58 protein-coding genes (1 of these 58 only partly in view) are annotated in these 55,953 nt (G+C 71.8%); 34 read left to right on the forward strand and 24 right to left on the reverse strand.

Features of this window, described 5'->3' with window-relative positions:
• The 7 genes from J7E97_RS22830 to J7E97_RS22860 all read right to left on the reverse strand — a co-directional run.
• The coding region (locus J7E97_RS22830; RefSeq protein WP_215030400.1) for an HAD-IIIA family hydrolase at positions 1–689 on the reverse strand (689 nt) is incomplete at its 3' end.
• On the reverse strand, positions 686–1,762 hold the full coding sequence (locus J7E97_RS22835; protein ID WP_215030403.1) for a glycosyltransferase family 2 protein: 1,077 nt from the start codon (positions 1,760–1,762) through the stop codon (positions 686–688). The genes J7E97_RS22830 and J7E97_RS22835, both read right to left, overlap by 4 nt.
• A gap of 1 nt (position 1,763) precedes the next feature.
• Complete coding sequence (locus tag J7E97_RS22840) at positions 1,764–3,419, reverse strand: carbamoyltransferase C-terminal domain-containing protein (protein WP_215030406.1); 1,656 nt, start codon at positions 3,417–3,419, stop codon at positions 1,764–1,766.
• 132 nt (positions 3,420–3,551) lie between these two features.
• Positions 3,552–4,514, reverse strand: coding sequence for an NAD-dependent epimerase/dehydratase family protein (locus tag J7E97_RS22845; protein ID WP_215030409.1), 963 nt, complete (start codon positions 4,512–4,514; stop codon positions 3,552–3,554).
• 185 nt (positions 4,515–4,699) lie between these two features.
• Entirely contained in the window at positions 4,700–5,509 is an 810-nt protein-coding gene (locus tag J7E97_RS22850) for an SDR family oxidoreductase (RefSeq protein WP_215030412.1), read from the reverse strand.
• A 5-nt stretch (positions 5,510–5,514) separates the two neighbouring features.
• A complete protein-coding gene (locus tag J7E97_RS22855) occupies positions 5,515–5,661 on the reverse strand; it encodes a CBS domain-containing protein (protein ID WP_215030415.1) in 147 nt (48 codons plus the stop codon).
• Between the two features lie 166 nt (positions 5,662–5,827).
• Entirely contained in the window at positions 5,828–6,106 is a 279-nt protein-coding gene (locus J7E97_RS22860; protein ID WP_215030417.1) for a GlsB/YeaQ/YmgE family stress response membrane protein, read from the reverse strand.
• A gap of 210 nt (positions 6,107–6,316) precedes the next feature.
• Here J7E97_RS22860 and J7E97_RS22865 point away from each other — a divergent pair, with 210 nt between their 5' ends.
• Positions 6,317–6,520 carry a hypothetical protein gene (locus tag J7E97_RS22865; protein WP_215030419.1) on the forward strand — a complete coding sequence of 68 codons (204 nt, stop codon included), beginning with the start codon at positions 6,317–6,319 and terminating at the stop codon, positions 6,518–6,520.
• 106 nt (positions 6,521–6,626) lie between these two features.
• Here J7E97_RS22865 and J7E97_RS22870 read toward each other — a convergent pair whose 3' ends face one another.
• A complete protein-coding gene (locus J7E97_RS22870; protein ID WP_215030421.1) occupies positions 6,627–7,031 on the reverse strand; it encodes a cofilin family protein in 405 nt (134 codons plus the stop codon).
• A 414-nt stretch (positions 7,032–7,445) separates the two neighbouring features.
• Here J7E97_RS22870 and J7E97_RS22875 point away from each other — a divergent pair, with 414 nt between their 5' ends.
• The 9 genes from J7E97_RS22875 (at position 7,446) to J7E97_RS22915 (ending at position 13,873) form a co-directional block, all read left to right on the forward strand.
• Positions 7,446–7,841, forward strand: a complete 396-nt coding sequence (locus tag J7E97_RS22875) for a hypothetical protein (protein WP_251054987.1) — start codon at positions 7,446–7,448, stop codon at positions 7,839–7,841.
• Positions 7,842–7,923: 82 nt separating this feature from the next.
• On the forward strand, positions 7,924–8,628 hold the full coding sequence (locus J7E97_RS22880) for a DUF6766 family protein (RefSeq protein ID WP_215030422.1): 705 nt from the start codon (positions 7,924–7,926) through the stop codon (positions 8,626–8,628).
• An 85-nt stretch (positions 8,629–8,713) separates the two neighbouring features.
• On the forward strand, positions 8,714–9,169 hold the full coding sequence (locus J7E97_RS22885) for a DUF6098 family protein (protein ID WP_215030423.1): 456 nt from the start codon (positions 8,714–8,716) through the stop codon (positions 9,167–9,169).
• Positions 9,170–9,305: 136 nt separating this feature from the next.
• Positions 9,306–9,719 (forward strand): phage holin family protein, encoded by a 414-nt coding sequence (locus J7E97_RS22890; protein ID WP_215030424.1) that lies wholly within the window; start codon positions 9,306–9,308, stop codon positions 9,717–9,719.
• Positions 9,716–10,183, forward strand: a complete 468-nt coding sequence (locus J7E97_RS22895; RefSeq protein ID WP_215030426.1) for a DUF3618 domain-containing protein — start codon at positions 9,716–9,718, stop codon at positions 10,181–10,183. The genes J7E97_RS22890 and J7E97_RS22895 overlap by 4 nt, the downstream gene beginning before the upstream one ends.
• Before the next feature lie 325 nt (positions 10,184–10,508).
• The gene (locus tag J7E97_RS22900; protein ID WP_215030428.1) at positions 10,509–12,290 is read left to right on the forward strand and encodes an N-acetylglutaminylglutamine amidotransferase; all 1,782 of its coding nucleotides are present in this window, start codon (positions 10,509–10,511) and stop codon (positions 12,288–12,290) included.
• Positions 12,291–12,436: 146 nt separating this feature from the next.
• Positions 12,437–12,811, forward strand: coding sequence for a VOC family protein (locus tag J7E97_RS22905; RefSeq protein WP_215030430.1), 375 nt, complete (start codon positions 12,437–12,439; stop codon positions 12,809–12,811).
• Positions 12,812–12,896: 85 nt separating this feature from the next.
• A complete protein-coding gene (locus J7E97_RS22910; protein WP_215030433.1) occupies positions 12,897–13,439 on the forward strand; it encodes a GNAT family N-acetyltransferase in 543 nt (180 codons plus the stop codon).
• Between the two features lie 152 nt (positions 13,440–13,591).
• Positions 13,592–13,873 carry a hypothetical protein gene (locus J7E97_RS22915; protein WP_215030436.1) on the forward strand — a complete coding sequence of 94 codons (282 nt, stop codon included), beginning with the start codon at positions 13,592–13,594 and terminating at the stop codon, positions 13,871–13,873.
• Positions 13,874–13,955: 82 nt separating this feature from the next.
• Here the strand turns inward: J7E97_RS22915 and J7E97_RS22920 are convergent, their stop codons facing one another.
• From J7E97_RS22920 to J7E97_RS22930, 3 genes are all read right to left on the reverse strand, one after another.
• Positions 13,956–15,434, reverse strand: coding sequence for a branched-chain amino acid ABC transporter substrate-binding protein (locus J7E97_RS22920; protein WP_215030438.1), 1,479 nt, complete (start codon positions 15,432–15,434; stop codon positions 13,956–13,958).
• Positions 15,435–15,438: 4 nt separating this feature from the next.
• Positions 15,439–17,439: a hypothetical protein gene (locus J7E97_RS22925; RefSeq protein ID WP_215030440.1), complete on the reverse strand. Its 2,001-nt coding sequence runs from the start codon at positions 17,437–17,439 to the stop codon at positions 15,439–15,441.
• A 237-nt stretch (positions 17,440–17,676) separates the two neighbouring features.
• Entirely contained in the window at positions 17,677–17,850 is a 174-nt protein-coding gene (locus tag J7E97_RS22930; RefSeq protein ID WP_215030442.1) for a CsbD family protein, read from the reverse strand.
• Positions 17,851–17,995: 145 nt separating this feature from the next.
• Here J7E97_RS22930 and J7E97_RS22935 point away from each other — a divergent pair, with 145 nt between their 5' ends.
• Together J7E97_RS22935 and J7E97_RS22940 are read left to right on the forward strand one after the other, a co-directional pair.
• Positions 17,996–18,157, forward strand: a complete 162-nt coding sequence (locus J7E97_RS22935; protein ID WP_215030444.1) for a hydrophobic protein — start codon at positions 17,996–17,998, stop codon at positions 18,155–18,157.
• 106 nt (positions 18,158–18,263) lie between these two features.
• Entirely contained in the window at positions 18,264–18,530 is a 267-nt protein-coding gene (locus tag J7E97_RS22940) for a DUF4235 domain-containing protein (protein WP_215030534.1), read from the forward strand.
• Between the two features lie 122 nt (positions 18,531–18,652).
• On the opposite strand, the gene J7E97_RS22945 is transcribed toward J7E97_RS22940, so the two are convergent.
• Together J7E97_RS22945 and J7E97_RS22950 are read right to left on the reverse strand one after the other, a co-directional pair.
• Positions 18,653–18,841 carry a DUF6381 family protein gene (locus J7E97_RS22945; RefSeq protein ID WP_215030445.1) on the reverse strand — a complete coding sequence of 63 codons (189 nt, stop codon included), beginning with the start codon at positions 18,839–18,841 and terminating at the stop codon, positions 18,653–18,655.
• Between the two features lie 66 nt (positions 18,842–18,907).
• Positions 18,908–20,125, reverse strand: coding sequence for an aromatic acid exporter family protein (locus J7E97_RS22950; RefSeq protein WP_215030446.1), 1,218 nt, complete (start codon positions 20,123–20,125; stop codon positions 18,908–18,910).
• A gap of 208 nt (positions 20,126–20,333) precedes the next feature.
• Here J7E97_RS22950 and J7E97_RS22955 point away from each other — a divergent pair, with 208 nt between their 5' ends.
• The gene (locus J7E97_RS22955) at positions 20,334–20,519 is read left to right on the forward strand and encodes a hypothetical protein (protein WP_215030544.1); all 186 of its coding nucleotides are present in this window, start codon (positions 20,334–20,336) and stop codon (positions 20,517–20,519) included.
• A gap of 105 nt (positions 20,520–20,624) precedes the next feature.
• Here J7E97_RS22955 and J7E97_RS22960 read toward each other — a convergent pair whose 3' ends face one another.
• Positions 20,625–21,032 carry a hypothetical protein gene (locus J7E97_RS22960; RefSeq protein WP_215030448.1) on the reverse strand — a complete coding sequence of 136 codons (408 nt, stop codon included), beginning with the start codon at positions 21,030–21,032 and terminating at the stop codon, positions 20,625–20,627.
• A 302-nt stretch (positions 21,033–21,334) separates the two neighbouring features.
• Here J7E97_RS22960 and J7E97_RS22965 point away from each other — a divergent pair, with 302 nt between their 5' ends.
• Positions 21,335–22,177, forward strand: coding sequence for a class II glutamine amidotransferase (locus J7E97_RS22965; RefSeq protein WP_215030536.1), 843 nt, complete (start codon positions 21,335–21,337; stop codon positions 22,175–22,177).
• 33 nt (positions 22,178–22,210) lie between these two features.
• On the opposite strand, the gene J7E97_RS22970 is transcribed toward J7E97_RS22965, so the two are convergent.
• Together J7E97_RS22970 and J7E97_RS36155 are read right to left on the reverse strand one after the other, a co-directional pair.
• A complete protein-coding gene (locus J7E97_RS22970; RefSeq protein WP_251054988.1) occupies positions 22,211–22,741 on the reverse strand; it encodes a DUF5133 domain-containing protein in 531 nt (176 codons plus the stop codon).
• Between the two features lie 132 nt (positions 22,742–22,873).
• Positions 22,874–23,278 (reverse strand): STAS domain-containing protein, encoded by a 405-nt coding sequence (locus J7E97_RS36155; protein ID WP_308346707.1) that lies wholly within the window; start codon positions 23,276–23,278, stop codon positions 22,874–22,876.
• Positions 23,279–23,557: 279 nt separating this feature from the next.
• On the opposite strand from J7E97_RS36155, the gene J7E97_RS22980 reads away from it, so the two are divergent.
• The 6 genes from J7E97_RS22980 to J7E97_RS23005 all read left to right on the forward strand — a co-directional run bounded on the left by J7E97_RS22980 (position 23,558) and on the right by J7E97_RS23005 (position 27,769).
• A complete protein-coding gene (locus J7E97_RS22980; protein ID WP_215030452.1) occupies positions 23,558–24,568 on the forward strand; it encodes a glutathione S-transferase family protein in 1,011 nt (336 codons plus the stop codon).
• A 145-nt stretch (positions 24,569–24,713) separates the two neighbouring features.
• Positions 24,714–25,046, forward strand: a complete 333-nt coding sequence (locus J7E97_RS22985; RefSeq protein WP_308346709.1) for a WhiB family transcriptional regulator — start codon at positions 24,714–24,716, stop codon at positions 25,044–25,046.
• A gap of 152 nt (positions 25,047–25,198) precedes the next feature.
• Entirely contained in the window at positions 25,199–25,573 is a 375-nt protein-coding gene (locus tag J7E97_RS22990; protein WP_215030457.1) for a PRC-barrel domain-containing protein, read from the forward strand.
• Between the two features lie 183 nt (positions 25,574–25,756).
• Entirely contained in the window at positions 25,757–26,428 is a 672-nt protein-coding gene (locus J7E97_RS22995; RefSeq protein ID WP_374224215.1) for a HemK2/MTQ2 family protein methyltransferase, read from the forward strand.
• Complete coding sequence (locus tag J7E97_RS23000; RefSeq protein ID WP_308346713.1) at positions 26,412–26,672, forward strand: CDGSH iron-sulfur domain-containing protein; 261 nt, start codon at positions 26,412–26,414, stop codon at positions 26,670–26,672. Before J7E97_RS22995 ends, J7E97_RS23000 begins: the two co-directional genes overlap by 17 nt.
• Positions 26,669–27,769, forward strand: a complete 1,101-nt coding sequence (locus J7E97_RS23005) for an iron-containing redox enzyme family protein (protein ID WP_215030463.1) — start codon at positions 26,669–26,671, stop codon at positions 27,767–27,769. Before J7E97_RS23000 ends, J7E97_RS23005 begins: the two co-directional genes overlap by 4 nt.
• An 80-nt stretch (positions 27,770–27,849) precedes the next feature.
• On the opposite strand, the gene J7E97_RS23010 is transcribed toward J7E97_RS23005, so the two are convergent.
• From J7E97_RS23010 to J7E97_RS23035, 6 genes are all read right to left on the reverse strand, one after another.
• Positions 27,850–28,671, reverse strand: coding sequence for a DUF1206 domain-containing protein (locus J7E97_RS23010; protein ID WP_215030466.1), 822 nt, complete (start codon positions 28,669–28,671; stop codon positions 27,850–27,852).
• A 5-nt stretch (positions 28,672–28,676) separates the two neighbouring features.
• Entirely contained in the window at positions 28,677–29,126 is a 450-nt protein-coding gene (locus J7E97_RS23015; protein ID WP_215030468.1) for an SRPBCC family protein, read from the reverse strand.
• 196 nt (positions 29,127–29,322) lie between these two features.
• The gene (locus J7E97_RS23020; protein WP_308346714.1) at positions 29,323–29,754 is read right to left on the reverse strand and encodes an ATP-binding protein; all 432 of its coding nucleotides are present in this window, start codon (positions 29,752–29,754) and stop codon (positions 29,323–29,325) included.
• Positions 29,755–29,933: 179 nt separating this feature from the next.
• The gene (locus J7E97_RS23025) at positions 29,934–30,893 is read right to left on the reverse strand and encodes a sensor histidine kinase (RefSeq protein WP_215030472.1); all 960 of its coding nucleotides are present in this window, start codon (positions 30,891–30,893) and stop codon (positions 29,934–29,936) included.
• Complete coding sequence (locus J7E97_RS23030) at positions 30,890–31,324, reverse strand: STAS domain-containing protein (RefSeq protein ID WP_215030474.1); 435 nt, start codon at positions 31,322–31,324, stop codon at positions 30,890–30,892. The genes J7E97_RS23025 and J7E97_RS23030 overlap by 4 nt, the downstream gene beginning before the upstream one ends.
• An 8-nt stretch (positions 31,325–31,332) precedes the next feature.
• Positions 31,333–32,259 (reverse strand): SigB/SigF/SigG family RNA polymerase sigma factor, encoded by a 927-nt coding sequence (locus J7E97_RS23035; RefSeq protein ID WP_215030476.1) that lies wholly within the window; start codon positions 32,257–32,259, stop codon positions 31,333–31,335.
• A gap of 218 nt (positions 32,260–32,477) precedes the next feature.
• On the opposite strand from J7E97_RS23035, the gene J7E97_RS23040 reads away from it, so the two are divergent.
• From J7E97_RS23040 to J7E97_RS23050, 3 genes are all read left to right on the forward strand, one after another.
• Positions 32,478–32,834, forward strand: coding sequence for an STAS domain-containing protein (locus tag J7E97_RS23040; protein WP_215030478.1), 357 nt, complete (start codon positions 32,478–32,480; stop codon positions 32,832–32,834).
• A 147-nt stretch (positions 32,835–32,981) separates the two neighbouring features.
• Positions 32,982–36,452, forward strand: a complete 3,471-nt coding sequence (locus J7E97_RS23045) for a HAMP domain-containing protein (protein ID WP_215030480.1) — start codon at positions 32,982–32,984, stop codon at positions 36,450–36,452.
• Complete coding sequence (locus J7E97_RS23050; RefSeq protein ID WP_215030483.1) at positions 36,449–38,956, forward strand: SpoIIE family protein phosphatase; 2,508 nt, start codon at positions 36,449–36,451, stop codon at positions 38,954–38,956. The genes J7E97_RS23045 and J7E97_RS23050 overlap by 4 nt, the downstream gene beginning before the upstream one ends.
• Before the next feature lie 107 nt (positions 38,957–39,063).
• Here the strand turns inward: J7E97_RS23050 and J7E97_RS23055 are convergent, their stop codons facing one another.
• Entirely contained in the window at positions 39,064–40,446 is a 1,383-nt protein-coding gene (locus J7E97_RS23055; RefSeq protein WP_215030486.1) for a cytochrome P450, read from the reverse strand.
• 241 nt (positions 40,447–40,687) lie between these two features.
• Between J7E97_RS23055 and J7E97_RS36160 the strand changes: the two genes are divergently transcribed.
• From J7E97_RS36160 to J7E97_RS23105, 11 genes are all read left to right on the forward strand, one after another.
• Complete coding sequence (locus J7E97_RS36160) at positions 40,688–41,668, forward strand: polyprenyl synthetase family protein (RefSeq protein WP_251054989.1); 981 nt, start codon at positions 40,688–40,690, stop codon at positions 41,666–41,668.
• Positions 41,669–41,735: 67 nt separating this feature from the next.
• Positions 41,736–42,446 carry a bifunctional 2-polyprenyl-6-hydroxyphenol methylase/3-demethylubiquinol 3-O-methyltransferase UbiG gene (gene ubiG / locus J7E97_RS36165; RefSeq protein ID WP_308346716.1) on the forward strand — a complete coding sequence of 237 codons (711 nt, stop codon included), beginning with the start codon at positions 41,736–41,738 and terminating at the stop codon, positions 42,444–42,446.
• The gene (locus tag J7E97_RS23065; protein WP_215030492.1) at positions 42,440–43,360 is read left to right on the forward strand and encodes a 1,4-dihydroxy-2-naphthoate polyprenyltransferase; all 921 of its coding nucleotides are present in this window, start codon (positions 42,440–42,442) and stop codon (positions 43,358–43,360) included. The genes ubiG and J7E97_RS23065 overlap by 7 nt, the downstream gene beginning before the upstream one ends.
• Before the next feature lie 23 nt (positions 43,361–43,383).
• Positions 43,384–44,961, forward strand: coding sequence for an NAD(P)/FAD-dependent oxidoreductase (locus tag J7E97_RS23070; RefSeq protein WP_215030495.1), 1,578 nt, complete (start codon positions 43,384–43,386; stop codon positions 44,959–44,961).
• Positions 44,945–45,373, forward strand: a complete 429-nt coding sequence (locus J7E97_RS23075) for a DUF2834 domain-containing protein (RefSeq protein WP_308346717.1) — start codon at positions 44,945–44,947, stop codon at positions 45,371–45,373. Before J7E97_RS23070 ends, J7E97_RS23075 begins: the two co-directional genes overlap by 17 nt.
• Positions 45,373–47,259, forward strand: coding sequence for a squalene--hopene cyclase (gene shc, locus J7E97_RS23080; RefSeq protein WP_215030497.1), 1,887 nt, complete (start codon positions 45,373–45,375; stop codon positions 47,257–47,259). Before J7E97_RS23075 ends, shc begins: the two co-directional genes overlap by 1 nt.
• Entirely contained in the window at positions 47,256–48,722 is a 1,467-nt protein-coding gene (locus J7E97_RS23085) for an FAD-dependent oxidoreductase (RefSeq protein ID WP_215030499.1), read from the forward strand. The genes shc and J7E97_RS23085 overlap by 4 nt, the downstream gene beginning before the upstream one ends.
• Complete coding sequence (locus tag J7E97_RS23090) at positions 48,719–49,489, forward strand: 2,3-dihydro-2,3-dihydroxybenzoate dehydrogenase (protein ID WP_215030501.1); 771 nt, start codon at positions 48,719–48,721, stop codon at positions 49,487–49,489. Before J7E97_RS23085 ends, J7E97_RS23090 begins: the two co-directional genes overlap by 4 nt.
• On the forward strand, positions 49,489–50,151 hold the full coding sequence (locus tag J7E97_RS23095) for an isochorismatase family protein (protein ID WP_215030503.1): 663 nt from the start codon (positions 49,489–49,491) through the stop codon (positions 50,149–50,151). Before J7E97_RS23090 ends, J7E97_RS23095 begins: the two co-directional genes overlap by 1 nt.
• Before the next feature lie 107 nt (positions 50,152–50,258).
• Entirely contained in the window at positions 50,259–52,130 is a 1,872-nt protein-coding gene (locus tag J7E97_RS23100) for an anthranilate synthase family protein (RefSeq protein ID WP_215030542.1), read from the forward strand.
• 118 nt (positions 52,131–52,248) lie between these two features.
• On the forward strand, positions 52,249–53,517 hold the full coding sequence (locus J7E97_RS23105; RefSeq protein ID WP_215030505.1) for a 3-hydroxybenzoate 6-monooxygenase: 1,269 nt from the start codon (positions 52,249–52,251) through the stop codon (positions 53,515–53,517).
• Here the strand turns inward: J7E97_RS23105 and J7E97_RS23110 are convergent.
• On the reverse strand, positions 53,465–55,953 hold the 3' portion of the coding sequence (locus J7E97_RS23110) for an AAA family ATPase (RefSeq protein ID WP_215030507.1). The gene runs 412 nt beyond the window's last position; only the last 2,489 of its 2,901 coding nucleotides appear in the window; its start codon lies beyond the right edge, outside the window — the gene reads right to left on this strand; it ends in the stop codon at positions 53,465–53,467. The two genes, J7E97_RS23105 and J7E97_RS23110, sit on opposite strands and share 53 nt — an antisense overlap.

Here is a 55,953-nt window from a genome sequence, read left to right on the forward strand (position 1 = left end):
GACGGCGCCCGGTCCGACGGCGGCCGGTCCGGCGGCCGGTCCGACGGCGCCCGGTCCGGCGTCCGGCCACGGCCCGGCAACAGCAGGCGCACCGCGGTGAGCAGATCTGCCGCCGACTCGGCCGCGGCCGCGAGCTCCTCCGGACGGGTCGTCTGCGTCGGCACCAGCACACCGCGCGCCCCGGCCGCACGGGCGGCCCGCACGTCGGCACCGATGTCACCTATGACCACCGTGTGCCCGGGCGCCGCGCCGAGCCGCTCGCACGCGGCGAGGACCAGCCCGGGCGCGGGCTTGCGGCAACCGCAGCCGCTCTCCGGTCCGTGGGGACACACGGCCCACACGTCGAAGGGACCGAACAGGGCGTCCACCCGCCGGCGTACGGACTCCACCTGGTCCTGCGTCAGGAGCCCGCGCGCGACCCCCGACTGGTTGCTCACGACGCCGACCGGTATCCCCAGTCCGCGCAGCACGCTCACCGCGGCACGGGCGAAGGGCATCGGGGCGACCCTGGCCGGGTCGCCGTTGTACGGGACGTCGACGACCAGCGTGCCGTCGCGGTCGAAGAGAACAGCCTCCGGGAGCCCGCCGTTCTTGCCGGACCGGTAACGGCTCCGCCGTGCCGTACCGGGGGATTCCCACAGCCAGGGGCCGTCCTTCGGCGACGTGCCCGCGACGCGGTGGCTCCTCATGAGAGCACCTGCTCGCGGGGAGTCCCCTCGCCAGCGGCCGCCCGGGCCGCGGCGGGCGGAGCCGCCGGCCCCCGGCGCCGGGCCCCCCGGTGCAGGGCGTGCCCGCGCATCCAGTGCCAGACCGCCACGGGCGGGATGAGCAGGCTCGTGGCCGCCATGACGGCCACCTCGGCCCGGGTACGGGGCCCCGGTGCGATCCGCGCGGCGGCGAACTCACCCGTGCCGGCCAGCCAGCCGGCCGCACACGCGGCGGCGGCGGCCCGTCTGCCGAGCAGCGCGCAGCCCACCGCCGCGGTGGCGGCGGCGCTCACGGCGAGGTGGCGGGGCAGCCGCCCGCGCGGGGCGGCGGCCCGGCTCCACCAGTCGTGTCCGTGGAGTCGGGCCATCAGGACGTCGTCGGCGTTCCCCGCCTGGAGACGGACGGAGACCCAGCGGTCGGCGGGCCGGACCGGGTGGGTGGTGCGGCGGGAGCCGGACGCCAGGGTCCAGCCGCCGTCGAGCAGGCGCAGGGCCAGGTCGGAGTCCTCCCGGAAGGCGCGCCGGAACCGCTCGTCGAAGCCTCCGGCCGCTTCCAGCGCCTCGCGCCGGAAGGCCATGTCGGCGGTGATCCAGCGGGCGGTGGCCAGGCCCGCCGTATTGCGTTCCCAGTCCGTGGGGCGACGGCCGGCCGGCAGCGGGACCTCGATGCGGGCGGTCACCGCCGCGGTGTCCCGCGCTGCCGACGTCAGGTCCCGGGCCAGGTCCGCGCCCCAGCCGGGCCCCGGCACCACGTCGTCGTCCAGGAAGACGATCCAGGGCACCGGACCGACGGCCGCGGCCCCGGTGTTGCGGGCCGCGGCGGGTCCCCGTGCCCCGCCGGCCACGACCGTGGTCACGGGCCGCAGGGCGGGCGGAACGTCCAGCGGAGGTGGCGTGCCGTCGGCGCCGGGCCGGTCGTGGACGAGGACCACGCGCACCGGTCCGTACCCGTCGGCCGCGGCCGCCGCGAGAGCCTGCAGACATGCCCCGAGACTGGGCCGGCCGATCGTGGGCACGACGACGGCGTACGGCGGTGACGTCAGCACCGATGTCATCTCAATCTCCTTGTCCGGCACGGAACAGACCGTCGCGCCAGACGGCGTACGGCCCGATGGCGAGCAGGTCCACGGGTGACGAGCCGAAGCACTCCAAGGCGTCCCGGGGATCGTCGACCATCGGCCGGCCGGCCGTGTTCAGACTGGTGTTGACGACCACGGGCAGTCCGGTGCGCCGCTCGAACTCGGCGAGCATGCGCGCCACCAGCGGCTCGCGCGCCGGGTCCACCGTCTGGATGCGGGCCGTGCCGTCGACGTGGACCACGGCCGGGATGCGTTCGCGCCAGTCGGGGTGCACGTCGTGGACGAAGAGCATGTACGGGCTGGGCAGCGGGCCGTCGAAGATCTCGGACGCCCGTTCCGCCAGCACCATCGGAGCCACCGGGCGGAACTGCTCACGGCCCTTGACGTCGTTGAGGCGCTCCAGGTTTCCCGCGTGCCCCGGATGGGCCAGCAGCGAGCGGTGCCCGAGGGCCCGCGGACCGAACTCCGCCCGGCCCTGGAACCAGGCGACGATCGCGTTGTCGGCGAGCGCCTCGGCGACGGTCGCCGCGATGTCCGGGGGCCGTTCGAAAGGCACCCCCGCGGTCTTGAGCCATGCTCCGAGCTCCGCGTCGGACCAGTCGCGTCCCAGGTCCGCACCGGCCATCGGCTCGGGTTCCTCGCCCGTACCGGCGGCGAGGAGCAGCGCGGAGCCCAGCGCCGTACCGGCGTCGCCGGCCGCGGGCTGCACCCACACCCGGGAGAAGGGCCCCTCGCGGGCGATGCGGGAGTTGGCCACGCAGTTGAGGGCGACGCCCCCGGCCAGGGTGAGCACGTCGTCGTGGGTGCGCCCGTGCAGCCAGCGGACCAGGTCGAGCAGCGTCTCCTCCAGGACGGCCTGGGCGCTCGCCGCGACATCCGCATGGGCGGCGGTCCACGGTTCGTCGGGGCCACGGGCCGGACAGAACTCCGCCCAGGGAACGCCGGTCGCGTGGAAGCCGCCGTCGCCCGTCGAGTACACGTACCGCCGCAGCTCGCAGAGCATGCGCGGGGTCCCGTGCGAGGCGAGGGCCATCACCTTGAACTCGTCCGAGGACCGCAAGAAGCCGAGGTGACCGGTGAGTTCCTCGTACACGAGCCCCAGCGAGTGGGGGAGGTCCTGGGCGTGCAGCGGTTCGAGCCGGGTGCCGGTCCGGCGGGCCGCCAGATGGGAAGCACGTTCGCCGCGCCCGTCGAGGACCAGTACGGAACTGCTCTGCGCGTCCTCGGCGGCGAAGGCGCCGGAAGCGGCGTGTGCCATGTGGTGGGGTACGAAGTGCACGAGGGAGGGATCGAGTCCCGGCAGCGCCGTCGCCAGGAACTGCGGGGCCTGCTGTGCGTACGTCTGGCGCAGATGGTCCCAGGGGTCGTGCAGGCCCATGGACTCCGCGGGCCTGGCCAGAGCCGGATCGTAGGAGTACGCGACGGCGTCCAGGTCCTGCGGGCGCAGCCCGGCCCGCCGAAGACACCAGGCGGCTGCCTGTTCCGGCAGTTCCCAAGCGGAGAACGGCACCGGTCGCTTGCCGTGCTTTCGACGGGAGAACCTCTCCTCTTCCGCGGCGGCCACCGTTCGGCCGTCGATGACGAGCGCGGCGGCGGGGTCGTGGAAGAGCGCGTTGATTCCGAGAATGCGCATGGTGACGGAGGCCTTTCGGCTGTGCGGAGATCGGTCGGGCGACGTGCGGCACCGGCTGTCGTCAGCTGCGGCGGGCGGGGGCCGGCGTCGGCATGGGCGTCGGCGTCGGCATCGGCGTCGGTGAGCCGGGTCTCAACTGTCCGTGTGAGCCCGGAACCAAGCGATGGTGCGGCGCAGCCCGTCCTCTGCCGTGACCCGCGGCTCCCATTGCAGCTTGTCCCGGGCCAGCGTGATGTCGGGGCAGCGCACGGTGGGGTCGTCCGTCGGCCGTTCGATGAAGCTGATGTCCGAGGGCGAGCCGGTGAGTTCGACGATCCACCGGGCCAGTTCCAGCATGGTCAGCTCGGCGGGGTTGCCGATGTTCACCGGGCCGCGCATGCCGTGGTCGGCCGCGGCGAGGATCCCGGCGACGGTGTCCTCGACGTAACACAGCGAGCGGGTCTGGAGGCCGTCACCGGTCACCGTCAGCGCGGCTCCTGCCAGCGCCTGACGGATGAAGGTGGGAACGGCGCGGCCGTCGTACCCCCGCATGCGCGGGCCGTAGGTGTTGAACAGCCGCACGATGCAGGCGTCCGTTCCCCGGTCCGACGCGTGCGCCACGGTCAGCGCCTCGCCGAAGCGCTTGGCCTCGTCGTAAACGCTCCGGGGACCGACGGGATTGACGTGGCCCCAGTACCGTTCGTTCTGCGGGTGCTCCTGCGGATCGCCGTACACCTCGGAGGTGGACGCCAGGAGGAACCGCGCCCCGCTGCGGTGCGCCAGCTCCAGAGCATTGCGCGTACCGAGGCTGCCCGCTTCCAGCGTGTGCACCGGGAGCCGGAGGTAGTCGGCGGGAGAGGCGGGCGACGCCAGGTGCAGGACGAGGTCGGGGTCGCGGTCCACGGTGAAGGGACGCGACACGTTCGCCTCGACCAGGGTGAATCCGGGGCGGCCGATCAGCTCGGAGATGTTTTCCGGACGTCCCGTACTGAAGTCGTCCACGCAGGTGACGGCGCTCCCTGCGGCCAGCAGGGCGGAGCAGAGGTGCGATCCGACGAAGCCCGCACCTCCCGTGACGACTGCGTGCTGCCAGCGCGGAGCCTGAGATGTGCCCACAGGGATCCCCTCGTGAACGAAAGGCGCGGGACGCAGGAGTTGGAGGGGCGGCTCGTGCGCCCGCTCATTGCCCGGGACGAGCCCGCAGGGACGGCATCAGCCTGCCCCAGCCCATGAGGGACGGCATCGAGAGAGGGCCATCGGGGTGATGACGCGGCGTGGCCGCGCTCACCCCCTGGCCCTTCCTAGAGGTGACTGGGGCTTCCGTGCGGGCGCGCCCACCGGGAGTGCAGAGCGGCCCTGGTCCCGAGGGGAAGGGCCCGGGTGGCGAGCTCCTGGGCCCTGGTGCGCACGGAACCGGCCACCTGCGAGGAGCGGCCGGCCATGAGCGCGCGGAACGCCTGTCGGGCGACGAGCGCGGGATCGTCCTTCTTCGAACGCCCCAGACGGGTGTCGAGCAGGCCCGCCTGGACGAAGAACGGGGTGTCGGTGGTACCCGGCAGCAGGGAGGTGACCGTCACCCCGGTGCCCCGGAGCTCTTCGTGCAGGGCGAGGGCGAAGGACTGCAGGAAGGACTTGGAAGCGTTGTAGACGGCGTTGTACGGCCCGGGCACCTCGGCGGCGACCGAAGAGGTGATCAGCAGTCGGCCCGCGCCGCGCGCGGTCATGCCCTCCAGGAGCCGCCGCGCCAAGTGCACGGTGGAGGAGACGTTGACGTCGATCACCCGGGCCAGGTCGGCGAGATCGGTTTCGAGGAACGCGCCCGCCCTGGCGATGCCCGCGTTCAGAAAGGCCGCATTGACGGGACGGTCGAGGGTGCGCAACTGCCCCATGAGGACCTCGACGCCGTCGTAGGTGGCCAGATCCGTACGCACCGCGTGCACGGCGGTGCCGTACACGCGCAGGCGGGCCGCCGACTCATCGAGGAGCTCGTCCTCGGCGGCCACCACGAGGTCGTATCCGTGGAGCGCGCACGTACGGGCCAGCTCGAACCCGATTCCGCTGGAGGCGCCGGTGACGACGGCCAAGGGGCGGGCCGGGCCTGATGTGTCCATGGGGATCAGCCCGAGGAGGTGGCCTGCAGGCTCCCACAGATGGGCAGCGCTCCGACATCGAGACGAGCCATCTTCTCGGCCGCCTCCAGGACGGTTGAGTCAGCATCGATGCACTCGGCGCCGGGCGTCATGATGTCGCGTGCTGTAGTCATGGCTTTTCCTTCCGCATCCAGAAGCGTCTCTCACGGCGCGCCTGCCCCGACGGAACCGGATGTAACAAGGCAGGGGCGCCCGTGAACCACATGCCGCGCGTTCCCGCGGGCCACATGGGGAAGGGGCCCACCCCACGGGGTGCGGCCCCTTCCCCCGGCCACAGCACTAGGCGTGACGGTGCGAGCGGCGGCCTCCCGTGACGAGGCGGTAGACGGCGAGCAGGATCACGGAACCGATGATGGCGGCGATCCAGGTGGAGAGGTCGAAGAAGCCATCGATGGAGTCGACGCCGAAGATGACCTTGCCGAGCCAGCCGCCGAGCAGACCGCCCGCGATGCCGATGAGCATCGTGATGATGATGCCGCCCGGGTCGCGCCCCGGCATCAGAGCCTTGGCGATGGCGCCGGCGAGCAGGCCGATGAGGATCCAGGCGATGATGCCCATGGTGTGTCTCCCGTCGAGTCGAAGGCTGTCAGTTCTCGTCTGCACCCGCCCGGCCGCGATAAACGTCAGACCCGCGAAGTGGCTCCGATCCGGCACTCCTGCCTGCACCATCAGAGTGGTTCCGCCGCACGCCGTCCCCGCCGTCCCCGCCGTCCGCCGGCTCCGTGGCAGCGTCGTACGCCCCAGATCCGTACCGAAGGAGGACGCGCCGTGTCCGAGGACCTCGTGAGCGACACCATCCGCCGCCTGGAAGACGCGGCGGCGTCGACCGGCCTGCCCGAGCACACCAGGGAACTGTTGGACGTGGCTCTTCGCCAGGCCAAGGCGGCCAAGAGCGCCGGGCAGGACCAAGAAGCGCTGACCATCGCCGGTCAGGCCCTGCAGACCGCGGAGAACGCCTCCGGGGACCGCTGAGGCGGCCGCCGCCCTCGCCACCAGCCGGGCCGGCGCCGTGCGTAACGCCACGGCACCTGACGAAGGTCCGGCAGGGAGGCGGGCGACGGCGCCCTCGCCTCGGGAGTCAGACGGCCCGGGCCACGAGGTGGCGGTATTCCAGCTCGGAGAGTTCGGTGGCCGGAATGCGGACGTGGATCTCGTCGAGCGTGCCGCGCAGGGCGGTCGATGCCGCCGCGTAGGCGGCCCGGGCCCGGGGAACGGCGGCTCCGGGCATCCACTCGATCAGGACGATCTCCTTGCGGCGGGCTCCGTCGGCCGCGGCGAACGTCAGGTCGTAGACGATCAGCCGCGGCTCGTCGGCGGGCAGAGCCTGTTGGAGCTCGTCCAGTGTCAGATTCCCGTGGAGCCCGGGGACGACCGCGTCGGAAGTGTCGTCGATGAGGTAGATCACCGTGTTGACCTCCCGCCTGCTCTTCAGCTCCAGAAAGGCCCTGACAGAACTGCTGTCCACGTCGATACCACTGCTCACGAGAGGTCCTTCCGGCCGGGCTGCGCGGGGTCGCGTGGCCCAACGAACCGACACGCGCCAGGTTCCGGGCGGGCCCGACGAAGGCTTAAGCCCGACTGTCGGGGCGGGCCCGGGGCGGGCCCCGGGCGGGGGCGGTCAGAGCGGGCGCCAGCGGAGCGCACGATCTCCCTGACTCCCTCCGATTCGCTCAGATTCTCTCCGATTTCCTCCGATTTCGCGGCGGGAGCCGTGACCGGGCCGCGGCGGCGCCGGCGCGTGGGCCGGGCGGGTGGTGTGGCGGGGCAGAGGCGGATGTGGCGGCAGGGGCGGGGCATAGGTAGGAGATGCGGTTCCGGTTTGGCCTCGTACAGGGAGAAGTCGCGTGGACGTGATCGTGCCGCCCGGAGTTGGGCGCCACCGGTGAGGCGGACGAGGGTGGGCGCCGTCCTCTGGGTATGCGTCACGGGTGCGCTCGTGACCGCCTGCGGGGCGTCCGCCGCCCGCGTGGAAGGGGCGCAGTCGGCCGGCGAGGCCTTCGTACGGGCCCTTTCGGCCGGAGAAAACGAAAAGGCCTGCCGGCTCCTGGCACCGGAAACCCTGCGGCAGCTCCAGGACGACGAGCAGAAACCGTGCGCACAGGCGCTGACGGGGGAGGAGCTGCCGAGGTCGGGAGCGGTGCTCGCCACTGAGGTGTACGGGCGCCAGGCCATGCTGCGGCTCGACGGCGACACGGTGTTCCTGTCCCGGTTCAGCGGCGGGTGGAAGGTTGTGGCGGCCGGCTGCACCCCCCAGGGGGAACAGCCCTACCAGTGCACGCTGAAGGGCGGCTGACGATGCGCTTCCTGTTTGTGACCTGCCTCGTCGTGGTGGTCGGCGGACTGGGGTACTTCATCGCGATCGGAGCGATGCACCGATGAGCGACGACCGGCAGCAGGAGCGGCAGACCCGCGGTTTCTGGCGGGACAACAGCCTCACCCTCACCTTCGGGACGGCGTTCCTGCTGGTCCTGGTCGGGCAGGCGATCGCCGGACACGCCGAGTTCAACGACCAGCTCACCGTCGACGGGCTCCAGCGCATCAGCCTGGGCGAGTACGTGACCACCTCGGATTTCGCCGTGGACGTCACCGAGAACTGGCAGTCGGAGTTCCTCCAGTTCTTCCTCTTCATCTTCGGCACCGTCTGGCTCGTCCAGCGGGGTTCCCCCGAGTCCAAGGAGCTCCACAAGACCGGAACCGAGTCGGACCGGGAACAGCGGCTGGGCGACCACGCGCAGGCGGACTCGCCCCGTTGGGCCGGCACGAAGGACTGGCGGCAGCGGCTGTACGCGCGCTCCCTCGGGCTGGTCATGGGCTGCCTGTTCGTGGCCTCGTGGTTCGCGCAGTCGATCACGGGCATGGCGGCGTACGACGAACAGCGGCTCCGGCAGCTGCAAGACCCCGTCGGATGGGGTGCCTACCTCGCTCAGCCGGACTTCTGGAGCCGCACCCTGCAGAACTGGCAGTCCGAGCTCCTGGCCGTCGCCGCGATGGTCATCCTGTCCGTCTACCTGCGCCAGCGCGGCTCACCCGAGTCCAAGCCCGTCGGCGCCCCCCACACGTCCACCGGCGTCGAGGGCTGACGGTCCTGGGCGCGCGGCGCGTGGGGAAAACGACGGGACGACGGACGGGGGAGTGGTACGGGGAGCGGGCGGGTAGCCGCCCCGCATGTACGAGGCCCACGACACAACGGAAATGGCCGTCATCGGGTCGCTGGACGAGCTGGGCGGCCTGCTGGCGGACCGGCGCGGGCTGTACGTGCGCTGGTCCATGGGCCCCCAGGCCGATCTTCCCGAGCCGTCGAGCCGGGACGAGCTCACCGGTGTGGAGCTGCCGGGTCTGTCGGCGAACCCCATGGACATCGAGGACTGGTGGGGCGAGCGGCCCCTCCGCACGTGGGCCGCGCGGCGCCTGTACGACTACTCCCACCTGCCGGTCGTCAAGGACCGCCGGGTGAGGCCGTGGCTGCTGTACGGCGCGGAGGTCGGCCGCGGGCCCGACAACGAACCCCTCGTTCGGGACGTGGAGCCGCTGGGCTGGATCGACCGGAAGGTCATCGCCGAGGCGCAAGAGGAGATCGAGCGGCAGCAAGGGGCATGGGGCCCGCTCGACCGCCACGGCTGATGGGCGCCGCCGGCCCCGTACCGGTTGGACTCGAAATCGGGGGCGTCCGGGGATGGATGCCCGTCCGGTTGCTGGGTAGCCGCGCCGTGACGACAGGCTGCACACGTCCAAGAGGAGGCAGGCAGGTGATCACGTCATGAGCACGATAGAGCGGCGGGCTCACACCACCGAAGAACCCGTGGGAGTACTGGTCTCGCGCGCTTCCCAGCAGATTTCGGAGCTGATTCGCGAGGAGATGCAGCTGGCCCGCGCGGAAATGGCGCAGAAGGGGAGGCGCTTCGGCAAGGGCGGTGGTCTTTTCGGCGCGGCAGGGCTCATCGGCATCCTGGCGGCGCAGGCCTTCACCGCGACGTGCGTCGCCGCCCTGGCCCTGGTACTCCCGCTGTGGGCTTCGGCCCTCCTCGTCGGGGCGGCGCTGGCCGCACTGGCGGCCGTCGTGGCCCTGTTCGGGAAGCAGCAGGTGGCCAAGGCCGGAACGCCCGCTCCGCAACAGGCCATCAAGAGCTTCAAAGCCGACCTGGCCGAGATCAAGGAGAAGGCACACCGATGACCAACGAACGTCGAACCGACATCGGCACGCCCGCCCCCCATGAGTTGCGCGAGCAGGTGGAACACACCCGCGAAGAGCTCGGGCGGACCATCGAGGCGCTGGCGGGCAAGGCGGACGTCAAAGCGCAGGCGAGGGGCAAGGCCGAGGCCGTCAAGGAGCGGGCGGTCGAGAAGGCCGCCCAGGTCAGCGACCAGATCCGGGCCAAGGCGGAGCAGGCCGCGCACCTGGTGGCGGACAAGGCGCCCGCTCCCGTCGCGGACAGGGCGGCCCAGGCATCCAGCGTGGTCGCCCATGCGACGCTCCGCGCCGGTCAGCTCGCTGCGGAGAAGACTCCCGAGCCCGTCCGGCAGAAGGCCGGCCAGGCGGCGGGGGCGGCGCGCGCCAACCGCACGCCGCTGCTCGTGGCCGGGACGGCCCTGCTCGTCTTCCTGCTGGTGAGGCGCAGCCGACGGCTTTGCCGATGACCAAGGCCGCCCATGCGCGCGGGCGCCCGTAGGCCCGGGTCCGACCGCTGCCGCGCGTCGCCCCGCCGCGCCCCGCGGCGAGCGGTCGGGCACCCGCTCCGCTCGCGGTTCCATGTCTGGCGATTCCGACCGACTCCTCCGACGCGGCACATGGATCAAGCCGATGAGGGCAGCCGCAGAGCAGGACGAACGAGCGGTTGACCGACGCGGGGGAAGCGCGGCACCGCCGCTCGAAGGAGTGTTGAGCCATGAACACGCTTGAGGCTGGTGAAGGCGGCGAAGCCGCAGGGTCACACCTTCGGCACCCGGCAGCAGGGGGTGCCCCATGTGTGGCCTGAGCGGTGAGGTGAGGTTCGACGGCAGACATCCGGACCTGGCTGCAATCGAACGGATGACCGACAATCTGGAGGCGCGCGGGCCCGACGGGCGCGGCGCCTGGTCGCAGGGGCCGGCGGCCCTCGGGCACCGGCGCCTGAAGATCATCGACCTTACGGAGAACGGCGCCCAGCCCATGACGGATACCCGAGCGGGCATCACCGGTGTCTTCAACGGGTGCATCTACAACTACAAGGACCTCCGGAGGCGCCTCGAAGGGCTCGGACACCGGTTCTTCTCCGACTCGGACACCGAGGTCCTCCTCAAGGCCTACGCCGAGTGGCGGACCGGATGCGTCGAGTTCCTGTACGGGATGTTCGCCTTCGCCGTGGTCGAGCACCACACCGGGCGCACGGTCCTGGGCCGGGACCGCCTGGGCGTGAAACCCCTGTACGTGAACCAGACCGCGGAGCGCCTGCGCTTCGCCTCCTCGCTGCCGGCGCTCCTTGCGGGCGGCGGCGTGAACACGGATCTCGACCCCGTCGCGCTGCACCAGTACCTCAGCTGGCACGGCACCGTCGTCGCGCCCCGGACCGTACTCGCCGGCGTTCGCAAGCTGGCCCCCGCGACCGTACGTGTCATCGAGCGCGACGGCACCTACCGCGACCACTGCTACTGGCAGCCCTCCTACACCCGGCGGGCCGACTTCGGCGCGGACCCGGCCGCGTGGCAGGACGCGGTGCTCGATGCGCTGCGCACCGCGGTGCGGCGCCGCATGGTCGCGGACGTGCCGGTGGGCGTCCTGCTCTCCGGGGGGCTCGACTCCAGTCTGATCGTGGCACTGCTGGCAGAGGCGGGGCAGCAGGACCTGACGACCTTCGCCATGGGCTTCGAGGCGGAGAACGGCGAGGAGGGCGACGAATTCGCCTACTCCGACCTGGTGGCCCGACAGTTCTCGACCGACCACCGCCAGTTCATGATTCCCTCCGACCGGCTGCCGACGGCCCTGGACGCGGCGATCGCCGCGATGAGCGAACCGATGGTGAGTCACGACTCCGTCGCGTTCTACTTGCTGGCGGAACAGGTCACCAAGGATGCCAAGGTGGTCCTGTGCGGGCAGGGCGCGGACGAGGTGTTCGCCGGATACCACTGGTACCCGCGCATCGCGTCCGCCGATCGGGCCGACGCGAGTGACTCCTACAGCGACGTGTACTTCGACCGTTCGCACGCCGACCTCCTGCGGATGGTGCGGCCGGGGGTCCTCACCGGCCCCGACCCGTCCCGCGGCTTCGTCCGGGCACACATGGCGGCCCCGGGCGCCGAGAGCGCACTGGACGCGGCGCTGCGCCTGGACGTGCACGCGATGATGATCGACGACCCCGTCAAACGGGTCGACAACATGACCATGGCATGGGGCCTGGAGGCGCGCGTACCGTTCCTCGACCACGAACTCGTGGAGCTGGCCGCGGCCTGCCCGCCCGAACTCAAGCTCGCCGACGGCGGCAAGGGAGTGCTCAAGGGCATCGGACGCCGGATCCTCCCGAGACAGGTCGTGGACCGGCCCAAGGGATACTTTCCGGTCCCCGCCGTACGGCACATGGCCGCTCCCGTCCTGGCGCGGGTGCGTGCGGCCCTGTCCGCCCCGGAGGCCCGTAGACGGGGCATCTTCGAGCAGGACTTCCTGGACGCGCTCCTGGCGGCGCCCGACCTCCATCGCACCAAGCGCGGCGCGAACACGCTCTGGCAGGTGGCGTCGCTGGAGATGTGGCTGCAGGCGCACGGAGTCGACTGACGTGTGAACGAGCCGGCCGCGGTGGGGCGGCCTGCCGTTCGGTGCGCGTCCGGCGTGTCGCCGTGCATGCCCGCCGCGAGGGAGGGTACGACCCTTCCCGTACGAGCTGCGTCGCGGAAGCGGCCGGAGGGCGAGGAGTGTCGGAAGTGATTCGAAAGTTGCAGGCGGTGGCGCTGGACTGCGCCGATGCGGTACGGCTCGCCGAGTTCTACGCGGATCTGCTCGGCGGCCGGGTGGTCGCGGACCCCGACGATGCCGACTGGGTCGAGGTGCACGGGTTCGAGGGGACACCGCTGGCCTGCCAGCGGGTGGACGGCTACCGGCCGCCCGAATGGCCCGGCCAGGAGCGCCCGCAACAGCTCCACCTGGACTTCGACGTGGACGACCTCGACGGAGAGGAGAAGCGCGCGCTCGCTCTCGGCGCGACCGTGCTGGAGCGGACGGACCAGCTCCACCCCGAGGCCAACTGGCGGGTCTACGCGGACCCGGCCGGCCATCCGTTCTGCCTCTGCCTGCACTGAGGCCGTCTGCGTCGGCGGACCACCGGTCCGCCGACGGCCTCCAATTCATTTGCCGCAGGCCGGCCGGGTCGGATAAGAAGCCTGCATGCTAAAGGGCAGCACGGTCGGGCTGAGAGCCCGGCACGAGGAAGACATCCCGGTCCTGCGGGCCGAACTCTACGACGACGTGGTCAACTCCGCGCGGGCCGAGGGCCGGCCGTGGCGGCCGATCGCGCCGGGTTCGAAGGACTCCCGGCTCGTGGTGGACGAGGAGGAGCAGGGGCACGTCCCCTTCTCCGTGGTGGAGCTGGGCGGCGGCGCGCTGATCGGCACAGCGACGCTCTGGGGCATCGACACCCACAACCGGTCCGCACGCATCGGGCTGGGCCTGCTGCCGTCCGCACGCGGCAAGGGCTACGGCACCGACGTGGTCGCGACGCTGTGCCACTACGGCTTCGTCGTGCGGAGCCTCCAGCGGCTGCAGATCGAGACGTTGTCGGACAACGCCGCAATGCTGCGCTCCGCCGAACGCAACGGCTTCGTCCGCGAGGGCGTGCTGCGCTCCTCGGCCTGGGTGATGGGCGAGTTCCTGGACGAGGTGCTCCTCGGGCTCCTCGTCCAGGACTGGAAGCCCGGCACGAAAGGCTAGATGTGTGGTCCCGGTGCTCGGTCAGCTGCGTACCGGGGCGGCGGACGTCACCCGTGTGCCTCGCTTCGTAGCCGACATGATGCGGACCGTCATGGTGCGTGTCAGCGTGGTCCGGGGGGAATCCGTATCCCACGCACAAAGGAGTCGCCGTCATGGGCGGTAGGCAGGACAGGCTGGACGACCGTCAGGAGCCGGGCAAGGGCCGCGAGGCGCAGGAGCACCATCGCGCCGGAGACCCGGCACAGCCTCAGCCGGGCAGGCCGTCCCGTGAGCAGGGACAGTCCCAGGGCCAGAAGCAGGGCCAGAAGCAGGGACAGCCCCAAGGCCAGAAGCAGGGACAGACACAGGGCCCGAAGCAGGGCCAGGAGGAGACCTCGCGCCGCCGCGAGGAAGACCTGCTGCGCGAAGAAGACCTGAACGACGAGGTGTTCTGACCCTAGGAACACTCTCCCGCACGCGAAGAGCCCGGCCGGCCCGCAGTCACCCCGGCCGGGCTCTGTCGCGTCCTCCCCGGCGTCACTGTTCCTGGGGCGGTTTGCCCTCCGCCGCGGACACCTCGACGAACTCGACCTGGCCCTTGCCGTTGAGGCGCAGGATGGGGACGGCCTTGTTGCGGGGATTGCCGTTGTTCTGGAAGGAGATGAACCCGCTGGCCCCGGCCACCTGTTGGGTGCCGTCCATCTGGTGGAACATCCGGGCCACCGCGTCGCCCGCGACCTGCCCCTGCCAGCGGGCGGCCATCTGGATGCCGTGGGCCGCGGCGAGGACCGCGTCGTGGCCCATCAGGGCCCCGCCGTCCTCGCGGGGGTCGTGCGGGAACCACTGGTCCAGTAGCCCGCCCGGCTGGAAGTTCTTCGCGGACGGCGCGGACACCGCCTGCGGCGCCGAGCGGTACATGTCGGGGTGGGAGAGGCCGGTGTAGAGCACCTCGATGCCCGTCCCGGCGGCCCGGGCGAGCTGCTCGGCGTTCAGGTTGGTCGTGTCGTCCCCGGTGAACACGGTGAACTGCTGGTCGGTGCAGCTGCGGTTGGAGAGCGCGTCCAGGAAGTGGGTGAGGTGCTGGCCGCGGCCCGCGAAGTAGACGAGCTGCGGGCGCTGCTGGCACAACTGCCCCGGCATGTAGCGCAGTTCGTTCTGCCAGGCGCTGCTGACGGAGGAGTCGTAGGTCATGCGCTCCGCGACGAGCCTGTGCTGGTCGCCGTCCTGGAAGGCCTTGGTGAAGGCGGTGCCGAGGGTGGAGGCGTAGAGGTCCCCCTTCGCCACGTCCTGGATGACGACGGCGGTGGCGACGCCGCGCCGTTTGAGGTACCCGGCGCCCGCGTACGCCTCGTCCTCGTTGGTGGGGGCGATCCGGACGAAGCCGTTGATGCCCTGGATGTTCGTGGCGGTCAGCGTCGCTCCGACCATGGCGAGTCCGTGCTCGGAGAGGCGGCTTATGGCCGCGAGGTTCTCGTCCGTGCTGGGTCCGAGGCCGGCCACCGCGACGAGCCGGTCGGGGGAGTCCTTGCGGGCGATCAGCTCGTCGACGGTGTGTTTCCACTGGGTCGACTTGCTGCCCGGATTGGCTATCAGCAGACGGATCTTGGGGCTGGCCGCGAGGTCGCCCTGGTTGTGCCGGTACTGGGCGAGGTAGGCGCCCTGGAGTTCGTGGCGGACGCCTTCGGCGGAGTTGCTGTCCCCGGCCGTGGTCGTGAAGGAGGTGAAGTAGGCGACGCTGACGTACGGTTCCTTGTCCGCGTTGGCGAGGACCCGGCGGTTCTCCTCTTCGATCTTCCTGCTGACGGCGTCGAGGTGCGGTGCGAAGACGTAGGAGCCGTCACTCACTCCCACGCACTCGTTGTCCGCGCCCAGTTCGACGACCCCGTCGGCGCATCTGGCCTGGCGTTCCTGCAGCCAGCCGACCCCCAGCCAGAGCGTCGCGACCAGGACGACGGCCGCGGCGGTGGCGAGGGCGACGCGGCGTACCACGTGCAGGGGCCATTCGAGTCTGGGCACGTGTTCAGCCCTCCCCGCCGGCGGTCTGGGGATCGCGCCAATGACGGTGCCGCTCCGCCTCGTTGAACAGGGCCACGATGTCGTTCCTCCGCAGTTGTGACAGCTGGGTGTAGCCGTCGGCGATCATGTCGTTGAGGCGCATGGCGGGATCGGCGAGCGGATCGCTCCACACCCAGCGGGTGGTCACCAGTGTGTGGATCACGGACTCGGTGTCCATCACGCGCCCGGGCCGGCGCGGGACGAGCCCGGCGAGGAGCTCCAGCGGTCCGCTGTCGGCGGGGAGGCGGTTCGGCGCGGCGGTGATCGTGTCGAACTCGGAGATCCACTGCGCGGCCGGTACGGCGGTGAAGCGCCGCGTCAGGTGCGCGGTGACCTCCTCGGTCCGCCCGCGGGCGAGCTGGTGGTACATCTCCTGCACCGGCTTGCCCTCGTCGCGGTAGTACTCCGCGAGGAGTTCGTGCACGGCGTCCCACCCCTCGGGACGTGCGGCCAGCCGCCACAGGAGCAGCCGGCGCAGCCACGGGTGGAGCACCGGCACGACGGCGACGGGTCCGGTCAGCAGCCAGCGGGCGCGGATGTCGCCGAACAGCGAGTCGTCGGGGCTGAGCAGCCGCGTGGCCACCGAGAAGTCCCGGGCCGCGGCACATTCGGCGAGGGCGGCGCGCTGGGTTCCGTCGAAGTCGCGCAGGAGGTGGCCGAGGGCGGTGTCGGCCAGGGTGGCTGAGTCCTCGCCGGTGCGCAGCGGCCGGTCGGGCAGGGTGCACAGCCAACGGTCCTGCTGCGGGCCCGAGTCCGGGGGCGGCCCGGCCTGTCGCAGTACGTCGAGCACCTGGTGGACGGCGCGCGGCAGGCCGCCGGTGAGCCGGTGGACGAAGGGGGTGAGACGGGTCAGCGGGGCTAGGTCGCTGTGCCCGCCGAGCTGGAGCTCGATGCGGATCCGCACTTCGTCCAGGTTGAGGTCGCGCAGGCGTAACGGGTACCACCAGGTGTCCTCGCTGTCGCGGGTCGGCCGGTGGGCGTCCCAGTCGGCCAGGGAGGCCCGGTCGGGGCCGCGCAGCTGCCAGGGCCAGGAGTCGCCGGTGGCCGGGCCCCAGCGGGGCAGCCAGCGGTTGGAGCTGGCGACGACGGTCAGCGGATCGCTGGCGTGGCCGGCCACGACCGTCTCGTCGTGCCGGGAGCGCAGCAGCAGGTCGAGGAAGCGGCGGCCGTACTCGGTGTGGGAGTTGTCGAGGAGCAGCAGGTAGGAGCGGGGCATGAAGTTGCGGACGGTATTGCGCCTGAGGTCCTCCAGGAAGGCCGAGAAGAGGACGAGGTCGAGCCGCTCCTGTTCGTTCTCGTCCCCCTCGTGGCGCCAGAGGTTGAGCTCCACGAGGGCTTCCATGGGGTCCGCGCTGCGGGTCATGGGGTGGCGTCCGTACCAGTGGGCCCCGGCCGTGAGCCGGTTGCCCAGCCTGCCGCCGAGGAGACCGGGCATGGTGCGGCGGCCGCGCCGCAGGGCGTCCTGGAAGAGGGCGAGCGCGGCGGTGGAGGCGCCTTCGGGCATGCCGACCGCGCCCATGCCCACTTCGAAGAAGGCGGCCAGGTAGTCGCCGTGCCGGGCCTCGTTCTCCTCCTGGAACCGATCGAGCTGGCGCTGTACCGCGCGCCGGCCCTCGGCGAGGCTGCGCATGCGCAGCTCCTGGTCGGAGGCGAGCAGGCCGAGGCTGAGCAGCGGGAAGTGGGAGCGGCCGTAGCGGGGGAGCTTGCGTTCCAGCTGGCGGGCCAGGAGTCCGAGGGCGTAGCGCGGCAGCAGGGACTGGGACCCGCCGAAGTTGACGAAGGCGAAGGGGTACTCGGGCCCGAAGCGCTCCATCAGTGCGCTGTGCGCCTCGCTGGCTCCGCTGCCGGCCGGGCCGAGGAGCATGGTCAGGGGCCGCTCGGCCGCCGGGTCCTGCTTCAGGCACGCCTCGACGAGCGACACGATGCCGCCGCGGCCCCGCAGGCCGATGCCCGTACCCGGCTCCATCACGCGTGACCCCCCCAGGACAACGGTTCCGAGGACTAGAGACTGCCATCCGGAGCCGGAGTCAGACAGGGGTTTCCGCTCCTTGATTCGTTTCGGTCCGTTCCGCCCGCCGGACGGCCTTGGCCCGGCGGGGCACGCGCCGCGGAGACCAAAGGGGGCGGGGCCGAACCGTCGTACGGTTCGGCCCCGCCCCATCGGCGTGAACGGTCAGCGCGCGAGCGGTTGGCGCGCGAGCGGTCAGCGCTTGAAGACGTCCTTGGCCTTCTCCTTCGCCTGGCGCGCGTCACCCTTCATCTGCTCCCCACGGCCTTCGGCTTCCATCCGCTCGTTCCCGACCGTGCGGCCCGCGACTTCCTTGATCTTGCCCTTGGCCTGCTCGACCTTGGCCTTGTTCTTCTGCTCACCCGACACGCTTGATCACTCCCTGTGCGGTAGGAAACGTGTTCCATCACCTCTTCTGACCCGTCTGTCCGACGGCAAACAGCCGCGCCCCGCGCATTTCGTGGGTGTGGGACCGCAATGGCGGGGCACACGCCTGTTCGGAGGTTGATAAACAATGGTTCCCCTCATTCTGGTTCTTCTGCTCATCCTGATCCTCTTCGGCGCGGGCTTCGCCCTGAAGATCCTGTGGTGGGTCGCGATCGCCGTACTGGTGCTCTGGCTCATCGGTTTCGTCGCCCGCCCCAAGAGCGGCAGCGGACGCTGGTACCGCTGGTAGGGAGAGGGAGACGGTACTGGCCTTGACCAGCGGAGGGGGCCCGGACTCGATGAGTTCGGGCCCCCTCACGCGTCTGAACGGTGGAGAGAAGAAGGTGAACGACAACGTGAAGACATCCAAGATCGCCTACAAGCCGGTCGGACTGGTTCTCGGTGCCGTCGGCGGCATGATCGCCGGAATGGCGTTCAAGCAGGTCTGGAAGTGGGTCGAGGGGGAGGGTGACGCTCCCGGTGCCACCGACGAGGACCGCTCCTGGAAGGAGATCCTCATCGCCGCCGGGCTCCAGGGTGCGATCTTTGCCGTCGTGAAGGCTGCTGTCGACCGCTCCGGGGCCGTCGCGACCCGGCGGGTGACGGGCACCTGGCCGGCGTGAACCCGCCGCCCGTGCTTGCTGTGACCGCCGGTCGCACACATGGAAGCCACGTACGTCGATGCGGGCAGGCGCGGACCCCGTCCGCACCGGCCCGCATCCGCGTGCCGACCACGCGCCCGCACTTACATGGGGTCCATGGTTCCGCTGCCCCTGCCGTTCTCCTGCTCGCTCTTCTGCCGGATGTGCAGGGCCTTCGCCGTCAGGCGCTGTCGCTCCGCGGGGTCGGTGGCGTGCTGCGCCGCCTGCTCCAGTTCTTGGGCTTTGTCACGCATCTGCCGGGCTCGCTCGCTCGGCTGGTTCTCGCCGCTCATGATCAATCCTCGGTTCGGGGAATGCGGGCCCCTCCAGCCAAGCAGCGGGGGCGGGCGCCCGCCACCTCACTCCGGCAGCCCGCGTAGCCGCCCCCACAGCCGTCCCGGTAGCCGTCCCCGCAGGCCGCCCGTGCGCCGGGTGCGGGCGTGGTGGTCGAGTTCCTCCAGCAGGCGCTGGGAACGCGTCTCGACGTCCAGCTCGTCGAGGACCCGGTCGATCTCGGTGAGCAGCGCGCCGCGCAGCTGCCAGTGCGCCGGATCCTCGCGGGCGGAGGCCCGCAGCAGCTCAGCGAGCCGGTCGCGGTGGCCCCGGGCCACGGACAGCTCCCCGGTCAGGCGGGCCTCGGCCTCTTCCGCGTTGGCGCTGACCTGAGCGGTGATCAGCTGGGCGAAGCTCTCCACGGCGATCGCGGTGTGGCGCAGTACCTGCTGGAGGGCGGCCGTGGTCCCGGCGTCGAAGAGCGGACCGTCGGGGCGGGCCTTGGCCAGGTCGGTCAGCGTGCGGCAGGCCACGCGGAGCACGACGGCGCAGATCTCCAGGGTGTCGAGCCCGGTGCGCAGCACCAGCCTGAAGAGCAGGCCCTCCTTGACGCGAGGATTGAGCCGGAGGCTGTCCTCGGCCTGCCGGAGGGCGGCGTCGACCTGCGCGATGTCGTTGTCGAGCCGCCGGGCCTCATGCAGCCGGGCCGCGGCTTGTGCGGCGTTGGCAGGCCCGAGGTTCTCCTCGCCGAGGTGGTCGAGCAGCCGGCTCATGCGCAGCGCGAGGTCGGTGATCGCGGTACCCGCCGGACCGACCCAGAGGGGTGGTGCCAGCAGCAGGTTGACCAGCAGTCCGACCACCGCGCCGATGACCGTTTCCAGGACCCGGTCCCAGGCGGTGTCCGTGACCTGGGTGACGCCGAGGACGAGCATGGCGCTGATCGCGACCTCGGGGACGAATTCGTCGACCCGCACCAGACGGCCCACCACCAGGGAGGCCAGGATGAGCAGGCCGAGGCTCCACCAGGTGAGGCCCACCAGCACGCTGAAACCGATCGCGATCAGGACGCCGACGACCACGGAGTTCACCCTGCGGATGCTGGTGGTCAGCGTGGAGTACAGGGTGACCTGGACGACGAGCAGGGCGGTCAGCGGCGCGGTCAGCGGGTTCGGCTCGCTGCTCAGGCGGAGCGCGACGACGTAGCTGATGACGGCCGCCGCGGTGGACCGCAGGGCCTGGACGGCGACCGGCTCGCGACGGTGGCGTGCGACACGGGTGACGAGCTTGTTGATCGTTTCCGGCATACCCGGGCACCTGCCCTCCACGGGGCCGGATGACGCATGGCGTGCGGTCCTTTCTCCGTTCCGTCGCCGTCTCCCTCCCGCCCCGTCTCCGTCCCGTCCCCGCGGGACCGACTGGCCCGCCGTACTCGTCTACGGTTCCGCGGCGCGGGTAGGTGCGCGGTATGGAGTCATCGGACCCGACCGGGCCCGGTGGGGAGAGGAGGACGCCGTGCAAGGCATGGAGAGCAAGCGCCAGGAGCCGGGTAAGGGCCGCGAGGAGCAGGCGCAGGAGCACCCCGGACCGGACCCGGTGCACCCGGAGGCCAGCAAGCCGGTCGCGGGCAAGAGCCCGGAGGAACTGAGGAGGATGCAGGAGCGGAAGATGGCCCGCGATGAGGACGCCGACACGAGCTGACGCCACGGGCTGATGACACGAGTCGACGACGAGCGCTGACGGTGGGCGGGCCCCGAGGCGGACCCCGAAGGGGAGCCCAGGGCCCGCCCGCCGCGCCCCGTTTTCCTACGGGCCCTGGTCGTAGACCCCTGCTTCGACCTCGAGGGCGAGTTCCTGGAGGACCTCGATCGCGGAGACGTCCGTCCGGCCGCTGTCGTGCGCGATCGCGAGGCTCGTGAACGCCAGGCTGAATCCGGAGACCATGGTGTGCAGGGCCGGGCCGAGGGCCTGGGCAACCAGCGCCGCCACCTGCTGCGGAGACGCGTCGGCCGGCACACTGATCGACGGCAGCATCTCGTTCAGGAGCATCGTGGCCACCCCGGCCGCCTCCTGCGGGTCGTCCCCGGTCCTGCCCTCGCGGCCGTTTCCGTCACCGCCGCCGGTGTCCTCCTGCACGGTCTCGGCGGCCCGGCGGATGTCCTGGGCTTCGGTCAGGATGCCGATCACTCGCTTGAGTACCTCTGCGCGTTCCACCTTGCCGAGGGTAGTCCCGCCCCGGGCACGCGGGGGCTCGCCTTCGGACTTCACGGCTACCGGTAGGTCGTCAGGCCGTCCTCGCCGCGCGCCCGGCGCCCTCTCCTTGGTGGACGGTGAGGACGAGCCGTCGACCACCGGACCCCCCACCGCGCGTGCCTCGCCGCACGACCACGGGGGCGGCGCCCGCCCTGGAGGTCTGCCCCCACCGCCGCCACGGCCCGGCGCACGGGATAGGGGCGGGGGGCCGGGTTAGGCTCGGAGCAGGCCGCGAAGGACGAGGCGGAAAGGAGATGACGCGCATGTGCCGCTGGCTCGCCTACTCGGGGTCGCCGATGCTGCTCGACGCCGTGTTGTACCGCCCGGAGCACTCGCTGATCAATCAGAGTCTCCACGCCCGGATGGGCGTCGAATCGACCAACGGCGACGGCTTCGGCATCGGCTGGTACAGCGCCGACGGAGACGGCACGCCCGCGGTCTTCCGGGACATCGCCCCGGCCTGGAACAACCGCAACCTGCGCGAGCTCGCCGCGCACGTCCGTTCCACCCTGTTCTTCGCGCACGTCCGCGCCTCGACGGGCTCCGCCGTCCAGCAGACCAACTGCCACCCGTTCCGCCACGGCCGCTGGCTGTGGATGCACAACGGGGCCATCGCGGAGTTCCCAAGGCTCCAGCGGGACCTCTGCATGGCCGTGGACCCGGCCCTCTTCCCGTCCATCGAGGGGTCCACCGACTCCGAAGTGATGTTCTACCTGGCGGTCACCTTCGGCCTCGACCAGGACGTCCCGGGTGCGGTGGCCAGGATGGCGGGGTTCGTGGAACGGCTCGGCAAGGAGCACGGCGTACCGGAACCGCTCCAGATGACGGTGGCGGTCAGTGACGGGGAGCGGGTCTGGGCCTTCCGGTATTCCAGCCGGGGCGAGTCCCGGTCGCTCTTCTACAGCAGCCGCGCCGAGACCGTACGCCACCTGGAACTGGACTACCTCAGCGAGGTTTCCGACGCCACCCGCATCGTGGTCTCCGAGCCGCTCGGAGGCCTGCCGGGCGTCTGGAACGAGGTTCCTGAGGCCAGCTACGTGGTGGTCCCACCCGGCCAGGAGCCGGACTACATGCCCTTCGTACCGGAGCTGCCCCCGCTGTCCTGATTCCCGTCGTTCCCTTCCCCTCCCTGCCCTCGGCTACGGCCGGGTCGGCTGCCGGGCGTCAGGCGCCGGTTCGGCGAGGAGGGCTTCTGCCGCCAGCACCGCACCGTGTGCGGTGGGACGGCCCATGAGGACGCACAGCGTGTAGGCCGCGTCGTCCATGGCGCGCAGGGCGCCGGGGTCCGCGGGTGTGGCCAGCAGACGGGCCTGGCAGCCGCGAAGACGCGAGAGGACCTCTTCGGCCCGCTCGCGGTTAGGTCGGATCCCGGTCTGCGGCGTCCTCGCCCGGGTCGGGGTGCGTGCGGCCTTGACGGCGTGCCGAAGGGCTCGTTCCAGGCGCACCGGTAGGGTCCCGGCGGCGGAACCGGCGGCGGAACCGGCGGTCATCGCCGCCGCCAGGTCCAGCACGTTCACGTCGGCGAGGTCGGCGGCCGCCGCCAGGATCTGCTCCGCGTCGCGGACCGAGCACGGGGTGGTGGCCATCAGCATCCCCACGGCCGATGCGGCCGTCGGCCGGGCGAGGAGCGGTCTGCCCGGAGCGACCTGAGCATCGGCTGTCTGCGACATGGGGGAAGCCCTTCGAATCAAGACGACAAAGAGCGATCGGGTGAATACGCAAGATATGCCCCCTTTCAGTCCTCCGGCACACCAAACGGCCCATCCGGGTGAACCGCCCCGACGGTCGCACCGGGGCCCCGGTCAGGCGGGAGCGGCCTCGTGGTCGAGGGCGCGGGCGCGTTCGGCGCGGCCTTCGATCAGGTGACGGAAGCCGGCCAGGGCGTACCGCTCGCCGGTGGCGGAACCGGGCCCCCGGATCCCGGCGACGGTGGCCATGAGCTGCTGGGGCTGCGGTTGCCAGCCGACGGCCAGGACGCGCAGTCCGAGGCATTCGGCCCGCCGGTGCAGGTCCAGGAGGAGCAGCAGGCCCGCGGTGTCCATGTACCGCAGGTGGTGGAGGTCGAGCATCAGAGCGGTGGTGTCGGTGGTGATGTCGCGCAGGGCCTGGTGCAGCGCGGGCGCGGCCGTCGCGTCCAGGTCCCCGATGACACTGATCAGTACGGTAGAGCCGCGGCGCTCGGTCTCGGTGGTCAACGAAGCAGTCACGGTGCCCCTTTCTTTCACGGCCCGGCAGCGAGCTCGGGCCCGAGGCTCCTTATCCTCGCGCCGCCGACCGCCGGGCGGCGGCGCGGCACGCCCTACTGCCGTGGCCGGAAAGGGTTCACCGGGTCGCGACGCCCGGTACGGCACCTCGCGGCGTTGTCGGATCGCGCGAGCACGTCCCGTACGAGCCGCGGTGCCGCGCCTTGCGGTGGCCGGGTGCGGGCCCCCGCTGGCACCCATCGGATGCCGTCTGATCCCGTCGAAGCCGGGTAGGGGCCTCCTATGAGCTACGTGACGGAAGGCAAGGAGTACTCCCGTGACGGCCGGTACCTCGCCGACCGGATCACGGCGGACGGACGCGACGGCTTCCCCGTCGAGCCGGGCCGCTACCGGCTCGTGGTCAGCCGTGCCTGCCCCTGGGCGAGCCGGGCGGTGATCGTACGCAGGCTCCTGGGGCTGGAGACGGTCCTCGGGATGGCGATCGCGGGCCCCGTGCACGACGAGCGCAGCTGGTCCTTCGACCTCGATCCGGGCGGCCGGGATCCGGTGCTGGGGATCGAGCGCCTGCAGGAGGCGTACCTCGCCCGCGACCCCGGTTACGACCGGGGCATCACGGTTCCGGCGGTCGTGGACGTCCCGACCGGCGAAGTGGTCACCAACGACTTCCCGCAGATCACGATCGACATGTCGACGCAGTGGACCCCTTACCACCGCGAGGGCGCGCCCGACCTCTACCCGCCGGCCCTGCGTCCGCAGATCGACGCGGTGAACGAGACCGTCTACGAGGACGTGAACAACGGCGTCTACCGGGCCGGATTCGCCGGCTCGCAGGCAGCGTACGAAAGGGCCCACGAGCGGCTCTTCGCACGGCTCGACCGGCTGTCACAACGGCTCGAACGGTTCCGCTACCTCGTCGGTGACACGCTCACCGAGGCCGACGTCCGCCTGTTCACCACGCTCGTGCGCTTCGACGCCGTCTATCACGGCCACTTCAAGTGCAACCGCCGCAAACTCACCGAGATGCCGGTGCTGTGGGCTTACGCCCGGGACCTGTTCCAGACGCCCGGCTTCGGGGACACCGTCGACTTCGACCACATCAAACGGCACTACTACACCGTGCATCGCGACATCAACCCCACCGGGATCGTGCCGGCCGGCCCGGACCTGTCGGGCTGGCTCGAACCGCACGGCCGTACGCCGCTCGGCGGCGAGCCCTTCGGCGACGGAACCCCGCCCGGGCCCGTGGCCCCCGGCGAGGCGGTGCCGCCCGGGCACACGCCCCTGGCCGCGTGAGCGCGCCGAGCGCTGGAGGAGGGGGCAAGGGGCCGCATCCGAGGTGAGCAAGTTTCAAGTGCCTCCGGCGGGTCAGACGGGAGGAATCGCGCGTCCGAGCGCGCTCGCGCACCCTGTGTCCGTTGGAGGTTCCGAGGTGGGAAACGTGTCGCGGCCGTCGGCCCTTGCCGAGTACGACGAGCGGTGGCGGGAAGACGCAGCCTGCCGCGAGCTGGGCGCACGCCTGTTCTTCCGTCCCGCCGCAGGCCGGGCCCTCGACCGCGAGCGAACTGACGCGGCGGCCGAGGAGGTGTGCGCGCTGTGCCCCGTGCAGCGGGACTGCCTGCGGCACGCGCTGGAGGCGGGAGAGCCGGCAGGGATCCGGGGCGGGCTCACCGCACGGGAGCGGCGCCGTCTGCGGACCGCCGAAGAAGCGCTGTCGGCGTCTGCGGACCGCGGGAGAAGCGCTGTCCGGGCGACGACCGTCCGCCCCGCTTGAGACCCGGCCTTCGTGAATGTAACCCGGAGGGTGGGGCAGTCGAATGCGGGCGGGGCGGGAATACCGCCGCGTACGACATCGAAAAGGGAGCGAGGGGCGGTGGGGAATCCCAGCCGTTCCCTTTCCCCGTTATCCGGAGGAGCTGTTTTCGCGTGACTGAACACACGTGGAGTTACCACTCGGCCTCGGGCCACCTGGCCGGCGCCGATCTGACCGGCTACGAGGTCGAGGCGACCGACGGCGGGATCGGCAAGGTCGACAAGCACTCCTACGAGGTGGGTGACGCCTACCTGGTCGTCGACACCGGGATCTGGATCTTCGGCAAGGAGGTCCTCCTCCCGGCGAGCACCGTGATCCGGATCGACGCGGACGAGGAGAAGGTCTACGTGGACGCCACCAAGGAGCAGATCAAGAACGCCCCCGAGTTCCACCGCCAGAAGCACCTCGATGACACCGAATATCGCGCGGAGCTCGGCACGTACTACTCCACCGGAGGCCGCGGACCCTATGGCGGCCGCATCGTCTGACCGATGCACCGAGCGGCCGACCGGGAATTCTGTCTGTTCCTCTGAAGATCGACGCAATTCCGGGTGGGGCGCATGTGGCGGGGCAGTCGCACCGTGTCATCCATGGTCGCGGCCCCCGCCAGAGGGCCGGGGCCGCATTCGATCCGCATTCGATTCCGGAGGTGTGCGGTGTCCCATTCGGTTCTGACCTCAGGCGCTCTGCCCGGCGGCCTGATCGTGCTACCGGGTGTCTATCAGCCCCAGGCCGATACCCATTTCCTGGCCGAGGCGCTCGCCCAGGAGGACATCGGGGCCGGGACGGACGCGCTGGAGATCGGTACGGGCGCCGGTGCCCTGGCCCTCCAGGCCGCGGGCCGCGGAGCCCGGGTCACGGCGGTCGACGTCTCCTGGCCCGCCGTGGCCACGGCGCGCCTGAACGCCCGGCGCCGGCGGCTCCCCGTACGCGTCCTGCACGGCGACTTCGCCGAACGCACCGCCGGACGCCGCTTCGACCTCATCGTCGCCAACCCGCCGTACGTCCCGGCCTCGGCGGCCCGGCCGCCCTCGCGCGGGCCGGAGCGGGCCTGGGACGCGGGGCCCGACGGGCGCTGGATCATCGACCGGATCTGCGCACGGGCCCGGACCCTGCTGCGTCCCGGCGGGGCCCTGCTCATGGTCCATTCGGCGATGTGCGGGCCCGAGGAGACCGTCGACCGGCTGACCGGGGCCGGGCTGGCCGCAGGGATCACGGCGAGGACCTCGGTGCCGTGGGGCCCGGTCCTGCGTTCGCGACGGGCCTGGCTGGAGGGGCAGGGCCTGGCGGCCGAAGCCGAGGAGTGGGAAGAGCTGGTGATCATCCGTGCCCAGTCGCTCTGACAGCGCCCCGGACCCGGCCCGCGGACCGGCGGACGCCCGCCGGGTGTCCGTGGACCCGCAGGGCCCGGTCCTGGTCGAGGGCCCGGTCGAGATCGTCCTCGACGACGGGACGGTCGCCCGGTCCGACCGCTTCGTGGCCGCGGTGTGCACCTGCCGCCGCAGCCGTACGTACCCCTGGTGCGACACCAGCCACCGCCGCCGTGAGCGGGCCGACCCGCCACCCGAGGACAGGAACGCGCGATGACCCGTCCGAGCCCGAGCTCGACCCTGACGCCGACCCCGACCCCGACCCCGACTACGGTGGCGCCGGCCGCCGGCCCCTGCTTGGTCGAGGGGCGGGGCGAGCTGTCCGGCGCCGTGACCCGGGCCCTGCGGTCCGGCGGCCCGCCGGCGTACGACGCGGCCGCCGTGCTGAAGGCGGATCCGTGGGGCGAGGACCTCCAGCTCGCGCTGTACCTGCTGTACGAGCTGCACTACCGCGGCTTCGACGGCGTGGACGACGAACGGGAATGGGACCCGGACCTGCTGCGGCTGCGCCAAGCCATGGAAACCCGCCTCCTGCACGCCTTGCGCACCGAACTGACCGACGCTCCCCGATCGGTCGAGGAGGCCTTCGCCCCGCTCCTCGTCGAGCCCGTGGACCTCTCGGGCAGCCTCAGCCACCACCTCGAAACCGAGGGCGAGCTCTGGCAGTTGCGCGAGTACGCGGCCCTCCGCTCCCTCTACCACCTCAAGGAGGCGGACCCGCACGTCTGGGTCGTCCCCCGGCTCGCCGGACGGGCCAAGGCCGCGATGGTCGCCATCGAGTACGACGAGTTCGGCGCCGGCCGTGCCGACCGCGTCCACGCACGGCTCTTCGCGGACCTCATGGTTGACCTGGACCTGGACCCCGCGTACGGCCGCTACCTGGACCGCGCCCCGGCGCCGTTGCTCGCGACCGTCAACCTCATGTCGCTCTTCGGGCTCCACCGCGCCCTGCGCGGCGCCCTCGTCGGCCATTTCGCGTGCGTCGAGGTCACCTCCTCGCCCGGGTCCCGCCGTCTGGCCAAAGCGCTGCGGCGCTGCGGAGCGGGGCCCGCCGCCGAGCACTTCTACGCCGAGCACGTCGAAGCCGACGCCGTCCACGAACAGGTCGTCCGCCGTGAGGTCATCGGCGGCCTCCTGGCCGACGAGCCCGCCCTGGAGGCGGACATCGCCTTCGGATGCGCGGCGACCGTCCTGCTGGAGGACCGCCTCGCGATCCACCTCCGCGAGGCCTGGGACCAGGGGCGCAGTGCGTTGCGCTCGCCCCTGTCGCAGGCGCGGGTACCGGCTGCCGAGGAGGAAGGCGTCAGGGGGTAGACAGCAGCCGACAGCAAGAGCAGGTGCGGGCGGGCCCGGAATCCGGGCCCGCCCGCACCTGCTTTTCCTGTCGGCCTAGATCAGACCTCGCGCCACCGGGCCATCGCCCAGCAGAACACCCCGAAGAGCACCAGCCCGACGGCGACGGCGACCAGCAGCCAGGGTCCGGCCGGCGTGTGGGTGAACGACCTCAGGGTGTCGTCGATCCCCTTCGCCCGCGCCGGGTCGTAGCGCAGCGCCGCGTACACGAGGAAGCCGCCGGCCGCGGCGAACACCGCGCCCCGGGCCACGCCGCCGGTCACCCCGAGGAAGTCCACGGCCCGGCGCCACCCTGCCGAGGCCCCGCCCATGGCGAGATCCTCGCGGAAGCTGCACCGCGCCGCCTGCACCGCGATGACCAGCCCCGCGATGCCGATCCCGAGCCCGACGGCACCCACCAGCCACTGGCCGGCGGGCAGGTCCAGAGCCTTCGCCGTCACGTCGCGCGACTGCTCGTCCCCGGACCGCCCGCCGCCCGTCGAGAAGGTGAGCACGGAGAAGGCCGCCACGCCGTAGAAGACGCACCGGCCGGCCGCGGCCAGCCGTTTCACGGGCTTGCCGCCCTCGGGCCCGGCCGCGCCGAACACCGCCTCCGACAGACGCCACAGCATCATGCAGACGAGTCCGATGCCCACGGCCCAGATGAGGACGACGCCGAAGGGCTTTGCCGCGAGCTCCTGGAGGGCGCCCCGGCGGTCAGCCTCCCTGCTGCCGCCGACGCCGAAGGCGATGCGTACGGCCAGCACTCCGATCAGTACGAACAGCACCCCGCGCGCGACCAGCCCGCAGCGCGCCGTGACCTCGCGTAGCCGGCCGCCCCGGGACGCGGCCCGTGCACCCTTGCTCGCGGCGCCGAATCTCATCGCGGTCAGACCTCGCCCCGCCAGGCACCCGTCTCGAAGCCGCGGGATTCGATGAAGAGCTTGAACCGCTTCAGATCACCCGCGACCTGCCGCTTGATGAAGCCGAGCTTGTCGGCGGCGTTCTCGGCCAGACCGTCGGGCGCCCAGTTCATGTGCAGGACGACCTTGGTGGTGGTCGCGTCGATGGGCTGGAAGGTGACGAGCCCGGACTGGCGGGCCTCCCCGCCGACCGTCGTCCATGCGACGCGCTGGTCCGGGAGCTGCTCGGTGATCTGCGCGTCGAACTCGCGCCCCACACCGTTCACGTTCGTCACCCAGTGGGTCAGTGTGTCCGTGCGCTGGTCGATGCGTTCGACCCCCTCCATGAAGGCGGGGAACTCCTCGAACTGTGTCCACTGGTTGTAGGCCGTGCGTACGGGGACGTTGACCTCGACGTACTCCTCGACGTGCGACATGTGCACCCCTTCCCTGTCGTCGGCAGCCCGCACCCTGTGGTGCGGTTCGTCCGCCAAGACGTCTCGGGGCGCGGATACCCGCCGCGGCGCAGGCCATGCGGGTGGCCGCGTGACACCCCGTGGACGAGGCTCAGCCGCCGGAATCCCGCACCGGGCCCGCGGACGTGAGGGCCGCCGTCGGCCCGCACCGGAGGGGTCATCGCCCCTTGGGCATGCCGGAAACCAGCCGGGCGGCCTCGATCTCGGCCCAGACGGACTTCCCGTGCCCGTGTGCGGCGGCGCCCCAGCGATCGGACAGCCGCTCCACGATGTACAGGCCGTGGCCGCCCGGGATGCCGCGTTGCGGGGCCGGGTGGCGGGAAGGCAGGGTCGTCGTGCCGTCGCACACCTCGATGCGCAGGGTTTCCCCGGCCGTGAGCACCAGCTCGTGACAACCGCCCGCGTGCAGCGCGGCGTTGGTCAGCAGCTCGGACACGAGGAGCAGGGTGTCCTCGGAGGTGTCGGTCCCGTCCCAGCCCCAGTCCCGCAGGGCCTGGCGCGTGAACTCGCGCCCCTTGGCCACGGGGCCGCGGACACCCGTCAGGGCGAGCCGACGGCGCTGCCCTCCGGCGGGAAGCCCGGCAGTCACTGGATCGCCCGTTTCGGGTCCGATGATCCCCACAGCGGTCGTTCTCCCCCACGTTGGCACTGGTCTTCGCCCGCGGGACGTGCCCGGCGCGGGCCCGGTCGATGTCCCGGACTTTCGTACGCCCCCAAGGGTCCGAGACCGCTCGAGCTTGCCCTCGACAGTGTATGGGACCGCCGCTTTCAGGGCGTTTCCATGTGGAGTCGCAGGGTGAAGCCACTGTCCGCGGCACGGATCTCGACCAGGTCGCAGAGCTGGTGGATCATCCACAGACCGCGGCCGCCGTGGGCCGAGGCGAGGGAAGGGCGGCGGCGCCCCGCCAGGGGATTGGCCAGACGGCCGCCGTCGCGGATCTCGGCGACGACTTCCCGCGCCCCCTCGCCGGCGGTGGTCCACAGGCGCAGGGCGCCCTTCCCGCCCCCGTGGGCGAGGGAGTTGGCCGCCGCCTCGCTGATGGCCAGGACGAGATCACCGCGCCGCGCCGGGGTCAGGGCCGTTCCGCGGGCCCACCTCTCGGCGTACTCGCGCACCTCGGAGAGACCTCCGTGGGTGTACTCGAGCCGGGGCACCCCGCCGTGGTGTTCGGGCAGCGGGCGGTCACAGTCCGCGGAGACCTTCGAGGCATCGGTGTACGCCGGGCTCGGCAGGTCCCGTCCCCGCTCGATGAGCGAGGGGTGCGTGCGCCGGGCGTCGGCGATCACCGCGGGCGCGAGGCCCGGTACGTCGTACGGGCACAGGATGGTGGCCGGCCGGCCGGCGAAGGCCGTGTTGATGAGGGCCTCGTGCCGGGTGGCCTCCAGCACCTCGGCGCTGGAGCGGCCGGGCCAGATCGGCTCGCCGACGATCCGGGCCGCGCGGCCCGCGTGCCGGTCGGCGAAGTCCTGCAGGGCGGCCAGGATGCGGCCGGGATTGCGTCCCAGCTCCGTCATGTCCGTCCAGGTGACCTCCGCCGCGTTCTCGCCGAGGGTCTCGCGCAGTGCGTCCAGGTGCGGGCCCGGCACGGCGACGAGGACCGGTTCGTCGGCCGACAGGGCGTCGCGTACGAAGCCGCCCACGCCGGTCAGGTACTCGGCGAGGTCTTCGTAGAAGAGGGCGGGGTGGACGAAGGCCCCGGGCCCGGCGGGCGCAGGAACAGTGATCATGCTGCGACCTCCAGCGCGGCGCATTCGTCCGGGAACATCTCCACTACCTTGCGGAGCGAGTATGGCGGGTCGTGGAGCAGTAGGCGGCGCCCCTGCCCGTTGAGGGCGGCCGACGCCTGTACGAGTGCGGCGACCGCGGCCGGGTCGAGGAAGGCCACGGCGGAAAGATCGAGATGGACGACGGCGCCCGGGATGCCGGTCACCACGCTGAGCGCGATGGACAGGGCCTGGCGGGTGTCGAGGTCGCAGCTGCCGCTCAGGCGTGCGCCGGCACGGTCCTGCAGGGGCAGGGCGGTCAGCGGCGTCGACGCACCCTTTCCCGTACGCCCCTGCGCACGCCGTTCGAGCGCGTCCGCCCCCGCCGCGTCGTCCTGGCGCGCCTGCGCGCCCGCGGAGGAGGTGGAGCGGTCGTGCTCGTGGAAGGACGTCATGGCCCGGCCTACACCGAGAGCATGCCGGCGCGCAGCCGGGCCAGGGTCCGGGACAGGATGCGGGAGACCTGCATCTGGGAAACGCCCAGTTCGGCGCCGATCTCGGCCTGTGTCTTCTCCTGGCCGAACCGCATCCGCAGGATGTGCCGCTCGCGTTCGTCCAGCTGCTCCAGCAGGGGCGCGAGGGTGTGGAAGTCCTCGAAGAGCTCCATGCCCGGGTCGACGGTGCCCAGACGCTCCGCCAGCGGCCGCGTCGTGCGGCTCGTCGAGGACGGCGCGTCGCCTTCCGCGGCGGCGGTGTCGAGGGAGCCGCTCGTGTAGCCGTTCGCGGCCACGAGCCCGTCGATGACCTCGTCCTCGGGCAGCTCCAGGTGCTGGGCGAGCTCCTTGACCGTCGGCGCCCTGCCCAGGACGTCCGTCAGGGCCTCCTGCCCCTTGGCGAGCTCCGAGCGCAGTTCCTGCAGGCGGCGCGGGACGTGTACGGCCCACGTGCTGTCGCGGAAGTAGCGCTTGATCTCACCGATGATGTAGGGGAGCGCGAGGGTGGAGAACTCGACCTCGCGTGCGAGGTCGTAGCGGTCGATGGCCTTGATGAGGCCGATGGTTCCCACCTGGACGATGTCGTCCATGTCGAGACCGCCGCCGACCACGCGGGCACGGAACCGTCGCGCGGCGAACTGCACGAGGGACAGGTTCATCTCGATCAGGGTGTTGCGCATGTACTGGTACTCGCGCGTTCCCTCATCCAGCGTGCGCAGCTTCGCGAAGAAGAGCCGTGACAGCTCGCGGGCGTCGGCGGGCGCCATTTCACGGGCGTTGTCCACATGGAACGGGTCCACGTCCGGCGTTGGCGCTGGGGTACTGCCTCGGTCACAAGCGGGGACTGGCGTGTCCGTTGCACGAATGGGTCCTACGGCGGTGGCCGAGCGAGACATGGCGGCCGCTCCCTCCCGATTGACTGACGACTCGGGCGCTTCTGCCCCGGCTCCGCCGGTCTACACACCTTGGGGCACATCTTCTTTTCCGATCCCGCCGGACGGCCGAACGGGGCGCCGTCCCGACCCGGGGCGGCCAGGGCCGGGACGGGTCGGTGCGACGGACAGGCATACTCCATGACGAGGACGTACAGGAGCGGCGATCCGGAGAGGCGGACATGACCGGAGCAGGGGACGCACACCAGCGAGGTGTGGTCGCGGATGGCTACCCGGCGGGGTCCGGGTGGGTGGTCGTGGCCCGTGGCGAGCTCGACCAGGACACGCTGGCCCCGTTGGCGCAGGCCCTCGCCGCCGCCGCGGACGGGCACCCGATGGTGATCCTGGACGCCGGCGCCGTCACGTTCGGGGACTCCTCCTTCCTGAACCTGCTCCTGCGGATGCACCGCCTCACAGCCCTGCGCATCGCCGCCCCGGGCGAGCAGATGCGTCGGCTCTTCGCCGTGACCGGAGCCGATACCGTCCTCTCCGTGCACGAGAGCGTCGAAGACGCCCTCGGGGCGCTGCCCCCGGTGTGATCGACGCGTGCCCACGCCCTCTCGGCAGCATTAGCCTTCATCGGACCGGTGCCGCGGCGGGACCGGGCACTTCGGCACGCCCTGATGCCGGGTCCCTGTCATGTCCCGCGCATCGGAGTGGTTGGTATCGAGAGTGAGGTGGGCGGGATGGCCGAGCGGGTGAACACGGATCCTCGGAACGGGGCGCCGGAGTTTGCGGGTGAGGACGGCATCGGCGACTCGGAGCTGCGCCGGTTGCTGGCCGGGCTGACCGCCGTACGCGACGGGGACTTCCGCACCCGGCTGCCCGATGCGACCGACGGCCTGCTCGGGGAGATCGCCACCGTCTTCAACGGGATGGTCAACCAGCTGTCCCTGTTCACCTCCGAGGTCACCCGGGTGGCCCGTGAGGTCGGCACCGAGGGGACGCTGGGCGGCCAGGCCGACGTACCGGGCGTCGGGGGCGCCTGGCTGGACCTCACGGATTCGGTCAACTTCATGGCCGGAAACCTCACGGCCCAGGTGCGCTCCATCGCCCAGGTCGCGACCGCCGTGGCCAAGGGCGATCTCTCGCAGAAGATCACGGTCACCGCGCGGGGGGAGATCCTGGAGCTGAAGGAGACCATCAACACGATGGTCGACCAGCTCTCCGGATTCGCCGGAGAGGTCACGCGGGTGGCCCGCGAGGTCGGCACCGAGGGCCGGCTCGGCGGCCAGGCACGGGTCCCCCACGTCGCGGGCACGTGGAAGGACCTCACCGACAACGTCAACTCCATGGCGAACAACCTCACCGGCCAGGTCCGCAACATCGCCCTCGTCACGACGGCCGTCGCCAACGGCGATCTGTCCAAGAAGATCGACGTCGATGCCCGCGGGGAGATCCTGGAGCTCAAAACCACCATCAACACGATGGTCGACCAGCTCTCCTCCTTCGCCGCCGAGGTCACCCGAGTCGCCCGCGAAGTCGGCAGCGAGGGCCGGCTCGGCGGCCAGGCCGAGGTCGAGGGCGTCTCGGGCACCTGGAAGCGCCTGACCGAGAACGTCAACGAACTGGCCGGCAACCTGACCCGCCAGGTGCGCGCCATCGCCGAGGTCGCCAGCGCGGTCGCCGAGGGTGACCTGACCCGCTCGATCACGGTCGACGCCTCGGGCGAGGTCGCCGAACTCAAGGACAACATCAACTCCATGGTCGGCTCGCTGCGGGAGAGCACCCGGGCCAACCAGGAGCAGGACTGGCTCAAGTCCAACCTCGCCCGCATCTCGGGCCTGATGCAGGGCCACCGGGACCTCGAGGCCGTCGCCGAACTCGTCATGGACGAACTGACGCCGCTCGTCGCCGCCCAGTACGGGGCCTTCTACCTCGCCGAGGAGGGCCACGGCTCCACCGTGCTCACCCTCGTCGGCTCCTACGGCCGCCCCGCGGACGCCGAGGAGGGCACCGCATTCGCCCTCGGCGAGTCCCTCGTCGGACAGGCGGCCCGCAGCCGCCGGATCATCGCCACCGACCAGGTCCCCGGCGGCTACGTCATCTCCTCCGGCTTGGGCCGCACCACCCCGGGCAGCCTGATCATCCTGCCGATCGTGGTCGACGACCAGGCCCTCGGAGTGATCGAGCTCGCCTCCTTCACCGCCTTCACCCCCGTGCACCGCGACTTCCTCGCCCAGCTGATGGAGACCATCGGCGCCAACGTCAACACGATCGTCGCCAACGCCCGGACCGACGAGCTCCTCGGCGAGTCCCAGCGGCTGACCGGCGAACTCCAGGCCCGCTCGGAGGAACTCCAGGTCCAGCAGGAGGAACTCCAGCGTTCCAACGCGGAGTTGGAGGAGAAGGCCGCCCTGCTCGCCAGCCAAAACAGCTACATCGAGGCCAAGAACCTGGAGATCGAACAGGCCCGGCAGGAACTGGAGACCCGCGCCCGGCAGCTGTCCCTGGCTTCCACCTACAAGTCCGAGTTTCTGGCCAACATGAGCCACGAGCTGCGCACGCCGCTCAACAGCCTCCTGATCCTCGCCCAGTTGCTCGCCCAGAACCCCACCCGCAACCTGAGCCCGAAGCAGGTCGAGTACGCGGGCATCATCCACTCGGCGGGCTCGGACCTGCTCCAGCTGATCAATGACATCCTCGACCTCTCGAAGGTCGAGGCCGGAAAGATGGACATCCATCCCGAGCGGGTGGACCTGCCCCAGCTGCTCGAGTACGTCGACGCCACCTTCCGCCCGATGACCACCCAGAAGAGCCTCGACTTCACCGTCACCACGGCCCCCGGCGCCCCCGACGACCTGCTCACCGACGACGCGCGGCTGCGCCAGATCCTGCGCAACCTGTTGTCCAACGCCGTCAAGTTCACCGAGCGGGGCGGCGTCGAGCTCCGCATCGAACCGGCGGCGGCCCCCGACGTCCCCGCCGGCCTTCCTGGGCCCGGCCCCATGCTGGCCTTCCGGGTACGGGACACGGGCATCGGCATCCCCGAACAGCAGCTGGAGTCCGTCTTCGGAGCCTTCCAGCAGGCCGACGGCACCACCAGCCGCAAGTACGGCGGCACCGGCCTCGGGCTCTCCATCAGCCGTGAGATCGCCCGGCTCCTCGGCGGGGCCGTCACCGCGGAGAGCACCCCCGGCCAGGGCAGCACCTTCACCCTCTACCTGCCGGTCAGCCGCGCGGGGCACGAGGGCGCTCCTCGGGCGGACGCCCCCGCGACGCCCTCGCCCGAGGTCGCGTCCGGGACGGCTGATCCGGGCCGTCCGGACGCGCCGGTCCTGCCGGAGCGGCGGCAGCCCCGGCGCCTGCTCGTGATCGAGGAGCGGCCGAACGGCCTGCTCTCCCTGGTCGCCGAGAGCGTCGGCCGGGACTTCGCCCCCCACCACCAGGTGACGGGGGAGCCCGCCGGCATCCACATGGTCCATGCCGCGAGCTCGCGGGAGGCCGCCGCCGCGCTGGCGTCCGACTCCTTCCACTGCGTCGTCCTGGAACTCGACCTGCCCGACGGCGAAGCACTGCGCTTCCTCGACGCGCTCCAAGGAGACCCGGCCCTCTCCTCGCTCCCCGTCCTCGCCCACAACAACCCCCGGGCCAGGAACGCCCCGGGGGTAGCCCTACGGGAGCGGTCCGCGTCCCGGCACGTGGAACTGCTGTCCAGCCTGGACGAGTTGAGGGAACGGATCGCGCTCCACCTGTCCGCCGAGCAGCCCGGCGACGTGCCGCTCCTCCTGCACGGCGACACGCAGCGGCAGTTGAGGGGCGCCCACGTGCTCGACGGCGACCTGGCAGGGCGCACCGTCCTCGTCGTCGACGACGACGCCCGCAACCTCTTCGCCCTCAGCGGGATCCTGGAACTCCACGGAATGCGCGTGCTCCACGCCGAGGACGGCCGCAAGGGCATCGACGCCCTCACTCACAACGCCGGCGTCGATCTCATACTGATGGACGTGATGATGCCCGAACTGGACGGCTACGCGGCCACCGCCGAGATCCGGCGGATGCCGGCGTACGGGGACCTGCCCATCATCGCGGTCACCGCCAAGGCAATGCCCGGCGACCGGGAGAAGAGCCTCGCCGCGGGCGCCAGCGACTACGTGACGAAGCCCGTGGACGCCGACGACCTCATCGCCCGTGTCCGGCACTGGCTCACGCGATGACCGGGGACACGCGCCGCTACGACGAGGCCCGGCGCAACGACGACGCCCAGCGCTACGACGACGCGCGACGGCGTGACGGAGCACGCGCGTACGTCGATGACCGCGACCGCCCCCGGGCAACGTCCGCCGGCGACCAGGCCGCGAGCGCCGTCCCGCACCAGTCCCCGACCCCGCTGGGGCGCCTCGTCGCCACCGTCGAACGGCTGCGCCGGGAGGTGCTGGAGGCCCAGGCGGCCGCCGACGGCCGGGCCCTGGTCGAACTGGCCAAGGGCATCCTGATCGGGCAGCTGCGCTGCACCCCGGCCGCGGCCGCCCGGCAGCTCGACGTACTGTGCCGCGAGAGCGGGCTGTCGCCGCTCGAGCTCGCCGCCGACATCGTCAACCAGGCGTCCCGCGATCACGTCAGCGAGCTCGCCGCCGAATGCGCCGAGCCCGCCGGCCCGGCCGACGACCGGGTCAGGCCCTCCACCACGGTTTCGGTACGGCTGCGCACCGCCGAGAGCGGCGTGCTGGCGGCCGCGGCCGACACCCAGGCGGTGGCCGAATCCCTCCTGACGAACGCCCTGGAACCCCTGGGAGCGGTCGCCGTCGCCGTATGGACCGCGGCGCCCGACGGCTCGCTCGCGCTCGCCGGCCACGCCGGGTTCCCGCCCGGGGAGGCCGCGCGCTGGCGCCACGTACCCCCCGGCGTGTCCACCGTCGCCCACCTCGCCCTGCGGCAGCGCCGGCTGATCACCCTCGCCCGCCCCACCCGCGAAGGACTGCCCTCGATCGGCCAACTCCAGTGGCCCGACGGCGGACGGATGGCCGTACCGACCGGGACGGGCGGACGGATCCACGGCGTCCTGGAAATCTGCTGGCCCCAGCCCCTGGCGCCGCAGCCGCCGCAGATCGAGCGCCAGGTCGAGGCCCTCGCCGAGCTCTGCGCCCACACCATGGACGCCGCGCCCCCGCGTGACCTCCCCGCCTCCGAGGCGGTGCTCCCGGACGTCGCGGAGCTCATCGACCTCGCCGAGGGACTCCAGGATCCCGCCGTGGTGCTCACGCCGGTCCTCGACCCCGAGGGCCGGCTCGGCGACTTCCGGATCCGCCACGCCGGCAGTCGGTTCGTCGACCCGGTGGGACGGCCGCGCGGCGATGTCAACGGCGCGCTGCTGCTGGAGGCCTATCCGACGGCCGCCGGCGAGGGCGGGCTGTTCGGCATCATCGAGCGCGTGCACGCGACGGGCGAGCCGTTCAGGGCCGAGCGCATGAGCTTGACCGCGCTCGTCGACCAGATCCCGCTCACCTCGGTCGCCGACATCAGCGTCAGCCGTCACGGCGCCGCCGTCCTGCTGATCTGGCGGATCGAAGACGAGAGGGCCCGGCTGGCCAACCTCCTCCAGCACGCCCAACGCCTGGGCCGGATCGGCGGTTTCGAAGAGAACCTCGCCACCGGGGAGACCACCTGGAACGCGCAGCTCTACGCGCTCCACGGGCTCCCGACCACCGCGCCCCCCGTCCGGCTGCGCGAACTGCCCGGCCACGCCCATCCGGACGACTCCGCCGCACTCGCCAGGTTCCTGCGGGCCGTGCTCCACCACCGCCGGCCCGCCTCCGTCCACTTCCGCCTCCAGCGGCTCGACGGCATCACCCGGCACATCCGGGTCATCGCCGAGCCCGTGCTCGACGCGGACCAGCGGCTGCACGCCGTGCGCGGCGCCTACCAGGACATCTCCGCCCAGCACTGGACCGAGGTCGCGCTGGCCGCGACCAGGGACCAACTCGCCCACAGCGAAGCCGAGTCCGCCGAGCGCAACCGGCTGGCCCTCCAGCTCCAGCACGCCATCATGCCCCCCACGCCGCCGGCCATCGAGGCCCCGGGCCTGCGGGTCGCCGTGCGCTACCGGCCGGCGGAGACCGAGTCGCTCGTCGGCGGAGACTGGTACGACACCGTGGTCCTGCCCTCGGGACTGATCATGCTCTCGGTGGGCGACGTCGCCGGTCACGGCATCGAGGCGGCCACCGGCATGGTCGTGCTGCGCAACGCCCTGCGCGGGCTCGCCGTCACGGGCGCGGGCCCCGCCCAGCTGCTGTCCTGGCTCAACACGGTCACCCATCACCTGGCGAAGAACGTGACGGCCACCGCCGTCTGCGGCCTCTTCGACCCGAGCACCAGGGTGATGCGCTGGGCGCGCGCGGGCCACCTGCCGCCCGTACTCGTCCGCGACGGCGAGGCCGACGCCTTCCCGCTCATCGAGGGCCTCCTCCTGGGCGCCCTGCCCGATGTCGCCTACGTCGAGCGGGAGGTGCGCCTCGAACCGAACGACACCCTGCTGATGTTCACGGACGGGCTGGTGGAACGGCGCGACTGCTCGGTCCAGGAATCCCTCGGACACCTGATGACCGCGGCGGCCGCCGGTGCCGGCGTCGGCGACCTGGACGTCCAGCTGGACCGGCTCCTCGCCGCGAGCCGCTCCGACACGGACGACGACACCTGCGTGATCGGCATCAAGGTCGGCTGAGGCCGTGGTGTCCGACCGCGTCGTCGTCCCTGTCCGGCCCGCCGAGGTCTGCCGGCGTACGGACCGCACGTACGGACCGCACGTACGGACCGGGGCGGGCCGGTGGCTCAGAGGGCCACCTGATCCGGTCGGTCCGCGCGCGGGGCACGGCGGCCACGGGTGGTGATGGTGGCCACCATCCTGCCCGGGTTCAGGGTCAGTTGGGGCAGGCGGGGGAGCGTGAGGCTGCCGGGGTGCAGGTCGACGTGCCAGTGGCTGAGGAGGGAGGCGAGCAACAGGACGCCCTCGATCAGTGAGAACTCGTCTCCGACGCACTTGCGGGCGCCGCCGCCGAACACGGTGACGGGCACTTGCGGTTGCCGGCCGCGCTGGATCCAGCGGTCGGGATCGAACCGCTCCGGATCGGGGTACAGGGCCGGCAGGTGGCTGATGAGGTACGGGCTGTAGGCCATCGTGGTGCCCTCGGCGAGGGAGTACGGGCCCAGCCGGGTGTCCGCCATCACCTGGCGGGTCAGGAACCAGCCGGGCGGGTACATCCGCAGGGCCTCGCTCAAGACCTGCCGGGTGTAGGTCAGCCGGGGCAGATCGTCCCAGCCCGCGGTCCGTCCACCGAGGACCTCCTCGACCTCGGCGGTCAGGCGGCCGAGCACCTCGGGGTGTACGGCGGCCAGGTACAGCGCCCAGCCCACCGAGCCCGCCGTCGTCTCCGTACCGGCGGAGTACATGGTCACGGCCTGGTCGACCAGTTCCTCGTCCGTCAGAGCGGGCGAATCGCTCTCCGGGTCGCGGGCCGAGATGAGCATGGACAGCAGGTTCGTCTCATCGCCGGCGCCGTGTGTGCGGTACTCGGCGACGAGCCCGGTCATGGTACGGCGCACACGCTTGGTGGCCCGGTCGTAGCGGACGTTGCCGGGCGTGGGCACCTTGCGCAGCGGCTTCGGCAGGAGGCTGTGCCGGGTGAAGCCGGACAGCAGGGTGTCGAAATCGGTGGCCAGGCGGGTGTGGATGCCGTTCTCCAGGCTGGTGCCGAAGACGGCGGAGATGACCACGTCGGCCGCGATCTTGCGGATCTCCACGCTGAGGTCGAGGGTCTGGCCGTCGTGCCAGCTCCCGAGGATGGCGTCCATGCGCTCGGTCATGATGCCGGCGTAGCCGGGAAAGCGCCCCTGGTGGAACGCCGGCTGTATCAGGCGGCGTTGACGGCGGTGCTCCCCGCTCGGGCAGGTGGCCAGACCCTGCCCGCCCGCTTCGCGCAGCCGCTCGAAGAGGGGGCCGCCCTTGTCGAAGACGCGGTCCTGCACCAGAACCGAGCGGGTCAGCGCGGGATCGCACACCACGACGATGGGCTTGCGGCCGAGCCGGATCTCCACCAGCGGACCGTGGGCCGGCAGGCCGCGCAGGAAGGCCAGCGGCGCCCGCAGGAACGAGGGCAGGTGCCCCAGGAGAGCCGTCGCGCCAGGTGCCCGGGGTACCGAGGAAACGCTTTCCATGTCGCCATCCATTCTCTACTCGTTCTCAATCCTTCCTCCTAATGTCCCATGCAAGGTTGCACCGCACTTGAGGCAACCTAGACCCTTCGTGAGACTTTGCCGGTCCTCCTCGCCAGCCGAATGGCTGAACGGAGGTCTCGGGGGAAGGAAAACGTCAATGAAGGAGACCTCGACTCTGCTCGGAAGCACCTTTCCGACCGACGGCGAACTCGTTCAAATTCAAGAACGACTCAAAGACGACTTGGAGCGAGTCAGAGAAAGCCTCTACTCGCTGGCGGTGCCGCCGCACCCGGGGATCCACGAACCGATCATGTACGCCGTGGAGCAGACGGGCCGGCTGCTGCGGCCCACGCTCGTGCTCCTGTCCTCCTACCTCCTGGAGGACGAACCGGGCGGCGCCGCCCGAGTCACCCCCCAGCGCGTCATCGACGGCGCCGCCATCGTGGAGATCCTGCACATCGCCACCCTCTTCCACGACGACCTGATCGACGAGGCGCAGGTCAGGCGGGGTCGACCCACGTCGAACGCCAAGTACGGCGATGCCATCGCACTGCTCACCGGGGACTACCTCCTCGCGCGCTGCATGCAGGCCGCGGCCACCCTCGGCGCCTCCCGCATGATGACCATGGCGGAGACCCTGATCGACCTGTGCGTGGGCCAGATGCTGGAGACGAGCCAGCTCTTCGATCCGCTCCGAACCGAAGAGGAATATCTGACTTCGATTTCGGGCAAGACCGCACGCCTCATACGGACGGCTTCCCTGATGGGGGCCTCGCAATCCGGTGCGGACATCGCGGCCCAAACGGCCCTGGAGACCTTCGGGCAGAATCTCGGCATGGCGTTCCAGATTTGGGACGACATTCTCGACATCTGTAGCCGGGACACGGGAAAGCGGCCCGCTAAGGACGTACTCAACGGCGTGTACACCCTCCCCGTGATCTATGCCGTGCGGGATTATCCGGACCGCATTCTTCCGGTATTGCGCGAGCAGCCGATTTCCCCGCCGCAGTGCCAGGCGATCATCGACGCCATGCACGAGTCCGGTTCGATCGCCCGGGCCGCCGACGTGGCGCGGCGCTACATGGCGGACGCCCTCGACGCGGTCGAATCCCATCCGTCGTTCGTGCACAGGGCTCCCGTCGTACGGCGGTGTCTGCGCGATCTGGTGGACGGACTCGCCTCCCAGCACCCCGCCCAGGAAGCGCTGTGCGACACCGCGTGAGCCGTGCTCGCCGCAGGTAGTGCCAAGGCCCAGGCGGGCCAGGTCGGTTCGATTCAGGAGGGTGGTTGTGTCAGGGCTCCGAAGTGATTTCATCAGCGACTACGATGGTCTCGCCGGCCAGTGGTGGGACCCTCGCGGCCCGCTGGCGCCGCTCGGATGGATCGCGCGCGCCCGCGCGGAATTCATCCCTGCCGCCGGGCGCGAGCAGGCGCGACTGCTCGATGTCGGCTGCGGGGGCGGCCTGTTCGGTCCGCACCTGGCCGGCAAGGGCTACCGCCTGTTCGGCGTGGACCTGTCGGCCAAGTCCCTCCGCGAGGCCCGCCGACACGGGTTCGACGTCGTCCTCCGTGCCGACATCGCCCGACTCCCCTTCACCGACGGCTCGTTCGACGTCGTCACGGCGGGACAGTGCCTCGAACACGTGCCGGACCCCTACGGGGTGGTGGCGGAGCTGTGCCGGGTCCTGCGCCCCGGCGGCACACTGGTCGTCGACACCATCGCCGACACCCGGCTGGCCCGGCTGGTCGCCATCACCCTGGCCGAGAACGTCCCCCTGCCCGGCCGGCCGACGCGCGGCACCCACGACCACCGCCTCTTCGTCAACCGGGAACGGCTCACCGCCGTCGCGCGCTCGCACGGGGTGGAGCTGGCACTGCACGGTCTGCGCCCGAGCCTGCGCGACGGACTCGGCTACCTGGTCGGCCGCCGCGAAGCGGTCCGCATGGTGCGCGTCAAACCCACCGGAGTGCTCTACCTCGGAGTGGGGACCAAATGGTGACGACCCATCAGCATCATGCCCGCGGCGGCGCCCACCCGGACACCGTCCGCGGCACCGTACGGAACTGGGTGATCGGCGCCCGGCTGAAGACCCTGCCCGTGACCTTGGCGCCGATCGTCGTGGGATGGGCGATCGCCCGGTCGCTCGGCCACTTCAGCTGGTGGCGCGCGGCCCTGACCCTGCTGTTCGCCCTGGGCTTCGTCCTCGGCACGAACTTCTTCAACGACTACAGCGACGGGGTCCGGGGAGCCGATGACGAACGGGTGGGCCCCGTCCGCCTGGTGGGCTCGGGGCAGGCATCGCCCCGGCAGGTCCTGCGCATGGGGGCCGCCCTGTACTCCCTCTCCGTCCTGGCCGGCGTGGTCATGGCCCTCACGATCTCGTGGTGGCTGCTCGCACTGGCGGTGGTCTGCGCGCTCGGTGGATGGTTCTACACCGGCGGTTCCCGCCCCTACGGCTACGTGGGACTCGGCGACATCAGCATCTTCCTCTTCCACGGGGTCATCGCCGTATGTGCCACGGCCTACATCCAGCTCGGCCGGGTGCCCCTGCTCGCACTCGGAGCCTCCGTGCCCATCGGACTGCTCGCCTGCGCGCTGCTGACCACGAACAACCTCCGCGACATACCGACCGACACCGCCGCCGGCAAGATCACGCTCGCGGTGCGGCTCGGCGACCGGCGCACCCGCGCCTACTACGTGCTCTGCCTCGGGGCCGCCTTCGCGTCCGGACTGCTCCTGGTGCCCGCCAGACCCGGGGTGCTGCTCGTGCTCGCCGCGGGCCCGTTCGCCGTCCTCCCGCTGCGCCGGGTGCTCGGCGGGGCCCGCGGGAGCGAGCTGATAGCGGCGCTGGAGCACACCTGCGTGCTGCTGCTCGCGTACGGGTCCCTGCTCGCGATCGGCCTGGTCCTGTGACCGGCCGGAAGGAGCGAGCGACGGTGACACCGGACCACGAAGTACTGGTGATCGGCGCCGGGTTCTCCGGGATCGGCACGGCGATCGGCCTGCGCCGGGCCGGCATCGAGGACTTCGCGGTCCTCGACGAGCAGGACGGCATCGGCGGCGGCTGGCACGCCAACCAGTACCCCGGCGTCGCCGTGGACATCACCGCCTTCTCCTACTCCTTCGCCTTCGAACCCATCCCGTCGCTGACCCGGGCCTTCCCGCCCGGCGCGGAACTGAAGGCGTACGCCGAGCACTGCGTCCGCAAGTACGGCCTCCAGAGCCACCTGCGGCTGAACGCGCGCGTGGTGCGGGCCGAGTACGACGAGTCGGAGCACCTGTGGACGGTGTTCCTCGCGGACGGCACCTCCACCACCGGACGGTTCGTCATCTGCGCCACCGGCTGGCTCACCAAGCCCAAGGCCCCCGACATCGAGGGCCTGGACTCCTTCAAGGGCGAGGTCGTGCACACGGCGCGATGGGACCCGTCACTGGACCTGACCGGCCGCAGCGTGGGCGTCATCGGCACCGGCGCCTCGGCCGTGCAGATCGTTCCGGAGATCGCCCCCGCCGTCGAGCGGCTCCACGTCTACCAGCGCACCCCCATCTGGGTCTTCCCGAAACCGGACTTCGCGCTGCCCCGCGCCGCCCGCCGGCTGTTCCGGGCGGCGCCGTGGACGCAGCGCCTGGTCAGGCTGCTCACGGACACCGTGACGGAGCTCAGCTTCGTGATCGCCATGATCTACCACCGGCAGTTCCCCTTCCTGGTGCAGGCCGGGGAAGCCCTGTCACGGCGCCACCTGCGCCGCGAGGTCGGCGGGGACCCGGAGCTGATGAGGAAGCTCACGCCCTCGTACAAACTGGGCTGCAAGCGGCCGTCGTTCGGAGCCGGTTACTGGCGCTCCTTCACCCGCGAGAACGTCGAGCTCGTCACCGAACGCATCGAGCGGATCACCGAGACCGGCATCCACACGGCGGACGGCGGGGAGCAGCTGCTCGACGTACTGGTCCTCGCCACCGGCTTCCACGTCCTGGAGAACCTGCCCCCCTTCCCGATGCACGGCCCCGGGAACCGGGAGCTCAAGGAGTTCTGGCGGACCGAGCGCTTCCAGACGTACGAAGGCAGTTCGGTCAAGGGGTTCCCGAACCTGTGGTTCATCGTCGGGCCGTACTCGTTCACCGGCGGGTCCTGGTTCGGAATGATCGACTACCAGGTCACCCACGCACTGCGCGTGATCTCGGAGACCCGGCGGCGGCGTGCCACGGAAGCCTCCGTCCGGCCGGAGAAGCACGACGAGTCCTTCCACCGGACGCTGCGCAGGCAGCCGAACACCGTGTTCCTCGACGAGAGCTGCCGGAGCGCGAACACCTACTACCTCGACGAGCGCGGGGACGCGCCGGCCGTCCGGCCGGCCACGCGGTACGAGGCCGCCTGGCGGGCCGGTCACTTCGACCTGGACGACTACCGGTACGACCGTGCACCTCACGCGCACACCCACGACGACGGACACGACCACACCCGCGACCACACCCGCGACCACGGCTCGGGAGGCCGACGTGCTGAGACTCGGTGAGGTGCACGGAAGGGACCGTGCCCTGTGCCTGTTCTACGGACTCTTCTCCGCCGCCGGCTCCTGCGCCATGGGGGCCCTGGCCATCGACTTCGTCGTGGACAACATCCACGACGGCCCCTTCGGCGTCGTCCGCACCTTCTTGCGCGACGCACTGACGAACCCGGCGGCCCGGTTCATCTACGCCGACCTGTTCCTGATCTGGGCGGCCCTGGCGGGCTTCATGGTCGTCGAGGCCCGCCGGCACGGCATCCGCCACGTGTGGGCGTACATCATCGGCGCCCCGGCGCTGGCGCTGTGCGCGAGCTTCACCGCCTTCATGTACGTCCGCCAGCTGAAGATCGCGGCCGCCGGTGCCGGGGCACCGAGCCCCGACTCCGCGGCCTCCTACGAACTGACGAGAGGGATGCAGTGATGAGCACCGAGGCCATCGCGTTGACCGCGAGCGTCGACCGCTGCCTGGCCCTGGCCGCCGGCATGCTCCGAGAGCGCCAAGACCCGGCCGGCCACTGGAAGGGTGACTTCGAGACCAGCCTCATCGGCGAATCCGGCGAAGTCATCCTGCGCCACTTCCTGCGACTGCCGGACGACGGATCGGTCGCCGCCGCGGCGAAGACCATCCTCAGCGAACAATCGGCCTCGGGCGGCTGGGCGTCCTACTACAAGGGGCCCGACGAGCTCCTGCTCTCCGTCTTCTGCTACGTGGCCCTGCGCCTCGCCGGCCACGACCCGCGGGAGCCGCAGATGCGCGCGGCGGCCGGGTCGATCCGCGGCAACGGCGGCATCGAGAGCGTCGACAACCTCATCATGCTCGCCTGGCTCGCCGTGATCGGGCTGTGGCCGTGGCGCGACATCCCGCTCATCCCGGCCGAGATCGTCCTGCTGCCCAGCAGGTTCCCCGGCAATATCTACCAGATCGGCGCCGCCGCCCGCGGCATCGTCGTCGCCAACAGCCTGTTCATGGCCGAGCGCCCGGTCGTCCCCGCCGGATTCGGCATCGGTGAACTGTTCGCCCGGCCCAGCACCCGCCGCCGCCCCCCGAGGCCCGCCGCGCTGCGGATCGGCACCACCCTCAGCCACTGGTACGCCCGCCACCCGATCGGTTTCCTGCGCCGCCGGGCGGTCCGCAAGGCGGCCGACTGGCTCGTCCGCACCCAGGAACAGGACGGCAGCTGGGGCGGCAACTGGCCGCAGACCGCGAACGTCGTCATGGGACTGGACGCGGTCGGCTTCGGACAGGACCGCCCGGTCGTCAAGGCCGCGATGGAGGGACTCGACCGCTACGTCGTGGAGAAGGACGGCCACCGGAGGGTGGAGATGTGGACCTCGGTGGTCATGGACACCGCCCTCGCCCTGAACGCGACCGCCGCCGCCGGCGGCCCCGACGCGAAGTCCGCGGCCGGCCCGGCGGTGCGCTGGCTGCTCGCCAACCAGGTCACCGAACTGGGCGACTGGGCCGTCCTGACCAAGGACCCGGTCGCCGGCGGATGGCCGTACGAGTTCACCAACAACGCCAACCCCGACGCCGACGACACCGCCTTCGCGGTGGCCGCGCTGCGCCGGTACCACCCGCGCGGCAGCGACGCCGCCGTCGACGAGGCCTGCGAGCGGGCCGTCCGGTGGATGGAGTCCCAACAGTGCGATGACGGCGGCTGGGCGGCCTTCGAGCCGCTCCGCTGGCGACTGCCCGGACGCGACAAACTGGCCGCCATCGGATTCCTCGAAGCCCCGTCCGCCGACGTCACCGGGCACGTCCTGGAAGCCCTCGGCGCCGACGGCCGGGCCCGCACACCGGCCGCCCTGCGCGGCATCGAGTGGCTGCGCCGCAACCAGCACGCCGACGGTTCGTGGCCCGGCTGGTGGGCCTGCTACCACCTGCACGGCACGAGCGCGGCCGTCACCGGACTCACCGCCTGCGGGATCCCGGGAACCGACCCGGCCGTGGCCCGCGCGTGCGAGTGGATCGTCGCGCACCAGCAGGAGGACGGCGGATGGGGCGAGGACATCCGCGCGCTGCACGACCCGGCCTGGATCGGCACCGGCGACAGCACCCCCTCGCAGACGGGCTGGGCCCTGCTCGCGCTCGTCGCCGCCGGCCACGCCGACAGCGAACCGGTGAGCGCCGGCCTGGAGTTCCTGGTCCGGACCCAGCAGGACGACGGCGACTGGGCCGAACCGTGGCACACCTGGGTGGTGCACCACGATGGCCTGTACTGGCGCGACAGCCTGCTGCGCCTGATCTATCCCACGATGGCCATGTCGGCGTACCTGGCCGCCACCCGGGGAACGGAGCAGCGATGAGCGGCGTGACGGTGGTCGGCGGCGGCCTCGCCGGGATGACGGCGGCCTGGGCCATCCGCAAGTACGGGATCCCCGTACGGCTGTTGGAAGCGAGTCCGGAGCTGGGCGGGATGGCCGGGTCGCGGGTGATCGACGGCCGGGTCGAGGACCACGGGGTGCACATCTTCCCCGCCTGGTACCTGAACACGCTGGGGCTCGTCGCGGAGCTCGGCATCGAAGGGAACCTGCGCGAGACCGGGAGCCTGAACCAGCTGCTGCCGGGGGAGTTTCCCACGTTCCGGGCCGTGGTCACCCCGGTCGCCGACCAACTGCTCTTCCTCTACGGGGTGATCGACCTGCTCGCCCAGAAGTACGGCGGCGCCGGCGCCCGCGACGAGTCCCTCCACGCCTTCCTCCACAGCCGCTGGTACCTGACCGACACGGCGATAGCCGACGTGGAGCACCTCTTCGTCGCCTCCAGCGCCGCGGAGAGCCACGCCGTGTCGGCCGCCGGCTTCCGGGGCAGCATCGCCGCCTTCGCCCGCCACCCCGGCAAGGTGAGGATGCCCAGGGGTGACCTCCAGCAATGGTTCATCGGCCCGTTCCGGCAACGGCTGGAGGCGGCCGGCGTCGAGGTCCGCACCGGCGCGGAACTGCTGGAGGTCTCCGTGGACGGCGGGCGGCTGAACGCCCTCACCCTGCGCGACGCGGGCGGTGACGGCGCCGCCGTGACCGAGGCCGTCGACGGGCACGTGGTGCTGGCGGTCCCGCACGGGCGGCTGGCCGTGTTCGGCGGCGCGGTCACCGGCGCGCTCCAACCGGCCTACGGAGTCGAGAAGTTGACCTCCCGACCGCTGGGAGCACTGCACATCTACCTGCGTCGGCGACTGCCGGGCATGCCCGCCGACCACGTCCGACTGGTCGAATCTCCGCACGCGATCACCCTCATCGACGTCGGCCAGGTCTGGGAGGGGCACGACACCAGCCTCCTCAACTGCGTGGTCGGCCGCGTCTCGCACCTCGCCCACCTGTCCGAGGACGAGGCGGTCAAGGTCCTCGTGGAGGAACTCATGAGCTACATACCCGTCCTCACCTGGGACGACATCGAGCACGTCTGCTACCAACCCCACGACAGGGCGCCGTTCTTCGCCCCCGGGCCCGGCTCCGACCGGCACCGCCCGGCGAACACGACCGCACTCGCCAACGTGCACCTGGCCGGCGACTTCTGCGCGGGCCCGCCCGGCGTGGCCGGCATGGAGGGCGCCGTGCGCTCGGGCCTCGCGGCCGCCGAGTCGGTACGGCGGGCCCTGCGGCCCGACGCGGCGCCGGTACGGATCGAGCGGATCGGCGGGGTCAGTCCGTCGCTCGCCCGCGGCCTGCGGGTGGCGCTCGCGCCGTTCGCGGCGGGCGTCCGGCGGCTGGCCGACAGACAACGCGGACGCGCGCCGGCCACGGCGGACCACGGCCCGGGCGTTCGGCCGTGATCGCCGTCGTGACCGGCGCGGCCGGAGGCATCGGCGCCGCCGTGGTGCGCCTGCTCGCCGAACAAGGTGTCACCGTCGCCGCCGTGGACCTGGACCCCGGCCGGCTGTCCGCCGCGGTCGACGCGCTCACCGCCGAAGGGCTGCCCGTACGGGCCCACCCGGCCGACGTCACGTCGAGCGCCGAGGCCGACGCCCTGGTGCACGAGGTGGAGCGGGACACCGGGCCGATCGACTACCTCGTGAACGCGGCCGGAGTCCTGCGGCTGGCAGAGGCCCGCGCGCTGAGCGACCAGGACTGGCACACCACCTTCGCGGTCAACACGAACGGCGTCTTCTTCATGTCCCGGGCGGTCGTCGACCGCATGATCCCGCGCCGCCGGGGCGCCATCGTCACCATCGGATCGAACGCGGCGAGCACCGCCCGGGCGGAGATGGCCGCCTACGCCGCCTCCAAGGCGGCGGCGAGCGCCTTCACCAAGTGCCTGGGCCTGGAAGTCGCCCGCTACGGCATCCGATGCAACCTCGTGGCCCCCGGCTCGACGGACACCCCGATGCTGCACGGCATGCACTCCGCCGGGGACGCGGCCGCCGCGTCCGTCGCCGGGGACCCGGCCGCGTACCGGGTGGGCATTCCGCTGGGCAAGGTGGCCAGCCCCCAGGACGTCGCGAACGCCGTCCGCTTCCTGCTGTCGCAAGAGGCGGGACACATCACGATGCACGACCTCACCGTCGACGGAGGGGCGACCCTCGGAGCCCAGGTGTACTGATGGCCGGCATACCTTCCATCGCCCCCTACCCGCTGCCCCTGCCCGGCGAGCTTCCCCCGGCCGTCGTGGACTGGCAGGCCGACCCGCGCCGGGCCGTGCTGCTCGTCCACGACATGCAGGAGTACTTCCTCGACGCCTTCCCCCGGGACTCCTCGCCCGGGGCCCCCCTCGTCCGCAACGCGGCGCTGCTGCGCCGGCGCTGCGCCGCACTCGGCGTCCCCGTCGCCTACACCGCACAGCCCGGCGGGATGACCCCGCAACAGCGCGGCCTCCTAGTGGACTTCTGGGGGCCCGGCATGCGGACGGCGCCCGAACACCGCCGGGTCGTCGAGGCCCTCGAACCGGCCGCCGACGACTGGGTGTTCACCAAATGGCGCTACAGCGCGTTCTTCCGGACGGAGCTCCTGGAACGGATGCGCGCCGACGGCCGGGACCAGCTCATCCTCTGCGGCGTCTACGCGCACGTCGGCGTCCTGATGACCGCCGTGGACGCCTTCACCCACGACATCCAGCCGTTCCTGGTGGCCGACGCCGTCGCCGACTTCTCCGAGGCCCATCACCGGCTCGCCCTGGAGTACGCGGCCCAGCGGTGCGCCGCGGTCGTCACCACCGCGTCCCTGTGCGCGTCCCTGGAGGCGGTACCGGCGGAGGGACCGCGGTGACCGGGGCGAACCGGCCCATCGTGGCCGGGCCGGACCTCACCCGGGATGCCGTCCGGAACGTCACCGGGGCCGCCGTCCCGGACGGAGCCCGGGGCGACGCCCGGGACCTGCTGGCCCGCGTCCTGGACGGCACCGTGACCGCCTACGCCCTCCTGCACCGACCGGAGACCACCGGCCCGGACACGCTGGAGGTGCTGCTCGGCGACGCGGCCCCCTGCCCCGCCCTCGCCGACCTGCCGCTTCCCGAAGCCGCCTCCGCGGCGCCCGGAGGCGCTCACGAACTGCTCGCGCTGGTCCCGTACCGGCAGATCACCGAGCGCGGATTCGCCGCCCACGACGACGGAGAACCGCTCATCGCGATGACGATCACCGACCAGGAGGCGCTCCCGCTCGCCGCGGCCCTGAGCCGGCTGCCGAACGAGCCGGTCAAAGTCGACCAGGACGCCTTCGACATCGAGGACGCCGAGTACGCGGACATCGTGCGCCGGGTCATCGCGGAGGAGATCGGCACCGGCCAGGGGGCGAACTTCGTGATCAAACGGACGTTCACGGCCTGGCTGCCGGGCTTCTCCACCATCGGCGCCCTGTCCTTCTTCCGCCGGCTCCTGGAACGCGAGAGCGGCGCCTACTGGACCTTCCTCATCCACACCGGGGACCGCGTACTCGTCGGCGCGACACCCGAGCGGCACATCAGCGTGCAGGGCGGCACGGCCGTCATGAACCCCATCAGCGGCACTTACTGCTATCCCAAGACCGGCCCCACGCTCGACGGGGTGATGTCCTTCCTCACGGACCGGAAGGAAACCGACGAGCTGTACATGGTCGTCGACGAGGAGCTGAAGATGATGCTCCGCGTCTGCCCCTCCGGCGCACGGCTCGTCGGCCCCTACCTCAAGGAAATGGCTCGACTGGCGCACACCGAGTACCTCATCAAGGGCCGCACCGACCGGGACGTCCGCGAGGTACTGCGCGAGACCCTCTTCGCCCCGACGGTGACCGGCTCGCCGCTCGAGAACGCCGCCAAGGTGATCAGCCGCCACGAACCGAACGGACGCGGCTACTACAGCGGCGTGGCGGCGCTCGTCGGGCGCGACGCCTCCGGCGCCCGGACCCTCGACTCCTCCATCCTCATCCGGACCGCCGACATCTCGGCGGACGGCCGGCTGCGGATCGGCGTCGGGGCCACGCTCGTACGCCACTCCGATCCGCAGTCCGAGGCCCGGGAGACACGGGCCAAGGTGTCGGGGCTGCTCGCCGCTCTCACCGAGCCCGCGCCCAGCCGCTTCGCGAGCCATCCCGACGTCCGCGCCGCGCTGGCCGCCCGCAACGGGGCCGTCGCCGCGTTCTGGCTGGACGAGCCGGACGGCGCGATCCCCGAGACGGGCGCGCTGGAAGGCCGCCGCATGCTCGTGATCGACGCCGAGGACACCTTCACGATGATGCTCGCCCACCAGATCCGGTCCCTGGGCGTCGAGGTGACCGTACGGCGCTTCGACGAGGAGTACGACACGGGGGCGTACGACCTCGTGGTACTGGGACCGGGACCGGGCGACCCCCGCCAGGTGCTGCACCCGAAGATCGCCCACCTCTGGTCGGCGGTGTCCCGGCTGCTGGCGGCGGGCCGCCCCTTCCTGAGCGTGTGCCTGAGCCACCAGGTGCTGAGCGCGCGGCTCGGGCTGAGCCTGGAACGGCGCCCGGTCCCGAACCAGGGCGTGCAGCGCGAGATCGACCTCTTCGGCCGCAGCGAACGGGTCGGCTTCTACAACACCTTCGCCGCCCGCGCCGAGGACGACGTGATCGAACACCCCGCCTTCGGCCGGATCGAGGTCAGCCGGGACCGGGACACCGGCGAGGTGCACGCCCTGCTCGGCCCGCACTTCGCCTCGATGCAGTTCCACGCGGAATCCGTGCTCACCCGGGAGGGGCCGCGGATCATCGGATCCCTGCTCACGGAGGCGCTGCGGTCATGCCCGCGGTAGTCGCGATGCACCAAGTACACCAAATACACCAAGTACACCAAGTACGTCAGGCACGCCGAATGCGCCGAATGCGCCGAATCCACCGAAGGCTCGGAAGAGAAGGGACACGGGGAACGACATGGCTCACGCACTGGTCGCCGGCGGCGGCATAGGCGGGCTCGCCACCGCACTCTCCCTCGCCCGGCGGGGACACCGCGTCACCGTCGTCGAGCGCGGGGAGGCCCTCGCCGAGAGCGGCGCGGGCATCCAGCTCGGTCCGAACGCCTTCCACGCCCTGGACCTCCTGGGCGTCGGCCGGGCCGTGCGCCACCGGGCGGTGTTCATCGAAGAGCTCCGCTTCATGGACGGCACGACGGACGAGAAGGTGGCCGTCATGCCGCTCAAGGGGTGCTACCGCCGGCGGTTCGGCAACTCCTACGCCGTGGTGCAGCGCGGCGACCTCTACCAGTCGCTGCTCGCGGCCTGCCGGGCGGCCGAAGGCGTCGGCCTGGTGACGGGGGCCGCCGTACGGCGCTACGCGCAGGACAGGGCGGGAGTCACCGTACGCACGGGGGACGGCCGGACGTTCACGGGGGACCTCCTCGTCGGGGCCGACGGCATCCGGTCCGCCGTCCGCGCTCAACTCGTGGGCGACGGCCCGCCCCGGGTCTGCGGGCACACCATCTTCCGATCGGTGATACCGATCGGAAGGGTGCCGGAGGACCTGCGGTGGAACGCGGTGACCCTGTGGGCGGGCCCCCGCTGGCACTTCGTCCACTACGACATCGGCGGCGGCGAGTACCTCAATCTCGCCGCGACCGTGGACGACGGCGCCCGCGAGCCCGTGGCGGGACGTCCCACGGACCGTGCGGCGGTGCTGGACCGCTTCCCGGAACTCGGCCCGACCGGACGGCGCCTGCTGGAACTGGGCGAGGGCTGGCGGCAATGGGTGCTCTGCGACCGCGACCCGGTCGACGTCTGGACGGACGGCCGGGTGGCCCTGATGGGCGACGCCGCCCACCCGATGCTCCAGTACGCGGCCCAAGGCGCGTGCCAGGCCCTGGAGGACGCGGTGGTCCTGGGCGAGGTGCTCGGCGACGCCACCGAGGCCGACGTCGCGCAGCGCCTGGAGAAGTACAACGCGGAACGGCGCGAGCGGACCGCACGCGTCCAGCTGCTGGCCAGGGAGATGGGCACGCGGCTCTACCACCCCGCCGGCGGGGCCGCGCTGGAGCGCAACGCGATGCTGCGCTCCCTGAGCGAGGAGGACCTGTACGAGAAGGTCTCCTGGCTGCACGGCCACAGGCTCTCGGAGCGCCCGGAACCGGCCCCCGCGAGGGGGGCCGGCCGGGCGGTCAGACTTCGAGTGCCCGGTGCAGTCCGAGCCGGTCGGTCCCCAGTTTGGTGAAGACCGCGGACAGCAGCTCGGAGACCGCCTGGGGGTCGGTGTGCATCGCCGTGGCGATCGCCCGGTTGTCGAGGCCGAGCGCGGCGTGCCCGGCCGCCGTGTGCTCCGCCACGGTCAGGGTGTCCTGCTCCGAGGCGTGCAGACGGCGCGGGCGCAGACCGGCCGACGCGAGCAGGGCGCGGGCCCGGCTCGCGAGTCCGTCCGCCCCGCAGGCGGCGGCGAGTTCCATGCCCCGGTAGACCTGCTGGGCCGCCAGGTGCGGGTCGCCGATGGTGTGCAGGGCCGTGCCGTGGTCGATCAGCGCGTGGGCGAGTTCACAGGCGGCCGGTGACTGCTCGAGGTGGTCCACCGCCTCCTGCAGCAGACCGCTCGCCTGGGCGGCGTCCGTGGCCGCCGCCGCGACGCGCAGCGCATGACCGATCACGCTGGACGTTCCGAACGCGCGGGCCCGGGACACCGCTTCGGCCGCCGTGGCGCGTGCCAGCTCGGGTGCGTGCGTCGCCTGGGCGAGCACCAGGTCGAGCTGCCAGGGACTCCACGAGGGGTTGCGCGTACCGCGCAGGTCCAGGCGCCTGCCCGCCGCGGTCAGGTGGTGCTCCGCCTCCTCGATCCTGCCCTGGGCGAGGAGGAGCTTGCCCCACACGGCCTGCGGGTCGGGGTAGACCACCGCGTTGGGGAAGCCGTCCGCGAGCTTGTAGGTGTGGGCCACCCGCTGGGCCTCCGCGGTGTTCCCGCGGGCGAGCAGCGTCTCGATGAGGGTTCCGACCGCGTACCACTGTGCCGGGATCCCGTGTCCGACGCGATCGGCGATCGCGAGGCCGTTGCGTACGAAGTCCTCGGCCTCGGCGAGCCGCCCGCGCCGGTAGCGGACGTAGCCGAGCAAGGTGTAGACGAACGACAGGTGCGCGCCGCGCCAGCCCTTCGCCTCGAACTCCAGGATCGCCGTGTTGAAGAGGTCCTCGGCCCGGCCCGGCTGGTCGCAGTACATGAGCGTGACCGCGACGACGGCCGGCACCTCGAAGCCGAAGTCCTGGTCGGTCCAGCTCATGCCCCCGTCCAGCGCCTGCTGCGCGTACTCCAGGGCGGTGGAGGCGTGTTCGCCGCGCATGGCGGCGTCCCAGGCCCGCAGGCCCAGGATGTGCCGCTCGGGCAGACCGCGGCCGGTGAGCCGCTTGGCGAACTGGGAGAGGAGCCGGGAGCGGCCGGGTGAATTCTCCTCGTCGACCCGGACGGAGTTCCACTTGAACTGCTCGGCCTGCATGCGCAGCCGCGTCCGGGAGCTCGTGGCGCGCCGGGCCTCCTCCGCGAGGAGTCCGGCCGCCTCCGCCAGCTGGCCCGTGTGGGCGAGTGCCTGGGCGAGCCGGTAGGTGATCGCCTCCCGCAGGCCCTGGTCGGTCTTGGGCTCTTCCAGGGCGGCCCTGAGCTGGTTGATCGTGGTCGCGGGATCGTGCAGGAGGTTGGCGGATCCGAGTTCGAAGAGGACCTCGGCCCTGTCCTCGACGTCCGGGGGTTCGCGCAGCGCGCGGGCCAGATAGCGGCGCGCGGCGTCGGGGGCGCCGGCGGAGAAGCTCTCGCGCGCGGCCTGGCGCAGCTGCTGCACCACCCACGGGTCGCCGTCCGGATGCATCTCCAGCAGGTGGCGGGCGGCGACCGCGGAGCCCTGGCCGTCGTCGACGAGGGCTTGGGCGGCCATTCCGTGCATGGCGACGCGCACACCGGGCGGAATCGACCGGTACACGGCCGTGGCGATGAGGGGGTGGAAGAACTCCACGACCTCCTTGCGCCGCACGCTGGTGAGGACGGTCAGGATGCGCGCGCCCCGCAGCTGGTCGATGGCCTCGGCGGCCTGCGCCTCACCGAGGGCGGCGACGCCTCCGACGATGCCGATCGGGACCGCGGTGCCGAGCACGGCGGCGGCCCACGCGAAGCGGACGGTGGACGGTCCCAGCTGTTCGAGCCGGTCGATCAGGCCGCTGCCCTTGACGGCGGAGGCCAGGTCGCGGAGCTGGGGGATGTTCTCCTGGTGCGGCTTCAGCTCGCGATCGCGGCCCTTCATGGCCAACTCGACGACCTCGAAGGGGTTTCCGCCGGTGATCGCCCAGCACTCCCGGCAGAACACGTCGTCGGCGCTCTCCCCGAGGGCGTCGCGCACGATGCGCGCCACCGCGCTCGTCGTCAGGGGAGCGAGCTCGTGCGGACGGCTCCCCTGGCGCCCCATCAGGGCGCGCAGCGAGCCGGCGTCGGCCGGGATCTCGTCGGGACGGCAGGCCACCATGATCAGCATGGCCAGTTCCTCCGCCCGCGCGGCGAAGGAGGTCAGCCAGGTCAGGGACTCGGAGTCCGCCCAGTGCGCGTCGTCGACGATGAGGACGACGGGGGCGTTGCGTACCGCTAAGTGCGTGACCACCCAGTCGAGGCCGTCGCGCACGCCCTGCG

Origin of the sequence: Streptomyces sp. ISL-66, from assembly GCF_018614135.1 — a bacterium.
Classification (GTDB): domain Bacteria; phylum Actinomycetota; class Actinomycetes; order Streptomycetales; family Streptomycetaceae; genus Streptomyces.

What these genes read in the sequence shown, in the direction of transcription:
- J7E97_RS23030 (WP_215030474.1), bottom strand. Translation starts at nt 31,324, where the DNA reads ATGACGTCCTTCCACGAGCACGACCGCTCCACCTCCTCCGCGGGCGCG.
- J7E97_RS23105 (WP_215030505.1), top strand. Translation starts at nt 52,249, where the DNA reads ATGGCTCACGCACTGGTCGCCGGCGGCGGCATAGGCGGGCTCGCCACC.
- J7E97_RS22970 (WP_251054988.1), bottom strand. Translation starts at nt 22,741, where the DNA reads ATGTCGCAGACAGCCGATGCTCAGGTCGCTCCGGGCAGACCGCTCCTC.
- J7E97_RS22895 (WP_215030426.1), top strand. Translation starts at nt 9,716, where the DNA reads ATGACCAACGAACGTCGAACCGACATCGGCACGCCCGCCCCCCATGAG.
- J7E97_RS22945 (WP_215030445.1), bottom strand. Translation starts at nt 18,841, where the DNA reads ATGAGCGGCGAGAACCAGCCGAGCGAGCGAGCCCGGCAGATGCGTGAC.
- J7E97_RS23040 (WP_215030478.1), top strand. Translation starts at nt 32,478, where the DNA reads ATGACCGGAGCAGGGGACGCACACCAGCGAGGTGTGGTCGCGGATGGC.
- J7E97_RS22915 (WP_215030436.1), top strand. Translation starts at nt 13,592, where the DNA reads ATGGGCGGTAGGCAGGACAGGCTGGACGACCGTCAGGAGCCGGGCAAG.
- J7E97_RS23050 (WP_215030483.1), top strand. Translation starts at nt 36,449, where the DNA reads ATGACCGGGGACACGCGCCGCTACGACGAGGCCCGGCGCAACGACGAC.
- J7E97_RS22860 (WP_215030417.1), bottom strand. Translation starts at nt 6,106, where the DNA reads ATGGGCATCATCGCCTGGATCCTCATCGGCCTGCTCGCCGGCGCCATC.
- J7E97_RS22890 (WP_215030424.1), top strand. Translation starts at nt 9,306, where the DNA reads ATGAGCACGATAGAGCGGCGGGCTCACACCACCGAAGAACCCGTGGGA.
- J7E97_RS22835 (WP_215030403.1), bottom strand. Translation starts at nt 1,762, where the DNA reads ATGACATCGGTGCTGACGTCACCGCCGTACGCCGTCGTCGTGCCCACG.
- J7E97_RS23085 (WP_215030499.1), top strand. Translation starts at nt 47,256, where the DNA reads ATGAGCGGCGTGACGGTGGTCGGCGGCGGCCTCGCCGGGATGACGGCG.
- J7E97_RS23005 (WP_215030463.1), top strand. Translation starts at nt 26,669, where the DNA reads ATGACCCGTCCGAGCCCGAGCTCGACCCTGACGCCGACCCCGACCCCG.
- J7E97_RS23025 (WP_215030472.1), bottom strand. Translation starts at nt 30,893, where the DNA reads ATGATCACTGTTCCTGCGCCCGCCGGGCCCGGGGCCTTCGTCCACCCC.
- J7E97_RS22900 (WP_215030428.1), top strand. Translation starts at nt 10,509, where the DNA reads ATGTGTGGCCTGAGCGGTGAGGTGAGGTTCGACGGCAGACATCCGGAC.
- J7E97_RS22910 (WP_215030433.1), top strand. Translation starts at nt 12,897, where the DNA reads ATGCTAAAGGGCAGCACGGTCGGGCTGAGAGCCCGGCACGAGGAAGAC.
- J7E97_RS22840 (WP_215030406.1), bottom strand. Translation starts at nt 3,419, where the DNA reads ATGCGCATTCTCGGAATCAACGCGCTCTTCCACGACCCCGCCGCCGCG.
- J7E97_RS23095 (WP_215030503.1), top strand. Translation starts at nt 49,489, where the DNA reads ATGGCCGGCATACCTTCCATCGCCCCCTACCCGCTGCCCCTGCCCGGC.
- J7E97_RS22950 (WP_215030446.1), bottom strand. Translation starts at nt 20,125, where the DNA reads ATGCCGGAAACGATCAACAAGCTCGTCACCCGTGTCGCACGCCACCGT.
- J7E97_RS23045 (WP_215030480.1), top strand. Translation starts at nt 32,982, where the DNA reads ATGGCCGAGCGGGTGAACACGGATCCTCGGAACGGGGCGCCGGAGTTT.
- J7E97_RS22885 (WP_215030423.1), top strand. Translation starts at nt 8,714, where the DNA reads ATGTACGAGGCCCACGACACAACGGAAATGGCCGTCATCGGGTCGCTG.
- J7E97_RS22855 (WP_215030415.1), bottom strand. Translation starts at nt 5,661, where the DNA reads ATGACTACAGCACGCGACATCATGACGCCCGGCGCCGAGTGCATCGAT.
- J7E97_RS22965 (WP_215030536.1), top strand. Translation starts at nt 21,335, where the DNA reads ATGTGCCGCTGGCTCGCCTACTCGGGGTCGCCGATGCTGCTCGACGCC.
- J7E97_RS22850 (WP_215030412.1), bottom strand. Translation starts at nt 5,509, where the DNA reads ATGGACACATCAGGCCCGGCCCGCCCCTTGGCCGTCGTCACCGGCGCC.
- J7E97_RS23035 (WP_215030476.1), bottom strand. Translation starts at nt 32,259, where the DNA reads ATGTCTCGCTCGGCCACCGCCGTAGGACCCATTCGTGCAACGGACACG.
- J7E97_RS22980 (WP_215030452.1), top strand. Translation starts at nt 23,558, where the DNA reads ATGAGCTACGTGACGGAAGGCAAGGAGTACTCCCGTGACGGCCGGTAC.
- J7E97_RS22935 (WP_215030444.1), top strand. Translation starts at nt 17,996, where the DNA reads ATGGTTCCCCTCATTCTGGTTCTTCTGCTCATCCTGATCCTCTTCGGC.
- J7E97_RS23015 (WP_215030468.1), bottom strand. Translation starts at nt 29,126, where the DNA reads ATGTCGCACGTCGAGGAGTACGTCGAGGTCAACGTCCCCGTACGCACG.
- J7E97_RS23065 (WP_215030492.1), top strand. Translation starts at nt 42,440, where the DNA reads ATGGTGACGACCCATCAGCATCATGCCCGCGGCGGCGCCCACCCGGAC.
- J7E97_RS23010 (WP_215030466.1), bottom strand. Translation starts at nt 28,671, where the DNA reads ATGAGATTCGGCGCCGCGAGCAAGGGTGCACGGGCCGCGTCCCGGGGC.
- shc (WP_215030497.1), top strand. Translation starts at nt 45,373, where the DNA reads ATGAGCACCGAGGCCATCGCGTTGACCGCGAGCGTCGACCGCTGCCTG.
- J7E97_RS22880 (WP_215030422.1), top strand. Translation starts at nt 7,924, where the DNA reads ATGAGCGACGACCGGCAGCAGGAGCGGCAGACCCGCGGTTTCTGGCGG.
- J7E97_RS23055 (WP_215030486.1), bottom strand. Translation starts at nt 40,446, where the DNA reads ATGGAAAGCGTTTCCTCGGTACCCCGGGCACCTGGCGCGACGGCTCTC.
- J7E97_RS22925 (WP_215030440.1), bottom strand. Translation starts at nt 17,439, where the DNA reads ATGGAGCCGGGTACGGGCATCGGCCTGCGGGGCCGCGGCGGCATCGTG.